Consider the following 56196-nt stretch of genomic DNA (forward strand, 5'->3'; position numbering starts at 1 on the left):
AGCAGCATCCGCATCATTAGAAGATTTAAACCCGTCATCTCCTGCACTCACCGTGATACTGCCATCTTTAACGGCGATGAAATCACGGCCAATGATCCCGTTATTCACGGCATCGACGGAAATGTTGCCGCTCACGATTCTAAGTTCATCTTGACTCGTTATGCCATTTTTGAAGTTAGCTTTGACATTCAATGATCCGCTGCCATTAATCGTCAGGTCACTTTTACTGAAGATCACTGCATTCGGTTCCTCTGCCTTAGGATCCGAGTAAGTGTAGGATGAGCCGTCCTTCAGCGTATTTTTCGTGCCGTCTGCCAGGGTAATGACAGTCTTCTCAGATTTTAGCACATAAATAGGCGCACTGGTTGAACAGGTCATATCGACACCATTCAGGATCAGTCTGACGGTTTTGCTGTCCTCGGTGTAGACGATCATCTGAGCGTCGGCAATTGTGCCGCTGACAACATACGTACCTGCAGATAGAATGGTTATAACGTTATCGACAACGCTGACTCCGCTTCCCTCTGTCTTCGCCGAGCCCCCCGAAAAAGTAATATGCGAGGCCTTGGTATCATCCCATTCCGCATTGGTATCTTCATCATTATAATCAACGGATATACGGTTCTCAGTACTGTCCAGGGCGGTACCGGCGCTGTCCGATTCCGCTGTCTTCTGTGAGGAGCAAGCTGTTAAGGTTAAAAGGGATACGCACAATATGGCAATCATGCCAATGAAAATTATTTTTTTCTTGGGAATATTGGGAGTATTGGGGGTCTTTGGGCCCATCAATCTTCATCCTTTCCAGGAATCTTTTTTTGTGATTGTACAACAGGTTTGTGACCATGAGGTGTAGGCAGTGTGACAAAATGATGAAAACATTCAACAAACAACAATTAAAAGCCGGTTCAGATCGAACCGGCCTTATACTAGGTATCCTATACGAATGTCATTCTGTTTCATCTGTCCATTGTCCCAAACAAATTCTCATAACAGATTTATCATGCTGTCTTGCGGCAGTTTTACGTATATTTTTATTTGTCTATCTCTTTATCTTTCTGGTCTTGATAAGGGTCAAGATGGATATTCACACGGGTGTTTTTCAACTTGTCACTCATGTCCTTTTTCAGGATTCCGATAATATCATGCGCTTCTTTGACGGTAACGTTGTGATCGATCGTAATGTGAAAATCGATGTGCTTCATATTTCCTGATTTTCTTGTTTTAAGCTTGTGATAATCTCTGAATTGATGACTGTGCTCAGAAATGATCTTTTCGATCTCAGCTTCTTCTTCATCAGAGAGCTTCGAGTCGAGAAGGAAGTTAAAGGCTGTTTTGCATAAGTGAAACGCTTCTTTGATGATCAGCAACGCTACGATAACCGCGACAACGGAGTCCAGCACCGCAAATCCGGTAAGTTTAATCAGCAGGATTCCAACGCCGACGCCTAACGACGTATAAACATCGGTTTTTAGGTGAAGCGCATCTGCTTCCAGGGCCATCGATTCCTCTTCTTTGCCCACTTGATATAATTTTCTTGATACAACCAAATTGACAAGTGCCGATACAAACATTACCCCGATGGCAACAGCCGCCTGTTCAATCTCGGCAGGTTCAAATATTTTCTTAATAGCTTCAATAATAATCAGTGCCGCTGCTACAAAAATTAGAAGCCCTTCAATAAGTCCGGAAATATTTTCGATCTTTCCATGTCCGTAGGGATGGTCCTTATCCGCCGGCTTCGTTGACTGTCTCACTGAGAAAAAGGCGACAATCGATGCGGCAAGGTCCATACTTGAGTGGATCGCCTCGGAAATAATACTGACGGAACCACTCAAAATGCCTGCTATGATCTTAAATATGATCAGCGCAGTATTCGAAATAATGGATAACAATGCAAACTTGACTCTTCTGTCAGCCACAGCTTTTCTTCCTCCCAAAATCACCTAAAATATCAATTTCATAAAATCCAATCTAATACCTTGTCGACCTAAAATGATAATATCATGGCGAGCAGATTTCTTGAAAGACAAGGCAAATGATTGAGGAACCCCTTCTTATATAAAAAAAACTGCGGAACTATAATTGTTGGAAATATAGTCCCACAGGATTTGTCTCCTGCTGCCAGTATACCGGCCCAGCCTTATACACCTAAATCAATTTCACGTGTATCGGCCTGATCGATGCGCAATATGATAAATCAAAAATTAGTATATTTGAAAACAACCTCTACTGTCAATATCGTTTTGCCTAAAACTTGAGATAGCTCTACCTAAAATTTAAGATAGCTCCCTGCGCTTAAATATCATTGCAATCAAGCACACCAATCCTGCTGCCGCTCCGCCCCAGCCGGCCACTTGGAACAGCAGAACGTAACCGGATGCAGTCCCGGCAATATCGAGTATCCCCTTCAGCAGACTGCCCACGGTTAATACCGCAATGCTGGAATTATAGATATTGTAATACAAACGGTAGTTCCTGCGATCGCTGATCCGGGGAACGATCAGCCCCAGCGTAAAGTAGAATACTGCGCCGCCCAGAAGCGGATACAGAAACATCAGGGTCATTGCCGCCGAACGAACCCCATGACTGAACTGCGCATAGATATTCGCCACGGCAATAGCTACCGCTGTGAGTATCAGATAGACAATCACTGTTTTGCGGATCTGCCGTGACCCTTCCGTACTATTCATTGCCAATATAGACAATATCGCTCACCTCTCTCTGCCGAGAACTCCTGCCATCCGTCGGATGATTGACGATTTCTCCGTTAAAGTACATCGTCGAAGATCCTCCTCCATCCAAATTATACGCAATCGTACAGCCCCTCTCGGCAAACTCCTGCGCAAGCTCCAGTAAGGAAAGTCCTGCGCTCTCTTCCGTCCGGCCGTCAGAGACAATTACGATATAATGCAGACCGGAGACCTGAGCGATCGCGGTCCTCGGATTGCTGTTTTTGGACTGGGATACCTCACTGGTACTGTCCACCACGATTTCTCCATTTTTGATCAGGGCCGGTCCAAATGAAAGCACCTGCCAGGGATTTGTCAGGCAATCGGCACTGACCGCATTTTCATTAATAATTGAGAAATCTCCGTGGTCGTCAATCACCAGGGCTTCATCGTTTCCGGCCTGACGGGCCGTATCCCTGTACAAGACGCCATTGCGTAAAACATAACCGTTATTTCTGAATCCATAGTAGTCGCCATTGACCGCGAAGATTGCCTGATGTTCTTCGGCCATATCCGAGGTTGTTTCCTTGAGATTGCGCCCAAAGCTGTTTTCGGCCAGCGCCGTTTTCAGGTAAGACGCATCGCTGAGCCGGATATCGGCGACATAAAAGGTGGTGTCATACGCCTGCACCGTATCAATCGTTATTTTGATATTTTTATCCTGATAAGAATGATCGGTAACCGCAGCTTCAGTCTCTGACCCGAACTCGGACGGATCCTCCGCTGCACTTTGCTGCTCAGAGGCTGTATTTTGCTGTTCGGCAGTTTCGGCAGCCTCACGCTGCTTGACTTCGGTCACGTTCTTTGGAATTACAAAGGTGTCCAGCAGAACAAAAACAAAAGAAAATGTCAGTAAAACAGCAAAGACGGCTGCCCAACGGTAGGGCTTGGATAGGAATTTTTTCATGTTGCCAATGAACACTCCTGTCTTCTGTCATCGATTTCTGTTTTATATTAAATGACCCATGTGACAGTTTGATGAACGATCGATGAGCATTCATTGAATATTATGTTCTTTTCCAGCGCTTAAACCCTTTGACAACCTCATACCAGCCGACAGATACGACGGCCAAAGCAGCGGCCAGGATAAGCTGTTTCCAGGACAACGGCGCGAGCTTCAATAAATGATTCAGCGGTGTATAGATAATAAGAAGCAATCCTGCTAGGGTTCCAATATTTACCATCCACATGACCTTATCTCTGATCAATTTCGCAAAAGACCGAAAAGCAGAATCCGTATTGGAGCTGTTCACCTGAACCAACACGAGATTTGCCAGCAAAATAATCGCTAGTGCCATAGTCCTGGCCAGAGAAGCCTGATCAGGATGGTTGTTTAACATAGTGAAATAGGTGCCGAATGATGCCCCAAAGATCACGAGACCCTGTAGGACACTTTTGGTCAGTATTTTTGCAGTGAGCAGCTTTTCGTCGGGACTGCGCGGAGGCTGATCCATGATATCCCGTTCGGCCGGCTGCCGCTCCAGCACAATGGAACAGGTGGGGTCAATGACAACTTCAAGCAGTACCACGTGCAGCGGCAGCAGCAAAAGACTCGCCGGACTGATTCCCAGGAAGGGTGCAAGTAAAGAGGCAAATGCGATCGGGATATGAATCGTGAAAACATAGCCCACGGCTTTTCTGATGTTATCATAGATTCTTCGGCCATCCTTAATGGTATCAACAATGGTTGAAAAATTGTCATCCAGCAGGACCAGATCGGCAGCCTCACGAGAAACCTCAGAACCGCGCTTGCCCATCGCAATCCCAATATCGGCATATTTCAAGGCTGGCGCATCATTGACGCCGTCTCCGGTCATCGCGACAATCTCGCCGTTATCTTTAAAAGCTTTGACGATTCTCATTTTGTGTTCCGGAATTACCCTGGAAAAGATACTGACATCCTTGACTTTCTGACGCAGTTCTTCCTCGCTCATTTGATTCAGCTCATCGCCGGTGATAATCTTATCGCAGTTCGGCATGTTAATCTGCCTGGCAATCGTGCTTGCCGTAATCCCGTTATCTCCGGTGATCATAACGACCCGAACCCCGGCTTTGTTGCAGATTTGAATATCCTGCTTAACAGATTCCCGCGGCGGGTCGGCAAGACCGATCATGCCACAAAGCTGCAGCCGGCATTCCGGCAGGGTGTCCGGGACTTCCTCTTTGCCGGCCAGTACCATTTGGCCAACAGCAATCACCCGCAGGCCCTGCTGCGACATTTCTCTGATTTTGTGCTCGGCAACTTTTCTCTCCTGATCCGTCAGACTGCATACGTCCAGAATACGTTCAGGCGAGCCTTTGGCTGCGACCACAAGCTCATTTTCATTTTGCCAGACGTGTCCCATCATCTTGGTCTGATCCGTGAACGCATATTCTTTGATCAGCTCTCCGCCAAAAAGGAGCTCTCTGCCAATCCCTTGCGCTTCACAGTAAGCAATCATAGCCTTCTCCATCGGGTCATAGGCATCCGGCTCGCAGCCCATGCCCATAATCCGGATCAACCTTTCGCCGTCGTCGTTCAGACTCCAGGTATCCCGAACCGTCATTTTGTTCATGGTAATGGTACCTGTTTTATCGACGCAAAGAACGGATACAGCCCCGAGCGTTTCTACGGACGACAATCTTCTGACCAGTGACTGCTTTTTGGCCAGTCGCCAGGCACCCATCGATAGAAACACGGTCAAAATAACAGGAAACTCCTCCGGGATCATGGCCATGGCCAGGGTGATCCCAGACAAAATGCTTTCAATGACCCGTTCACTGCCAACATGGTCCGGCAGATTGAAATAGGTTACGACTCCGACCAGCGCGAATAAAACTGCGGCAATTGCCGCGCACAGCTTGACCAGTTTTCCGGTTTGTTTTTCCAGCGGGGTCGGACGGTCAGGCGCGGCGGCTATTTCCTGCCCGATTTTTCCGTATTCGGTAGCCGGGCCGATTTGATCGACCCTGATCGCTCCGGTGCCCTGGGTAACCAGCGTCCCGGCGTAGCAATAGTCCCGTCGCCAGTATTCTTTGCTGTCGGGGGACAATTCCCCATCGGCAGCCTTATCTCCGTAGACAACTTTCCAGACACCTGCCGATTCGCCGGTTAGCGAGGATTCATCGACACATAGTGTACTCGCTTTTAAAACCGTGCCATCCGCCGGCACTTTGACGCCTTCAGCAATAAACATGATGTCGCCGGGCACCAGGTCCGAACTGTTGATGATCTGCATCATCCCATCGCGCAGTACGGAAATCTTCGGTGTGGATAAATCCTTCAAAGCCCTAAGTGTTTGGTCGGTTTTCCATTCCTGGATGACTTCTATGCTGATAATCCCGACAACAAAAACAAGCATGATGGCGCCGTCCCGGGGTTCTCCGAGGATAAAATAGATCACAGCTGCAATGAGCAGCAGCAAAAACATGGGTTCACTGATCACCTGCAGGATCTTGTGCAGAAAGCTTTCTTTTTTTTCAGGTACCAGCTCATTCTTCCCGAACCTTTCCTGAAGCTGTCTGGCTTCGGAACTTGAAAGTCCCTGCAGTTCCCTGATCTGTTGTTCTGTCATACAGATGCCTCCATTATTTTCTTGAAGGATATAAAAATACCTGTAGAACATTTACTGTCCCACAGGTATTGTATATCATCACCTGCTGCCCATCGGGCCCAGCCCCATGAACTTGTGTCCAAGTTCATCGCCTGCTCAGTTTGTACTGTAGATTGATATGCAGTGCAAAGAGATAGTTGAATTTTACCATATTGTTTTTTTTTAAGCAATGTTTTATGCAAATTTTATTTAGACGATTTTATTTAGATGTTTTAAGGCATCCGCTTTTTTTAATGAATAATTAATTGAATTTTAGTGGACATTTAATAAATATCTTATACGATTAAAAGGGACCTATTTTTTAATATTACGCAAAGGATATAAAGATGACAACACCTAAGACAAATAAACAGAAAGATATTTTCCATATCGGCTTCAAAATCGGTTTGCTGATGAAAGGCATTGACGGTCTGCTGGAAATCATCGGCAGTATCTTGCTGCTGTTTCTGACGCCGGACCGGTACAACTGGCTGATACGCCTCTTGACGCAGCATGAATTATCCGAAGACCCGCAAGACTTGTTTGCCAATTACCTGATCCATTCCAGCCCCAACTTTTCCTTCAGCACGCAGCATTTTGTGGTATTCTACCTGCTGTCCCACGGGATCATCAAATGCATTCTCGTACTTCTGTTATGGCGCCAAAAGTTGTGGGCTTACCCTTTGGCCATTTTGTCCTTAATCTTGTTTGTCGTTTACCAGCTTTACCGCTATACGTTCACACATTCCGCATTTCTGATTCTGCTTACGATCTTCGATGTGCTCATGATTTTCCTGACTTACAAAGAATCGAAACAAGTAAGATCAAGGCTATGTGATTCTGTCTGATCGGTTATTTAGCTTTATTTTTGTAAATGGTACGGTATCGTCGCCACGCACACATTTCTCCGATATAACAAATGTGTGCGAATTAGTAAGCTCGACTGGTTATGCAGAATATGGTGCCATCCTTTTTTCGGAATAAATTCCGGGATCAGAACCATGATCTGATAATTCTGATCGGTTGCTTTGTGTTCGATCATATCGATAAATTTGGTCAGCGGGTGGATAATGCTCCGGTGTAGAGAATTCAACGTTACCAAACGGACGTCGGGATTCCATTTCTCCCACTTTTCCTCGAGTTTTTTCTCTTCTTCCTTATCAAAGCAAACACTTACCGCAATGATCTGGTTTGCCGACAGCGATTTCGCATAGTTTAACGCATTTTCCACCACGCGCGTGATACTTGCGACAGGAATAATGATAATATTTCCTTTAATCGGTACTGTTGGCTCAGCCGCCGATACCCGAAGCTGCTCTGCGACGTCCATATAATGCTTGTGGATTCTATGGAAGAGCAGAATAATCAACGGCAGGAAGATCAAAATCGGCCAAACCTGCGTGAACTTGGTTAACAGGAACATCATGACAACGACGAAGCTGATCAGCGCCCCGAGCGAATTAATAATCAGCTTTGGCATCCAGCCTTTCGGCTTTTCACGGAACCATTTCACGATCATTCCGGTCTGGGCCAGGGTGAACGGAATAAACACGCCAATCGCGTAAAGCGGAATCAGGCGCTCCGTTCGTCCTTTAAAAGCCACAATTAAAACAATCGATAAAAAGCCGAGGATAAGGATTCCATTGGAGAATCCAAGACGGTCTCCGCGGATCGTGAACATCCTTGGAATAAATTTATCTTTGGCAAGATTCACAGCCAGCAAAGGGAAAGCCGAGTATCCGGTATTTGCGGCCAGAATCAAAATCAACGCGGTTGTGCCCTGAATAAAGTAGTAGATAAAATTACGTCCGAATATTCCTTCAGCCATTTGGGAAACAACCGTTTCCTGTGGGTTCGGGGCTATTCCATAATAAAAGGCCAGAAACACAATCCCAAAAAACAATATCGCGAGCAAACTACCCATCGCCATCAATGTTTTGGCCGCATTATTCGGAGCGGGCTCTTTAAAATTCGGGATCGCGTTAGAAATAGCTTCAACGCCAGTCAAAGCCGAACAGCCGGAGGCAAAGGCCTTGAGCAGAATAAACAAGCTTATCCCTGCGACAGGTGTGCCGACAGCCGCATGCAGTTCGGCCGGTACCTGACCGGTTAAGACATTGTACAGACCGACACCAATTAAAATAAACAGGGCCGTCACAAACAAATAGACAGGATAGGCCAGGATAGAAGCGGATTCTCTTATCCCGCGCAGATTAAGGACCGTAATTAAGAGAACAAAAAACACAGCGATACCTACCGTATGGGCATGCAAGGCCGGGAAAGCTGAGGTAAGTGCATCGGTTCCTGCAGACACACTAACCGCTACAGTCAGAATGTAGTCAACCAGCAGGGAGCCTCCGGCGATTAAGCCTGAATTCATGCCGAGGTTGTTCTTTGATACGACATATGCTCCGCCGCCTTGCGGATAAGCAAAAATGATTTGCCGGTACGACAGGATTAAAGCGATTAAGAGAACCAAAACGCCGATCGCGATCGGAACAGAATACCAGAATGCTGCCGCTCCGACCGTAAAGAGAACGATCAGGATTTGTTCCGGGCCGTACGCTACCGAGGATAAAGCGTCGGAAGAAAGAATCGCAAGGGCTTTCTTCTTGTTCAGCTTCTGTTCGCCGAGCTCCGTTGATTTTAAGGGACGCCCGATTAAGAAGCGTTTAAGGGCAGATGCCATGAAATGTTTCACCATCCAATTAAAATAGTTGCGTTCTTTGCCATCCATGGCCGTAGGCAGCCTTCGCTGCACTTAGATATATTATGAAGTATTTATACTTCATGATATACCAAAAAAGGTTAATTTCGTTCGCACACCTATTTATAACACCAATGGCATAAAGAAAGAATTCAGATATACGCCCTTCATATAAAGAATGTATAAAGATTATGCCAAATAAAAAAAGCCCGTTTATGCGGGCTAAATCTCCTCAACCATCCGGTATCCTACCCCAACCTCGGTTAGAATATACCTGGGTTCTGCAGGGTTGATTTCCAGCTTTCTGCGGATATTGGCCATATTGACCCTGAGCGCTTGGATCTCATTGGTGTAAGGTCCCCATATTTCCTTCATGATGAAATCGTGAGTCAGTACTTTCCCGATATTTTTGGAAAGCAGCACAATGATCTTGTATTCAATCGGTGTAAGGTGGATTTCTTTACCGGCGATGGCTACAAGTCTTTTCTGATAGTTTATCTCGAGATCTCCGACTGTCATCTTCTCTGATTCGGGGAAACTGACCCTGACGTTCTTTTGACTATGACGGATCCCTGTTCTTATCCTGGCCAGCAGCTCGGAAGTACCAAACGGTTTGGTCAGGTAATCGTCCGCACCAAGATCCAGGGCTTCAACTTTTTCCCGCTCCTGTCCGCGGGCCGACACAACGATGATCGGGATTCCGCTCCACTGCCTGATTGTACGCAGCACTTCCACGCCGTCCATATCCGGCAAACCGAGATCGAGCAGGATCAAATCGGGCGAATAGGATGCCGCCATTGAGACAGCCTCTTTCCCCCGGGCTGTCCGGATAATCTGATAATCATTGGAAGCCAGGATCGCCGAAATAAAGTTACAGATTTTTTCATCATCTTCGACAATCAGGAGCATGGGTTTGTTATTCATAAATGTTCTCTTCCTCCAGAGGCAGTGTGAACCGGAATACGGCGCCACCCTGTTCTTTGTTGGCAGCCTCCATTTTCCCATTGTGGGCCTTGATAATCGACATGCATATGGACAGACCGATTCCCATTCCACGGGCTGAATCCGAGCTGCGTTTGCCACAGGGCACATAACTTTCAAATAAATACGGGAAATCCTCTTCGGCAATTCCTGGTCCGTTGTCACTAACCTCAAAGACAGCCTGAGCTCCGGCTTTTGTCACCTGCACCGCGGTCACGGTGTCATCCGGCGAATGCTTGACCGCATTTTCGAGCAAATTGATCAAAACCTGCTCAATCAGCTTTCCATCCATCGGCACCAGCAAAAGGTCTTCAGGCACCTGCACTACTATTTTACGGTTCGGGTATCGATGACGGGTTCTGCTGATTGCTTCGGCCACGATCTCCTCCGCAGCCTCAGATGTTTTGGCGACATTCATGGTTCCTTCCTTGATCCGGGTCACGGACAATAAGTTTTCGACCATACGTATCAGCCATTGCGAATCTTCTTTGATGTTTGAGACCAGTTGGATATGGGTCTCTTTATCCAGATGATCACCATTTTCAAGGATTGCTGAGCTCGCCCCGAGAATGCCGGTCAGCGGGGTCCTCAGATCGTGCGAAATTGCACGCAGCAGATTGCTTCGCATTTTTTCTTTTTCTGACTCGATTAATATTTGCCGTTGTTCATCAGACAGGTACTGCCGTTCCAAAGCCATGGCGACTTGGGAAATAATCATTTTTAGCAGCAGACGGTTATTACGGTTTAATCTGCCTTTGAGACATGAAATTCCAATCACGCCAAGCACATCGCCTTGGGAAATGATCGGCATATAATAAGCGCCTGCTTCTGTATGTGTATCTGTTCCTGCACCGGCCTGTTTTTGATTGGCAAATACCCATTGCGCAACCTTTCTTTCGCGCTCCGACAGCAGAAACGAAGCATCAGGCTCTGCGGAGGATTGCGTCAGGATACCTGATGAATCCTGATGATTGGATGAACGATGCAGGTTTGCCGGCCCATACTGATCCCGGGTGTAAAATACCGCTGAGCATTTAAAAAGCTTCACAATGTATTCATTCGTCAGCGTTACAATATGTTGAAGCCCTCTGGTTGTTAAAAGCCTTTTATTAATCTCATACAATAGCTCAGTACGCCCTTCTCTTTCCGCAGCGAGCCGTGCTTGGGTCTGAATGCGGACAGTCGTCGTACTTGTGATCAAAGCCACAACCAGCATAATCACAAAAGTGACCGGATAGCCTGTCTGGACGGCATAAAACGTGAAAAGCGGCGAAATAAAAAAGAAGTTAAAAACAAGTACACTTAAGACCGAGGCAGTCATGCCGTACACATACCCCATGGTGAGCCTGGAAATAAAAAACACAGACAAGATATAGACCATGATAATATTTTGATTGCCAAATTCCAGCGCCCGAAGGCCAAAGGAAAGCAGAGTTGCCCCAGTCAAAACCCCTATCGTTTTCCAGATATCCATCCAGGATAAGAACAGGTCTTGGCTGATCCGCTTCCTTCGCGGCTCGCGATAGGATCTTTGAGGGCAGCTGCTTGGGATGATATGAATTTCAATGTTTGGCAGCAGCCCGATGAGCTTATCCTCAAGTGCCGGATCAAATAATGTTTTCAGGGTCTTTTTATTTCTGCTTTTCCCAATGACAATATTTGTGATGCCCGTAAGCTTGGCATATTCCGAAATGATGGAAGCCAGACCATGTCCGTTCAGTGTCACAATTTTGGCGCCTAAGAGCTCGGCCAGATCCAGATTCTCCTGGACGTTCTTCTTTTCTACTTCCGTAAAATACCTGCTTTCCATATCTTCGATATACAAAGCAGTCCACGGGGCATGGAAGGCCTCTGCGGATCTGGCCGTCCAGCGGATGCATTTAGCGGCCGACGGCGAAGAACTGATACAGACTAATAGCTTAATTCCGGCTGTTTTTACGGATAAGCGCTGCTCATTTTGATTCTCGTTGACGATCCGATCCGCAACCTTGCGCATAGCGGTCTCACGCAGGAGGCGCAGGCTTTCAAGACTTAAGGGACACTTCTTTTCCCCGCAGCGTTTCATCAGTTCGTCCGGCTCGATATCGATCAGCTCAACTTTATCGGCGCTGTCAAACATATAGTCCGGAATCGTGTCCTGCTCATTAACCTTCGTGATATCCTGCATTAGATCTCTCAGGCTTTCGATATGCTGCACATTGACTGTGGTGTAGACGTCAATTCCGGCATTCAGCAGCTCTTCGATATCCTGGTAGCGTTTTTTGTTCCGCATGCCGTCCGCATTACTATGGGCCAGCACATCAACCAGCAGGAGCTCGGGTTTTCTTTGCAAAGCGGCGTCCAGATCAAATTCTTTGCGGTAACGGTTTTTATGGTTAACAGTCTTCGGCGGCAATGCCGGCAGTCCGTCCAGCAGCTGAATGGTTTCAGGACTTGTATGCGGCTCCAGATAACCTAGAACAACATCTACCCCGCTTTTCAGCTGGCTGTGGGCATCATCAAGCATCGCATAGGTTTTCCCTACACCCGGGGCATAGCCAAAGAAGATTTTTAGTTTTCCGGTTTCCTTTGCAGCCCTGGCGCGAATATCCTGCACGACGCCACCACCCTGACTCTTCATTCGTTTAACTCTTTATTGTTTAGCTTTTATAGCTCTCTATAGAACATTATCATACGCCCGATAGGATGATTTAGCAAGAAGCGTTCAACTCACCTTGCCGCTTCATTTGAACACATGGTATACTGAGGAAAATTATGCAATCAATCTCTTATTAGCAAAGTGTGGGTGACGACGTTGCACAAAATCCTGATTGTCGAGGATGACAGCATCATTGCAAAGTCAATCAAAAACCATATTGAAACATGGGGCTGTGAAGCAACCTGCGCCGCAGATTTCAAGAACGTCCTGTCGCTGTTTGTCCATTATGATCCGCAGCTTGTACTGTTAGATATCTCTTTGCCGTTTTACAATGGCTACCATTGGTGCAATGAGATCAGAAAGATTTCCAAAGTCCCGATCGTCTTTATCTCATCCACCTCGGACAACATGAATATCGTGATGGCTATGAATATGGGCGGCGATGACTTTATTGCAAAGCCGTTTGACCTGGATGTCCTAACGGCCAAGGTACAGGCCCTGCTCCGCCGCACCTATGATTTCTCCGGACAAAGCCATCTTCTGCTGCATCACGGTGCCATCCTGAATATGAACGATACCACCCTGACGTATAACGGAGAAAAAATTGACTTAACCAAAAATGACTATAAGATTCTGCAACTGCTGATGGAGAACAAGGGAAAGACCGTCAGCCGTGACACGATTATGCTGCGGCTCTGGGAGACCAACAGCTTTGTCGACGAGAATACGCTGACCGTGAATATGACGCGTCTGCGCAAAAAACTCGAAGCGGCCGGTCTCTCCGACTTTATTACAACAAAAAAAGGGCTTGGCTATCTGGTGCCGTGATCAGCAAAGAATCCATCATTTGGTTTCATAAGTTTCATAATTATGAAATTAGGTCTCATGGAGTACGTATGTGTGAATCAAATATGAATCGCACGAAACCAAATATTTTGTTAAATTACCTGCAACGCCACGTCGGGACCGTTGCTCTTTTTGGCCTGTTTGCAGTCGTATTTGCCACTGTTTTTTCTCTTTATGCTTTGCCTGTAGAGGCTGTTGCCTATGCTGCCCTGCTCTGTGTCTTTGCTGGGCTGATTTTTACTGCAGTTGGCTTCTTCCGGTACTTACGACGTCATAGAACCCTGCATGATATACTGAGCCGCGTCACCCTGAGCGTAGACGGCCTGCCTGCCCCGCGCGATTTGCTTGAGCAGGATTACCAGGTTCTTCTCCAAGCGGTCCACACCGACCGCATGCTGCAGATTTCCCAGGCCGACAGCATCAAGAGCGGCCTGACCGACTATTATACACTGTGGGCGCACCAGATCAAGACGCCGATTGCCGCGATGCAGCTGCTGCTCCAGTCCGAAGACCCTCCCCAAAAAGCGGAGCTCTCCATGGAGCTGTTCAAGATTGAGCAGTATGTTGAGATGGTCCTGTACTATCTACGGCTGGATAGCGGCTCCTCTGACTTTGTGCTGAAAAAATATGACTTAGATGAAATTATCCGCCAGGCGGCGCGCCGGTATGCAAAGCTGTTCATCCTGAAGAAAATACCGCTTGATTTTATGGAGAGCGATCTGACTGTGCTGACAGATGAAAAGTGGCTCGTATTTGTGCTTGAACAATTGCTTTCCAACAGCCTGAAATATACAAAGGAAGGGAAAATCTCCATTTATACCGAGGATCGGACGCTGCTTATCGCGGACACAGGCATCGGCATCCAGCCAGAGGATCTGCCGCGGGTGTTTGAAAAGGGCTTTACCGGCTACAACGGCAGGGAAGACAAAAAATCTACCGGTATCGGTCTGTATCTCTGCCGACGCATTCTGACCAAGCTTGGGCATGGAATTGAGATTGAATCCAAGGTGGGCAAAGGGACTTGCATCAAAATCAAACTGGATAGTATTGATTTTTTAGCTGAGTAGACAAAGAAATAGATGTTTGATCGCTCGAACCTTACAAAACGGTAAGGTTAGCCGGGGAAATGAAAGCCAAGCCGATGGCTGGCATTTCCTCTTTTTGTTATCGTAGTACTAGGACCATGTCAACCCTAAATCCCATTAACTATACAGGAGGAATTCTCATGTCTCTTTTAAGTGTCAGCAACCTGAAGAAAATATACATAACGCGCTTTGGCGGCACCCAGGTCCAGGCCCTTACCAATGTAACATTCTCGGTGGAACAAGGCGAGTATGTCGCGATTATGGGTGAGTCGGGTTCGGGCAAAACCACACTTTTGAATATCATTGCTGCGCTGGATAAACCGACGAGCGGCGAGGTTCTGCTGAATGGCAGAAACACTGTAACAATCAAGGAAAGTGAGATCTCGGCTTTCCGCCGGGACAACCTCGGTTTTGTGTTCCAGGACTTCAACCTGCTCGATACATTCTCCTTGCAGGATAATATTTTTCTTCCACTGGTGCTCTCGGGCACATCCTTTGAAGAAATGAGCCTCCGTCTAAAGCCGATCGCCCATAAACTGCACATCACCGACATCCTTAATAAGTTTCCATATGAGGTGTCGGGCGGCCAGAAACAACGCGCTGCTGTGGCCCGGGCGCTGATTACGAATCCCCAGCTGATCCTTGCCGATGAGCCGACCGGTGCACTTGATTCTCACGCCACCGACGATCTGCTCCAGCTTTTTAATGAGGTCAACAATGACGGCCAGACGATCCTGCTGGTCACGCACAGCGTCAAAGCAGCCAGCCATGCTAAGCGGGTGCTGTTTATCAAGGACGGTGAAGTATTTCATCAGCTCTACAAGGCCTCCCAGACCTATGACGAGATGTACCAGAAAATTTCGGACACGCTTACCATGATTGCCACGGGCGGTGAACGCTATGCGTAAACGCACTTTTTATCCGAAGTTGGCTTTCCTCAACATTCAGAAAAACGGCAAGTTTTATCTTCCCTATCTGCTAACCTGCATTATTACCGTCGCCATGTTTTATATTATGCGTTATATCGCCACCAACAGCAGTCTTAACGATATGCTCGGGGCTGGATCACTGAAGGAAATCTTATTTTTTGGCAGTATCGTCGTCGGAATCTTTGCTGCAATCTTCCTGTTCTATACCAACAGCTTTCTGATGAAACGCCGTAAAAAGGAACTTGGACTGTATAATATTCTCGGCATGGAAAAGCGGCATATTGCCTGGGTCCTGTTATTTGAGACGTTTATCGTCGCTGCGGTCAGCCTTGTCCTCGGTCTGTCCCTCGGCATTTTGCTGAGCAAACTCATCATACTGATCTTGTTCAAGATGCTTAAATTTACCATACTGTGGGGATTTTCTGTAAGCAGTGCTTCCCTGCTGGTGTCTGTCTCACTGTTTTTCGGCATCTTTCTGGCCACCCTGCTTTCTAACCTGATGCAGATCAGACTGGCCAAACCGATCGAACTGCTTCATGGCAGCCAAACGGGTGAACGGGAACCCAAGACCAAGTGGATACTGGCGATCCTGGGAATTCTGACACTCGGGACAGGATATACGATCGCAATTGTGACAGAGTCTCCGCTGTCTGCGATTTCTCTGTTTTTCATCGCTGTGATTCTCGTGATCATCGGCACCTACTGCCTGTTTACGGCCGGTAGTATTGTACTTTTAAAGTTCCTGCGTAAAAACAAGCATTTTTTCTATCAGACCAAACATTTTATTGCCGTGTCCGGGATGATCTACCGCATGAAACAAAACGCCGTAGGGTTGTCCAATATTTGCATCCTCTCGACCATGGTGCTGGTTATGGTCTCCACGACCGTCTCTCTGTACAACGGTATGGAAAACCTGCTGGATAACCGCTTTCCGACTGATATCTCTGTCGGCTTCAAAAATCCTGCTGACGGAGAAATAGAAAGCAGACTCCGCCAGCTTCAGGACACTGTAAGTGAGCAAGGCCGCACGCTCAGCAAATTAACCGATTATACCGCACTGTCGTTTGCTGTGGGTAAAGCCGGGGATACTTTCACCACGGATACCAATAACTATGTCAACAGCTCCGACGCCTCGGAACTGTGCTTTATTACTACTGCTGAATATGAGCATCTGACCGGAAAAAAGGTCGCGCTGGCTGTCGATGAGGTGCTGGTCTACAGCAATGGCAGGCAAATCGGTGAATCTTTCAGCCTGTTTAATCAGAGTTTCCGAGTCAGAGAACATCTAGACAGCATCCCGATTACCGGTCAGTTCAACGCCAGGCTTGTCGACGGTTATTTTATGGTAGTCAGTGACGATAGCGTGCTGGACCAGCTTTATGCCCAGCAAAAAATTGCTTATGGCAATCGGGCAAGTTCGATCAGAGGGGATATCTCCTTTAATCTTGATGGCACCGACGAAGAAAAGCTAGTCTGCTATGATGCGATCAAAGCCGTGCTGAATAAACCGCTGCCCTCACCGTTTCCTGACCACATCAGCACGATGAAATGCAGGCAGGCAGCCGCCGGTGACTCATATGCGCTATATGGCGGGTTCCTTTTCCTGGGCCTATTCCTCGGCACGCTTTTCCTGATGGCGACGGTACTGATCATCTATTACAAACAGATTTCGGAAGGATATGACGATAAGGAACGTTTTGAAATCATGCAAAAAGTGGGCTTAAGCCGCAGTGAGGTCAAACGCGCGATCAGCAGCCAGATCGTAATGGTCTTTTTTCTGCCGATCCTGATGGCTGGGATCCACATCCTTGCCGCTTTTAAAATGATTACCAAGCTGCTCGCAGTGTTAAATCTTACAAATATCCCGCTGTTCATCAGCTGTACGGTCGGTACCATCTTGGTCTTCGGCTTGATTTATGGGGTCGTCTATACGTTGACGGCCCGGGTGTATTACAGGATCGTAAGTTAAGGAATTGCCTTTCTCGGCAAGTCAGATGTTGATGAGTACCGTAAAAAAGCCTGCCCAACAAATGTTGTGGCAGGCTTACCTTTATTCTGTAACACTTTTTCCTATCTAACATATCCTGATTTTAGAATCACTCCTTAGAGTTAGCTAAGGCTAACCTATCGAAATAATCTACAACTCCCAAAATTACAGTGCCTACAGTAAATTCTCCTTCGAATGAATCTGAACAAAATCATCAAACTCTTGTTTCCAGGACGGATGGCTCTTGATAAATCCTACCAACGTTTTAATTGCATCAATGGTTGCAGCTGAGAGGTAGTGTTCCATCGCCTCGGCCTCAGCAGCAAAATTACACTGGCTACATATCAGGGCAAGAAATTCCTGCAGCAATTGATTCCTGGTTACCAGATAAAACCCGTACTCTTTTCCTTTATCCGTAAGCTTGATCTCGCCATACGGTTCGTACTTAATGTATTCATAGTCCCGCAATTTGTAGAGAGCTTTGGTCACAGATGGTAAAGCCACTTGAAGCCTATGACTTAAGTCCGTAACACGAACTGTATCAAGTGACAGCGAAAATCGGTAAATCTCCTCTAAATAGTCTTCTAAGCTTGGTGAAAGCATCTTCCCCACTTCCTTTGCCTCACCTTGATTAGTTATACCTATATCGTTTTCGTGCCTTTTATGACCGTAAACAGAAAAATTGGAGGACTCAAACAATGAGCAAAGAAATCAACCTTGTTCAAACTTCATTAACATTACCTTTGCCTAAAAATACCTGGCCGGAAAAGATCAAAGGCACGTTGAAGTACCTGGGTCCGGCCTTCATCGTGAGTGTCGCCTATATTGACCCCGGTAATTTCGCCACCAACATTAGCGCGGGTTCCAATTTCAATTACAATCTCGTTTGGGTTGTCTTATGGAGCAACCTGATGGCAATTTTCCTACAAACACTGTCGGCGAAGCTCGGCATTGTTACCGGTGTTGATCTTGCTACACAGTGCGGGCGTGTTTTCTCCAGACCGGTAAATTTTTCACTTTGGATTATCATGCTGTTTGCCATTATTGCAACATACATGGCAGAGTTCTTGGGCTCGACGCTTGGCCTGTACCTACTTTTCGGCATACCGCTCGTGACAGCAGGCCTGATAACCATATGTCTGACCTTCGTCATTGTTTATTTGCAACGTTTTGGCCAGCACATGGTTGAGAGAATTATCATCAGCCTGGTGGCCGTCATCGGGGCCTCGTATTGTCTCGAGCTGTTCCTGGCTGAACCGGATTGGTCCGCAGTCGCTTTGCACACTTTGGTTCCAAGCCTAGGTCCCGAAAGCATTATGGTGGCCGTCGGCATGTTGGGTGCAACCGTTATGCCGCACGTCATTTATCTCCATTCGGACTTGATGAAAGCAAGACGTACCTCCGATGATTTGGCCGAAGCAAAAAAGCATTTCCGAATGGAATGCTTTGATATTGCCTTTGCCATGAATATCGCGTTCCTGGTCAATGCTGCAATGGTTATTATCGCTGCAGCCGTTTTTTTTAACCAGGGACCGGTCGACTCCATCGAACAGGCACACAAGTCCCTGACACCTCTGCTTGGCAATTTATCCAGCGGCGCTTTTGGCCTGGCGCTGCTTGCTTCAGGCCTTTCTTCATCCACCGTTGGCGCTATGGCCGGGGAATGCATGCTGAAAGGGTTCATTGGTCTGGATATTCCGGTCAATATCCGGCGGGCAATTACTATGATTCCGGCCATCATTCTCCTGTGGCTTGGCCTTAACCCGATGAAGATGCTGATTATGAGCCAGGTTACCTTAAGCTTTGCGCTGCCGGCAGCAGTCATTCCGCTGCTTCTGATCACCAAACGCCGGGACATAATGGGTGAAATGACAAACCGCAAAATCACCAATGCTGCCGGTGCGGTAATCGTAAGTCTTATTATCTCACTGAACGTTGTTCTGTTATATTTGACTTTTTCCGCTTAACCACCTAGGACTTAACATCAGGTCCAAGATGCGTTAGACCTTTCCGATAAAAGATCATCATGAACAATGCCGCAATTAGTGCCATCACGGAGCCATAGTAAAATGGCACACTGTAATTAACATGGTCATAGAGCAAGCCTGCAATGACACTGGCCGGAAGAAGTGTAATACCTACAAGGCTGTTGTAGATGCCCAGCCCTGTCCCCCGTTTATCCTTGGAAACCAAATCAGACACTAGGGCCTTCTGCACGCCGTCAGTGGCTGCGCTGTAGAGTCCGTACAGTGCAAAGAGCAATACCAGTACGGTTCCGCTGTTTGTTCTGCCAAACCCGAAATATAGGATTGAATACAGCAGATAGCCAAAAATAATCAGTCTTTCTCTGCCGATTTTATCTGACAGCATGCCTGCCGGTACGGAAAAGAGTGCCGACACTGCGTAAAAGACCAGATAGATCATCGGAATCAAGGAGTCTTTGATCCCAATATCACTGGCTTTGACCAAAAGAAGCGCATCGGTTGAATTTCCCATCGTAAAGATAAAGATGATTCCAAGAAAGGCATAGTACTTTTTCGGGAAGTCCTTCAATGTAATTTTTCCAAGTGGCTCCATCTTTTCCGATTTTGCTTCCTTCACGAAGCATATAATGTTTATCAGTCCCAGCAAGCCTGGGATGGCTGCTATAAGAAATACCAGCCGGTAATCATTTGGAAACAGCAGCAGGATTCCTGCTGCTAGAAGCGGCCCAACGATCGCCCCGCTGTTATCCATCGCTTTGTGAAAGCCAAAGTTTTTACCTTTGTTGCCGTCTTCAGAGGACGCGGCAATCAGGCTGTCTCTTGGCGCTGTCCGGATACCCTTGCCAACCCGCTCGGTAAATCTGATAAGCAGAATCTGCAGCGGTGAGGTTACCACTGAAAACATGGGTGAAAGAACTGCCGTGAAAGCATACCCTATGACCATAAATGGCTTATTCTTTCTGATCTTGTCGCTCCACCAGCCGGATAACGCTTTAAGCACGGATGCCGTACTCTCCGCAATCCCTTCAATCAAAGAGAGCTCCGTTTTAGTTGCTCCCAAGGACATTAAAAATAACGGCATCACAGAATAAATCATTTTCGTTGTCGTATCCGTTAGAAAGCTTGTCAGGCCTACGAAAAAGATGTTCTTCTCTATGCCCAAGATCTTCTTTTCCCGGATCTTATTGTTATTGCTCATATTCTTTTCTCATTAAAAAGAGCGATCTCCATCGCCCTAGCTCCCTTTGTCATATCCGTTACGTCAATGCTAACACATTGTAATATCAGTTACAAGTAAAGATAACACATATCGCCGTTTCATCCCATTCCATATTCCAGTTCACAAATCTTACGTCTCAGCCAATCTTTGAATCCAAAACAGTATTCATAAATAACTTCATTCCTAACGGGAAATACTACGTAAGGTTAGGTTCAAAGTGGAAGGATGAAAGCAGTATGTTCCGCTACATTCATTCTAAACTGCGTTTTTGGCAGTTAGCAAATCATAACGGCGCTGACGCCAATCATTCAGGGAATTCGCAATCTAACCTTTTCGACGATCTGAACAAAAACCTTACTGCACTAAAAGGTGTGTTCGGAAATAGCTATGATGTTAATATGCGGGAATTTAACTTTGGTGATCAGGGAGTTACACGTGGTGCGATCGTCTTCTTATCCGGAATGACGGATACAGCCATCATTAACGAAAATATTATAAAACCATTGATGTATGATATCCGGCTAAGCTCCAAACAGGAAACCTCACCAATGAATAATATGAGTATCATTCAGGCAACGCTGCTTACGGTAGGAATGGTTCAAAAAGCTTCTACGATCAATGAAGTCGTAGATGGCTGTTTGTCCGGAAAAACGATTCTACTGATGGATGGTTCAAAAGATGCTTTAGTCATTGGCACTGAAGGATGGGAAACTCGTGGCGTGGATGAACCCAAAACAGAATCCGTTGTCCGGGGCCCAAGGGAAGGCTTTACCGAAAATTTACTTACCAATACAACCCTGTTGCGCCGTAAAATAAAAAACCCGAATTTAACTCTGGAAACGATGAAAATAGGTGAACAAACGAAAACCACGATTTGTGTCGCCTATCTTAAAGATCTCGTTCCTCCACAGCTTATCAAAGAAATTCAACGGCGTCTTCAAAGAATTAAGACGGATGCAATTCTGGAATCAGGGTATATCGAGCAGTTCATTGAGGATGCTCCTTTTTCTATTTTCTCCACAGTTGCTAACAGTGAAAAACCGGATCTTGTGGCAGCCAAGATTTTGGAGGGAAGGGCGGCTATTTTTGTGGACGGGACCCCCTTTGTACTTACCGTTCCAATGGTTTTCATGGAAAGTTTCCAAAGCGCTGAAGATTACTATTCCCGGCCTTATTTTGCAAGCGTGGTTAGACTCCTCAGAACCTTAGCTTTTTTTATTTCTATTACGTCTCCGGCAATCTATGTTGCTTTAACAACTTTTCACCAGGAATTGATTCCTACTTCCTTACTTTTTACCATGGCTGCATCCGAGGAGGGCGTCCCTTTTCCTGCGATGGCAGAAGCGCTCATTATGGGAACAACATTTGAAATCCTCAGGGAGGCCGGGGTTCGCTTGCCCCGCCCTATTGGTCAAGCAGTTAGTATTGTGGGGGCTTTGGTTATTGGTGAGGCTGCTGTAGGCGCCGGAATAATCGGAGAGCCTATGGTTATCGTGATCGCTTTGACAGCAATTTGCAGTTTTGTGGTTCCTCCCCAAACAGATTCCGGCAGTATCTTACGATTAATTCTTGTTGTCCTAGCCGGGGCAATGGGAGGGTTTGGGATTGCACTTGGATTAATGGGGGCATTTATTCATCTGGCTTCTTTAAGATCTTTTGGCACCCCCTATTTATCACCTTTCGCTCCCCTCAGTACGCAAGACTTAAAAGATTCATTCATCAGGGTGCCTATTTGGGCAATGTTTGCCCGCCCCAGGACGATAGGCTGGCATGACCCTCAGCGCCAGGAGTTTAGATTAAAACCCAGCCGTCCTTCAGAAGAAGACAAGAGTTAGACCGGCTTTAATAACGTTGAAAACAAGAGGCAATTGATGAAAAATCGCATGGGTTTTATTTTAGAAATCTTAATGTGTTTCATGTTAACCTTACCCATAAGCGGATGCTGGAGCCGTCATGAGTTAAATTCTTTATCGTTCGTGGTTGGCGTAGGTTTAGATAAAGCCGAGAAACCCGGAGAAATACAATTGACGACACAAGTTGTAAAACCAGGTGAACTAAAATCTGCTTCTGCTAAAAATAAGAGTGGTGGGAGCGGCGGGAACGGGACAAACGCTTACTGGAACATAAAAAGAACGGGATATGTTGCCTCTGAAATTATCAGGGATTTTAGTCATGAATCCAGCCACAAGTTGTATTTCCCACATAATCAGGTTTTGATAATCGAGAGGAAGTTGGCTGAAGAAGGAATACAAAAATATATTGATACGTTTATACGGGATAATGAGACTCGCTTTAATGTTCTGATTGTGGTCTCCGAAGACCGGGCAAATGAGGTACTTGATGTTTCGCCTGAATTGGAGAAGCTGCCGGCAATTAATATTGCCAAATTAGTTGAAACGCAAAATGTAACGTCTGAATCGCCAACAGTTAGGCTAATTGATTTTATTCGTCGTTTAATGAACAAGACCACTGCTCCTATCGCACCTTTGATTAGAGTGACCAGTGACGGAAATGAAAAAACAGTGGAAGTCTTTGGGACAGCAGTTTTTAAGCATGATAAATTGGTTGGCGAACTGAATAAACGTGAAACGCGCGGACTGTTATGGGTTATCAACAAAGTAAAAGGCGGAATGATTAATGTTGCTGTCCCTAGCGGTGATGGTACAGTGAGCCTGGAGATTATGCGTGCGAAGAGTAAAATGACACCTGTCATCCAAGATGACACGATTCTGATAAAGCTGGATATCAAAGCCGAAGGGATTATCAATAGCCAAAGTGGTTCAGAAGACATAACATCACCAGTCCATGTTGCCTCTCTGGAAAAAGAACTATCCGCAGAAATCAGAAAGGAAATCATAGCTGCTTTAAAAACGGCCAAGGATCTCAATTCAGATATCTTCGGTTTTGGTGAGTCAATCTATTGGAAATACCCCTCCGAGTGGAAGAAACTAAAGATGAAATGGGACGAGGTCTTTCCGGACATTGAAGTAGCGTTAAATATCGATACCACGCTGCGCAGTACAGGCAATATCAGCGCTCCTGCCGTACCTGCCAAGGAGTAATTCATGAGACTTGAAAGAGGAATCATCTCAAGTTCACAATTGATGTTTTTAGTTGCAGGATATGTCCAGGGTTCTGTTATGGTAGTTGCAATTACGAATATAATTACCAAGCAGTATACTTGGCTGGTTGTTTTATCCGGATTGGCTGCAAGTATCCCCCTTGCCATGGTTTATATTGCCTTAGCGAGTAAATTTCCCGGCAAGGACCTGATACAAATCAATCGTATTGTCTATGGTCCCTATTTAGGCAAACTGGTTTCTGCCTTATATATTTGGTTCTTTTGCTCTGTTGCAGGTTTTATGTTAACCTATGTCGGCGAAATCATAAAGTATTACTTGATGCCGGAAACTCCTAAGTATGCAATTTGTATTCTATTTGCTTGCATCTGCGCCTGGACAGTTCGCAATGGAATAGAGGTCCTTGCCCGAACCAGTGTTGTATTTGTCATGATCATCATATTTGTAATCCTAATCACTTTTTTTCTACTGCTGAAAGACATGCAACTAACCAATTTCCTGCCATTTTTTGATCTTTCCCTGAAGGATTTTATTCAGGGTACACATGTCATGCTGACCCTTCCCTTTAGTGAAATCGTGGTGTTTCTCATGGTAATGCCCTATGTGAACAAGGGAGTAGAAGCAAAAAAGTCTGTTATCCTAGGATTAATCATTGGGGGGGGCAGCATATTAATTGATACGGTTCGCAATACAGCTGTGCTGGGAGTAACATCGACGATTATGGTTTCCCCTTCGATCGAATCAGTGCGCCTGATAGACCTGGCAGAGATCATAACCAGGCTGGAAATGCTTGTTATTACTTTATTATTAATTGCAATGTTCATCAAAGTAAGCGTCATGTATTATGGCTCTGTATTAGGGATAGCCCGATTATTTAATTTACGTTCCTATAGGCCACTGGTACTTCCGATTGGAAGTATCATTGTTAGTTTATCTATTCTGTCATTTACTTATCTGGCACAAAACGTTGGTTTTGCAACTGGGACAGGGCCTTTTTTCACCCTTACGTTTGAATTTTCGCCTGTAATAACATTACTAATAGCAAAAATACGAAAGTTGCCAAAATAACAGGAAAGGAAATGGCCGTGATTTTTTTATTAACGATAGCTTTTGTGGCCATAGGATTATTTGAAATCCCTGCTCTTGTCAGAAATAAGCATTGGCGGGAACTTGCCGTCTTTTCGGTCTTTTTTGTGTTAGCGTTTATACTGGCTCTATTACAAGCAGCAGATGTCAAAATACCCAGCCCAGTCAAAGGCATGGAATATTTGTTCAAGGATATATTAAAACTGAGTTATTACTAGAATCAAAAAAACTCCACCAAATTTGCTATATATTTGAAATATTCCTTTGACATATACTTTCATTGCAGTTATACTTAAGCAGCTCGTTCATTTTGTGGATTTACTAATAACCTCTCCATTGCCTAAAGCTATGGGAAGCTATGAATTCTTCCCATAAAGCGGGTAATATATTTTGGAGGTTTTTTTATGTTTGAAGACAAAGTTTTAACCTGTAAGGACTGTGGAAGTGAGTTTTCCTTCTCCGCTTCCGAACAAGAATTCTACGCAGAAAAGGGATTTACCAATGAGCCTGGCAGATGTCCGGAATGTCGCTCTGCGAGAAAAGCACAGTCAAGATCCAACAACCAATACGGTCGTCCGCAACGAGAAATGTTCCCAGCTGTCTGTGCTACTTGTGGAAAAGAGACTCAAGTCCCTTTCCAACCATCAGGTGATAAACCGGTTTATTGTCGTGATTGTTACCAACCACGCACACGAAATAATTGGTAATTGTCTGAAAGAAGCAGCCTTCCTAGGATGTAACACTAGGGAGGCTGCTTTATTTCAGGCCTTTTTATTCGTTAAGCAGCTCGCAAGGATGTATTTAATTACATTAATCATTGACATACATTTTTATAAATGATAAAATAATTGATTTGCTATATATTGTTTTATATGATATGCTTAATAAGGTACTGACTCAGGGAGGTGAATATATGTTTCAAGTTGGCGATCAGATTATCTATCCTTTGCATGGAGTCGGAACTATCGAAGCTATTGAAGAAAAGGAAATCTTGGGGAAAAAAAGAATTTACTATATTGTTAATGTACCCCAAACCAGGATGCAGATGATGATTCCTCAGGATAAAGCTGAAAGCTTTGGCATCCGGAAGCTGGTTCAACCCTCCGTCTTTGAGGATCTTCTTGAAAATTTTAATAAGGGAGTTACTGATCCCTTGCTTTATAAAAATCAGAAATACTGTACTGATTTAAATACCAAAAAGATGAAAAGCGGTGATATTCTCAAAGGAACAGAGATAATCCGTGATTTAACGCGAAAAAGCCTCCTTGGTAAATTGGGAAAAGAAGATACCAAAATGTTGGAAGGTGCCCGTTATATGTTTATTAGTGAAATGATGCAAGTAAGATGTATGACTAAAGAGAAAGCAACAGATTTATTAGATTCAGTGTTAGCGGCTGACGTTTTAGATCTAGAATTTCGGGAGGTAAAATAATTTGAAACTGTATACTTGGTATGATTTTAGTTATTTATCAAAAAAACAGAAGCTTCAGTTTCTGATCGATATCAAACCCGCTGCTGAAAAAAATGGCAGATTTGATCTAATTTTATACAACAAATACGCAGAGCAGTTTGGTTTAGATAAAACCAAAGAAGTTTAAATTATACCATACCACCAGTGATTTTAAGTATATTCATAGCTCTTTTCTCAAGACCCTGGGTTTAAAATCCAGGATCTTTTTTACTACATAGGGGCTGATGAAGGGTGTTTTTAGCTCTAAGCCTGAACCCTATTGACCCCTGAAAAACAATAGCCTAAAAGAAAAATAAAGCCCTTAGAAGGTCGTTTAAAAGCTTAAGAAACTGTATTTTTCGGGAAAAAGAGTTAAGGAGCTTTATAATGCAGCTTGGTAGATATTGATGATATCTTCAATCGATCCCTGTCTGGGGTTGGTTAACGTGCAAATGTCTTTCATCGCATTATTGGCTAGCTTTTCAATATCACCTTCTTTAAGACCCAACATTGATAGTTTTTCGGGGATACCAATTACAGAAGACAAGTGTTTAATTGATTCGATAATAATATTTATTGCTTGATCCTTATGACGTGTAACAGTGCCCATGGCTTCGCATAATTTCAAAATCCGATGTTCCGGTATCGCCGTGGAATTGAATCTAAAAACATGGGGTAGCAAAGCCGCATTATTGAATCCATGCGTTCCATTATAAAAACCACCCAGCTGATGCGCCATTGCATGCACATAACCCAAACCGGCGTTATTAAAAGCAAGCCCTGCCATTATATTGGCATACATCATTTTTTCTCTGGCTTCCAAATCATTGCCGTTCTCATAGGCTCTCGGTAAGTACTCAAATGACAACCTCAATGCATCCAAAGCCAAAGCATCTGTAATCGGAAATGCCTCTGTCGAAACAAACGTTTCTATCGCATGCGAGACAACATCTATTCCAGAACTGGATGTTACTTCCTTCGGCATCGTGGTCATAAAAATTGGATCGTTTACGGATATAAACGGTGTCAATAAAGCTGAAGTGATTACCATTTTCACCTTTCTTGTATTGTCCGTGACGATTGCAGTATTTGTTACTTCTGCTGCAGAGCCAGCCGTTGTGTTGATTGTAATAAGAGGGATCATCGGTTTAATTATTTTATTATATCCTTCATAGTCTATAATCGAGCCACCGTTTACAGCGACTGCAGCAATTGCTTTTGCACAATCATGATTTGTCCCGCCGCCGATGGAAATGATTAATTTATAGTCTCGTTTAAAGACATTCCAGCCATGCTTGAAATATCTTAATCCATCCTCAACAAAAGATACTGTCGGATTGGGGTGTAAAATCCCGTCAAAAATATCGTAGGAAATAAATAGACTCTTCAGTATCTTTTCAATATTTTCAACATACCCAAGTTTGATCATATTCTTATCAGTCACAATCAACGCTTTACTTAATTTCCAGGACAATAATTGATTAGGAAGATCCTTAATTGCCCCAACGCCGATTAAATTGGTTTTAGGGATAAAAAAATTATGGGTATTTTCCAAGGCCAATCACCCACCCTTTACAAAGTGAATTATTAATATGAAAAAGCCTCAAGCATTGCTTAATCGCAATACTTAATAGGGATACATCTTCTCTCTGCTTTTATCCTCGACAAAATGGCTCCATTTCAAAAATGCCCATGTGGCAACCAAAAACCAAACCGTAAAACCGATCAGTGGCAGAATTAATCTGCTGGAAGCCTCAAAAATCCCTATATCAAGCAATAGATTATAGTATAAGATCGAAGCAAACACTCCTGCTGCGATAGAAATATAATAAAACGGCTTTTGTTTTGGTAAATAATAAAAATAGATAATGAAAAACGCTGTCCAGGCAATATTGGCAAAAAGATGAACGCCAATGAAGCCAAAAGGGCCAAAATCCGTCCAATAAAATAATCCAGTAAAATACCCGAAAGCGTGGACAATAGAATCCATCATTCCACCTAAGACAACACCAAACAAAGATAATCGTCGAATATCTTTTTTAGGCACAATGACGATTAAGAGCAAAGTAAAAGTCACAGCATAAAACGGATGCAACAAAAAAATTGGCATTACTGCAATCCCCTTTATATTATATGCAAGCTTAGGATATCCATTAAGGCATTAAATTATTCGGATATTAGAAGAGCTCCTAACGTTTTCATTTTTTAATAGCCCGGAGTCGTTCCGGCAGCTCTTTGGAACAATACTTCAGCAACTCGGCAAGTCTTCCTTCTTCGAGTTCCTGAACATCGGCCAGCCGGTATGACAGTCCCAGCAGCTTATATTTTTCAATACCCATCTTGTGATAAGGCAATAGCTCTAATCGTTCTACCGCTACTCCGCTATCACGAATAAGACTGCACAGGCTAACAATATCATCTTTCTTGTCGTTGATGCCCGGTATTACCACATGCCGTATCCATATCCGGCAGCCTGCCGCCGAAGCCGCATGTAGAAAATCCATTGTCGTACTTAGACTGCCTCCGATATATTGATCATACCGCTCTTGATCCGGCATTTTGATATCCAGCAGGACTGTGTCGGTATTTGCCAGAACCTCGGCTACCTCCTCCGACAGTATTGTGCCGGCAGTATCCAGAGCCGTGTTGATACCGGCCTTTTTAAGCTGTTTAAACAGTCCTGCCGCAAAAAGGGGCTGCATAAGCGGCTCTCCGCCGGAGAGCGTGACACCGCCTTCCCGGCCAAAGTAAGTGCGGTAACGCATGGCTTTTTGCACCAAAGCTTCCGCGGTAAACTCCCTCCCCCCCTTCCTATCCCAAGTATCGGGATTATGGCAATAGATACAGCGCAATGGACATCCCTGCATGAAAATAACCATTCTCAATCCAGGTCCATCCGCTCCTCCAAGGGTCTCAATGGAGTGTATCCTTCCCATCTTTCCTATCTCTTCCGCTTTGCCGCTCATCTGCTTACTGCCTCATAACCTTTCATGGTAGGTCCTGCTGATGACCTCCTGCTGCTGCTGACGGCTTAGCTTGTTGAAGTTGACTGCATAACCCGATACGCGTATCGTCAGGTTGGGATAGCGTTCCGGATGCTCCATAGCGTCAATCAGTTGTTCACGGTTCAAAACGTTAACATTGATGTGATGGGCCTTCATATCAAAATAGCCGTCTAAGACCGCTACCAGGTTGCTCTTCTGTTCCTCAGGGTTCTTGCCGATGGTGGAAGGAGTTATGGAAAAAGTACAGGATATCCCGTCCCGGCAGGCTTCATACGGAAGCTTTGAAACAGAATTCAACGATGCAAGTGCCCCGTTTGCCTCTCTGTTGTGCATCGGATTAGCACCGGGAGCGAAAGCTTCGCCCTTTTTCCTTCCGTCCGGGGTTGCACCTGTCTTTTTGCCGTAGACCACATTGGAGGTAATTGTCAGCACCGAAAGGGTGTGCACGGCGTTCCTGTAAGCAGGCGTCTTTCTCAGTTCCTCGATAAAATCCTCTGTCAACTCTGCAGCAATCAAATCCACACGGTCGTCATCATTGCCAAACCGTGGGTATTCTCCATCTATTTCAAAGTCCTGGATCAGGCCTTTCTCGTTTCTGACTACCCGGACTTTGGCATACCTGATCGCACTCAAAGAATCCGCAACCACGGAAAGTCCGGCGATTCCGAAAGCCATAAAGCGTTCGACATCCGTGTCATGCAATGCCATCTGCAGCTTCTCGTAGGCATACTGGTCATGCATATAATGGATGACATTCATGGTATTGACATACAGCCTGGTGAGCCATCCCTGATAAAAAGCGAAGCGCTTCATGACATCCCCGTATTCCAGCAAACCGTCCTTAACCCCTTCGGATACAGGCCCGACCTGTTTGCCGGTGATTTCATCCCTTCCGCCGTTTAAAGCCATAAGCAACATCTTTGGCAGGTTGCAGCGTGCTCCGAAATACTGCATTTGCTTGCCTATCTTCATCGCCGATACACAACAGGCGATCCCATAGTCATCCCCATATAAAGGACGCATTACATCGTCATTCTCATACTGTATAGAGTCGGTATCGATAGACACCTTGGCGGAATAACGTTTAAAAGCCTCCGGCAGTGCCGTGGACCACAGCACTGTTAGGTTAGGCTCGGGTGCCAGCCCCAGATTATATAGCGTATGCAAGAAACGGTAGGACATTTTAGTAACCAGCGTCCTTCCGTCCCCGCCCATACCTCCGATAGCCTCCGTGATCCACATGGGATCCCCGGCAAAAAGCTCATTGTATTCAGGTGTCCGAAGATGCCGGGCCATTCTCAGTTTAATGATGAAATCGTCTATGATCTCCTGGACCTGCTGTTCGGTCAATCTTTGCTGATCAATATCCCGCTGAGCATAGATATCCAGAAATGTGCTGACCCTTCCCAGGGACATGGCGGCACCGTTCTGTTCCTTAATCGCGCCAAGATAGCCAAAATACAACCACTGGACCGCCTCTTTAAAATCTACGGCCGGTTGGGATATATCGAAACCGTAAAGCTCCGCCATCTTTTTCAGCTTTTCTAAAAAATCGATCTGCTTGTACAATTCTTCGCTTACTTTGATATTCTCCATGTCCATCAGCAGCTGACCCTTTTTGCGCTTATCTTCTTTTTTCCCTGCAATCAGCCTGTCAACGCCATATAGTGCTACACGCCTGTAGTCCCCGATGATCCTTCCCCGTCCATAGGCATCCGGCAGTCCGGTAATGACTCCGCTCCTGCGAGCTTCCTTCATCTCATCGGTGTAGACACGGAAAACACCGTCATTGTGCGTCGTCTTGTAAAAGAACTCTCTTTCGATTTTCTCATCCATGGTATAACCATAGGCCTTGCAGGCCTTCCTGGCCATATTGATCCCGCCAAAAGGATTGACCCCTCTTTTTAACGGCCTGTTGGTCTGAATGCCAACGATAAGTTCCTTTTCCTTGTCCAGATAGCCCGGTCCATAGCTTAGCAATGAAGAAACCGTTGAGGTATCGATATCCAGCACGCCGCCAAATTCCTTCTCAAGCTTTTGCAACCTTGAAAGTTTCTCTAGGATATCCTGAGTCCGGTTCGTTACCTCCGTTAAAAAAGTTTCATCTCCTTCATAAGGCTGGTAATTTGCTTGTATGAAGTCCCTGACATCAATTTCCTGCTGCCATCTGCCATCTTTGAAGTTTTCCCATCCTGTATTATTCACGTTAACCCTCCTGATTTGCCAGGTTCTAAATTTTATGAGGGTGATTCAGAAAATAAAAAAACCTGGACAATATTTATACTGCCCAGGCGGTCGACGTTTGAACTCTTCCAATCCCTTATGGTTAAACCCATATGTCCGCCAGTCTTGGAAGCTTACCGATATTTTATTATGGATGTAATAACTTTGTCAATTACCCGTTTGTATGGAGTTATGTTTATTCAAAGCTCGAACAGAATAACGATTATTCAAGTACGTCAAAAGGGACTGGATCATTGTTTTTTAAGTCTATATGCAATGTGCCGTCATAATCAAGAGACCCCAGTAAAACTTCTTGCGCCGAATTAACCTTTTGTTTCTTCAATTCATGAGTTAACCACTTTTCATCCCGATTCACAAGGCTGAGATGTTTTTTTAAGACTGTTCCGTCAATAATCAGGTTGGCAGCAATACCTTTAGCGGAAGTATTTATATTCATATCTTCAGGTGTTAAAGGCTGTTTTTGTGCTTTAAGTTGAATACTGACTTGGCCGCTTGTCTCAAGGATTGCGTTTTCTACATCGCTAATACTAAATGCACCTTTGTTCCTGCATTCCTCCATTACTTCATTGATATGAAATCTGGCTTTCTTTAGGTTTTGTTCGATCAATTTGCCATTCTGTATCAAAATCGTCGGTACTCCACATAAAAATTTTCTGGCCCGGATACTTCTCCGGGATACATAAGAAGACAGCAATACAAAGCTACCATAAATAAGAATTCCGAGTATTCCGTGTAAATAAGGAATTTCATTATCTATTGCTAAAGATGCAGCAATGGAACCAATAGAAATGCCTATTGTGTAATCAAAAAAGCTTAATTGAGAGAGTTGTTTTTTTCCCAATAAGTGAGTTAACAAAAATAAGATAATAACTGAAAGTATGCTTCTGAGCACAATATCTAGAATACCGATGATATTATCGTTCATGGTAATCACCCCTGTATAACTCGACCCAATTATTATGCGTATTATACATTCAAAGACAAAGAATTATACACCAAATGCCTTATCAATCCACCTTTTATTTTTTTCGCCTGTTGCTTCAAGAGTACAAACGGCGGTCGATCAAACCAGTCATCTGATTGCCGAATATAATGTAACCAATGATAAGACAGAACGTTTACAATGCTTTCAAGCTTCTTAAATTGCAAACCAGGAAAAAGGTAGTTTTACATATTCGTGACAATATCCCGACCCAAAAGCTCCGCTTATGTCTATCTGAACATCCTTTTGGCACGGTCATCCCGCCAGACCGGGGCTGAAACCCTCACACTCGTCTGGAGACCAAAATATTTTATAGCGTTATCTGTAAAATATCATTAGTTAAGAGAGTGTAACCAGAATGAATGTTAAATTATCTGCTCGGACACCCTCGTAAATCGCCACCGAGATTAACTTAATTAAAAACGGGACCGACAAAATCATGCTCCAGAACTGCGTTCAAATCAAGGCCTGCCTGACGGAGGCCAAGGCAGCGATTCCATATGGGAAGTGGGGAAAGTGGCTTGCCAGATTCGAATCCGGATTCGAATCTTAGTTTTTCCCAGGCGCGATTAGAACGAATTTGGATATTAAAACGGATAACCCGGCAATCAAATAAAAAAAAGAGGAAAATTCCTGCTTTAAAAACTGCAAACCCGCATGAATAGCGGGTTCCCGGACAAATTTTGGTGGAGATGATGGGATTCGAACCCACGACCTCTTACATGCGAAGCAAGCGCTCTCCCAGCTGAGCTACATCCCCACTGTTTTGAAACAAAAACAATTATTTAATTCACACGGGTATATTATACTGAATAATCCTAGTTTCCGCTAGAGTTAGCTGATAAAAATGATGATCCCGGACTATTTTTTGATAAACACCTGATTCTGATGGGGAATTGCAGATGTGATACACTGTATCCAACAGCGCTTAAAGGAAAAAAGCAGGTCTGTGTGGAATATATTACCTCATCATACTATAGCAGCACTATAGTATGATTGCTTTATTCCTTTACTATTCTATTACACTTGGAGGATAAAAACATGCGTGAACGTCAAGGCCCTTTGTTCATTCTGCTTACTTTGATCCTGACCTTTATCTTCTGGTCAGTCAGCGAACCATTAAAGGATGTTACCCCGATCAGACAATACTCCGAGATGGCTGCTTCACTCATGCTGGTCTGCTTTGCCTGGGTCAATTTTATTTCAACCCGTCATCCGCTGCTGGACTCCCTGTTCCATGGCCTGGATAAAAGCTACCTTTACCATAAAGTTTTAAGTATCATAAGTGTTCTTTTGATCTTTGTGCATCGGTTTACGCTTGATGCAGGCAAGGGCAATCATTACGGGGAAAACAGAGCTAATTTGGGACCGGGTCCACATGGTCTGAATGGGCCGCCACCAGGGGTAGAAAATGGGGCGGAGTTTTTTTCCGGGATCGCTAATTTGAGTATGCTGCTTTTTATCGTCTTAATTTTGCTTGCCCTCTTCATCTGGAAAATGAATTATGAAAAATGGAAGAACATCCACAAGCTCTTTTTCATTCCTTATATGATCGGAATTATTCATTATTACGGCAGCTCGGACTATGCCGTTACAGGCTTAAGCGCCCTGGGGCTGTGGCTGAATCTGGTCAATCTGGTCGGTCTGACTTCGGCAATCTACAGTATAGGATTCTATGAAAGAACAGCATTTCAGTCCCGCTATGTCGTAACGAACATCCGCACGGTCGCCAAAGATACCCTTGAAATCACCGGCAAAGTCTTTAATAAAGGAATCCGCTATAAAGAAGGACAATTTACTTTTATCAAGTTTACCGAGGAAGGCAAAAAATTTCCTTCTCATCCGTTCACGATAAGCCAGTCTTTCCGAAAGAATGAGATACAGTTTGCGATTAAGGCTTTGGGAGATCACACCTCTGCTTTACTGGAAAACGTTCAGGAGGGAGATACTTTTGCCGTAACCTCCCCCCATGGCCGCTTCGATTATAAGGCCGGATCAAACCGTCAGGTCTGGCTAGCGGGCGGAATCGGCATTACGCCATTTCGCAGCTTTTACCAGTCTGCGATCCCTCCGCAATATTCCATTGACCTGTTTTACTGTTATAACAACGAAGCCGAAGGACCCTATTTGGATGAAATAAAAAACCTTGCAGCCGGGAGCGATATTCGCGTGCATCTGCATGATCTCCAGACGAAAGGGTTCCTGGATGCCGAAGCTATTTGCGAAGCGGTGCCCAAGACCGAAACTGTTGATGTCTATTTCTGCGGCCCGGAACCGATGAGGATCAAACTGGAAAGAGAATTAAAGACCTGCGGCCTGCATATGGGACATTTTCACTACGAGTTTTTCCAGTTCAAATAGGCAAGGAGCAGCCGACGCCCAAGTGTTCCATCAAGCCGAAATACTTTTTCTTCCAGTTCACTTACCGGCATGACCTCCATCAGGGAATTGGTAAGGAAAACTTCATCAGCATTCAATAAGTCTTCAGGATAATAAACACCTTCACTGAACGGTATGGTCAGCTCGAGGGCTTTTTCTATCACGATCCTTCTTCTGATACCGGCCAGGCAGCCGCTTTCCAGAGAAGGCGTATAAAGATGCCCATTCTTTACAAAGAAAACATTGCTTCTAGTCCCCTCAATTATCTGGCCCCTGCTGTTCAACCAGATCCCTTCAAACGCACCGCCGCCCTGCACCGCGCGCAGGGCAGCGGCAGTATCCAGAAAATCTGCGGATTTAATGTAGTTGAGCGGTATAGGGTCAACCCGGTGTTCTGGCATAAACACAACCCGAACACCCTCTTCATATTGTTCACGAGTATAGGAAATCGCTCTAGTGCTGAAAAGCCACTGGTTATTATGATTATGATTATGGTTTTGGCTTTGATTGGAAATCAGACTCGGATCTTTCCTGATTTCTGCTCTCAAAGCAAAAGGCAGCTGCTCAATTTTAGTTTCTCTTAGGTAAGTTTCGATCTTGTTCAGCCATTCCTCATAAGCGGGAATGGTGATTCCAAGAAGCTTACCGCCCTTGCTCATCCTCTCCCAATGCAGTTCAGGCACGATAAGCCCGTCGGCAGTAACCTTTATCGTTTCAAAGACACCGACAGGCTCGATTTTATCGAAGCTTCTGTTTTTACTTTTCTGATTTCCCATCAAGCTTTACCCCCAAAACTTCCAGGAGTCTTCCTGCTTTATGGATCGTTTCTTCATATTCTTTTTGGGGGATCGAATCGGCAACAATCCCTCCACCGGTATGAAGATACGCCATTTTCTCTTTCAGCAGAATGGTCCGGATCACAATGTTCAGGTCCCAAGCCCCGTCGAAACCAATATAGCCGATGCTCCCGGTGTAAACACCCCTGTTGTACGGTTCAAGCTCATCGATAATTTCCATTGCTCTGATTTTGGGCGCGCCGGTAATCGAGCCGCCCGGAAAAATGGCTTTGATCAGTTCTTCCGGTTGTAAGGATTTCTTAAGTTTCCCAACAACTGTGGCAACGAGATGCCAGACAGTCGGGTATTTCTCCAGGGTCAGCAGTTCTGTGGTAAGCACCGATCCAAACTCACAGATCCTTCCAAGGTCATTGCGTTCGAGATCGATGATCATGGTAAGTTCAGCCCTGTCTTTCTCACTATTAACCAGCTTATCTGCAAGTTTCTGGTCTTCCTCCGGCGTTTTCCCCCTTGGCCGGGTTCCCTTGATTGGACGCGTTTCAATATTTCCGTCCGGTGTAATCTGAATAAACCGTTCCGGAGAGGATGACAGGATCTGAAAATCGGGATACGGCAAGAACGCAGCAAACGGAGCAGAATTCTTGCGATGAAGCTGTTCATACAAATCCCAGGGATCTCCTTCATACCTGACACTGAACATCTGACTCAGATTCGCCTGATAAATATCACCGGCATAAATGTAATCGATAACCTGCTGCAGATCCCTGTAATATTGTTCCCGGGAGACAGCTTTATGGATTTCGGCAAAGGAAATACCGGAAACAGCTAATTCATTCCCTGTGCAGGAACGCTCTGCTGAACCATTGGCCAAATATTGTTCCTCTACATAGTGCTGGAGAAGTTTCTCCAGTTTATCAAGTCTTTCCTGCGCAAGAGAGGCGTCGCAGCAGCCCTGATCCGTCATGCCGCAGGCTGTCAGACTGTAAGTTCCCGTTGCGTGTTCGTAGACAACAATCCCGTCATACCAGGCCAGCCGCCAGAGCGGCATCCCAAGGTCATCTTTAACCCGTATCGGCAATTCTTCAATCTCATTTTTCAGATCGTAGCTGAAGTATCCGATAGCCCCTCCGGCAAATGGAAAAGGTGCCGCGGAAGGAGCCTGATGTTTCAAGACATAATCGTTCAAAATTGTAAGGCTGTACTGCCCTGCGGAATAAGCGATCAGTTCCTCGTCTTTGCAGTTTTTTGCGATGCTATACTGATGTCTATAAGCACTGATCTTTATAAAAGGATCCGCCCCGAAATAAGAATACTTCCCAAGCTCGGTATAGCCGTCCCCGCTGTCCAAGAAGAAAGGATCTCTGGTATTTTTAAACACCTGAAGCAGCTCGAACGGCTTCAAATCTGTGATAAAAGGCCTAACCTGCCAGACATTCTGCTTGATTTCGCCTTCATCAGGCGCTCCGTGGGTTTCTGATATTTTTAATCCTGGTGTTTCCAATATCATTACTGATCCTGGTATTCCTGGCATTCCTGTTTTCTGAATTGTTTGTGGTATTACTGATGCTTTTAACGCTTGAATCATCTTTGATTCACCGTGTTCACTGAGCCACCTGCGGGCATCCTGTACTGCGTTCCGCAGCATCTGATGACCGTTTTCTGTAAGAATGGCCTCTGGATGGAACTGTACTCCTTCAATCGGCAAATAGCGGTGACGGATTCCCATCACCTGACCGTCTTCTGTTTCCGCGGAAATAATAAAGTCAGCAGGTATACTGTTTCTGCGCAGGGCCAGAGAATGGTAGCGGGTTACCGTAAACGGGCTGGCAATATCTCGGAATACGCCGGACCGGTCATGCGTGATGCTCGATACTTTGCCGTGGACCGGCGTCTTGGCCCGGACAACTTCAGCCTCAAAAACCTGCCCGATCGCCTGATGTCCAAGGCAAATGCCCAGCAGCGGGATTTTTCCCTGGAAATGCCGGATGACTTCCAGCGCAAAGATCGCTTCATTCGGTGAGCAGGGACCCGGAGAAATCACAATAAGCTCCGGTTCCAGCTGCTGGATCCAGGCAATCGTACACTCCTCAGGACGCCGAGCAAGTACTTCCTCCTCCAGTTCTCCGAAATACTGATACAGATTGTATGTGAATGAGTCATAATTATCCAAGATGAATATCACCTATAATTCTCCTTTGCTGATTGTCAATAAATAGTTAAATCATGCCGAAATAACACGTTATCCAGGTAGAGATAATATATCACAGATTCCGTGATTTTACAGCCTTGCTCCAAAAATTATCAACGCTAAGATGAGAAAAGACGTCTCATATATAACTGAGACGTCTCTCGACTATCTGAACAAATTTTGCTTAACTTACATTTAGAAAGGAAACATCGCATTTCCAGCCATATTTGCCAGTACTGACAGTGGTTCGGCATAGATACCGAGAACCAGCGTAAGGACCAGAATCAGCAGTAGGGTAACATTGGTTCCGACCGGAACCTTGATCGGTGTGCTGGATATAGGATCGTTCATATACATGGCTTTAACCACAAGCAAATAGTAATAGACGGAAACCATGCTCATGACCAGACCGAGAATGACAAGCCATAAATAGCCCTGGTTGACGATCGAAGAAAACAAATAAAGTTTGCCGACAAAACCGGCGAGAGGCGGTATCCCTGCCATCGACAGGAGACATACCGTCAGCACGGCGGCCATAAACGGTGAACGCTGGGCAAGCCCTGCATAATCTTTAATCTCTTCACTCCCCGTATTCTGGGAGAATGTGATGACAACCGCAAAAGCACCGATCGTCGCAAACACATACACCATCGAATAGAACGCAACTGCTTTGATCCCAGCGGAACTCATAGCGATAATCCCCGTGATAATATAGCCGGCCTGCGCGATACTTGAGTACGCAAGCATTCTCTTGATATTGGTCTGCGGAATGGCAGCAATGTTTCCGATCACCATCGTCATCGCAGCCATAATCGCCAGGATATACGTCCATTGTCCGCTGTAGCTTGGCAGTGCTTCAATCAGGATACGGGCCAACGCTGCAAAAGAAGCCGCTTTGGACCCGGTGGCGAGGAAGGTGGTGACAGGTGTCGGCGCACCTTCGTAGACATCGGGTGACCACATATGGAAAGGCACCAGCGAAACTTTAAAGCCAAGTCCTGACAGCAGGAAGATGATTCCGACGAGAATCGCCGGTGACAATCCATCCATCTGCTTAATGCTTTCAGCAATATCACGGATCACAAACGTACCAGTCATGCCATAGACCAGGCTTAAACCGTACAGCAGGATTCCGGAGGAGACCGCTCCAAGAATCAGGTATTTGACCCCGGCTTCAGAGGACTTCAGATCGGTCTTGTAGCCTGCCAGGATGTAGAATGAAATTGTCATGGTTTCCAGCGCGACATAAAGTGTCAGCAGGTCTCCGGCGGAAACCAGCACCATCATGCCCAGCGCAGCCACGAGCGTAATGACATAGAACTCATAGTTGCCGCCCATTTTTTTGACATAGACTGTCGAGGTCAGGATGACCAGAACGGCAGCTATCAGGAACAGCTGTTTAAAGAACACGGCAAAATCATCGACGATGAACATGCCGTCCATCACACTGGTATTCTGTCCATAGCTTCCGAAACTGTATACCAGGATCACCGCAAGTCCCACGGCAATGACGTAACCAAGCCTATGCCGTTTTTCTTTGGACAGGAACAAGCCGACAGCCAGGATCACCAGTCCAAGAAGTGCCGTTGCAATTTCAGTGGTAAATAAAGAAAAGTTTATATTCATTACAGGTTACCTCCTATCTGGGAGCTGGCCTCGACCAGTCTTTCAGCAATAGGCTCTATCCCTGAATTGACCATATCCATCAGCAAGGATGGGAATAAACCGAAGATGACGGTGAACGCGACCAGAACGATGACCGGAATCATATAGGAGCCTTTGATATCCATTTTCCCGTCCCATTCTGTCTTGCGTGGCCCAAACAGTACATTGGCTGCCATTCTGAGGACATAGACGGCTCCAATAATAATTCCCGTCAGGGCCAGAATCGCAGGAATCCTGATGGCAGGTTCGCTAAAAGCGCCCATAAATACGGTGAACTCAGGAACAAACGTGATTAAGCCCGGCAATCCGGCCGAAGCCATCGTCGCTACTAGGAACACACCGGCTAGACGCGGCATCTGATGTGCGACCCCTCCGAGATCAGGGATATGCCTGGTTTTCGTTTCAGCATAGATATAGCCGACGACCGAGAAGAACAGAGCCGCCATGACACCATGCGCAAACATATTGGCAACCGCACCGTTCAAACCAATTACATTAAGCGATGCGATACCGATCAGTACGAAACCCATATGGCTCACGCTGGAATATCCGACGACATATTTCATGTCTTTTTGGGCCAGGCTGATGAACGCCGCGTACAGCACGTTGCAGACAGCCAGGATCGCAATCAGCGGCGCCCAGAATTTAGCACCGAGCGGGAAGATAAAGATACCGATCCGGATAAGACCATAGCCGCCAATCTTTTTCAGAACACCGGCGTGAATCATGGAAACCGCAGTCGGCGCACCGGCATATCCGTCCGGTGACCAAGAGTGAAATGGAAACATGGAGATCAGGGACGTGAAGCCAAGCGCCATCAGGCCAAAGATCGCAATCTGAAGATTTTCGGAGAAGTTCAGTGTCGCGAGCTTTTCAATATCAAAGGTTGGCGTTCCGAGCATATTGCCGGCCAATACATACATCCAAATCAATCCGGCCAGAAGGAAGGCACTTCCGATCAGTAGATAGATCGTCAGTTTCATACCGGCGTATTCTTTGTTAACATCTTTTGTTTTGCTGCCGCTTCCCCAGATGATTACCATGATGTAAATTGGAATGACCACCACTTCATAGAACAAGAAGAAGATAAACAGGTCTCTGGCAATGAAAGTTCCCATAACCCCGGCAATCAGGATCAGCAGCAGGATATAGAACTCTTTGGCTCTTTTCTCGACACTCCAGGAACGGGAAAACACTGCTGAAAAACCAATAACGTTGGTCAGCAGCAGGAGCGGCAGGCTCAAGCCGTCAACCCCAAGCGAATAGACAACACCCAAATCCGTCACAAACGGAATATCTTCCGTAAAGGCGAACCCGCCGACAGCCAAGTTCTGCGTGTAATAAATATAATACACAAAAATGGACAGGGCAAGGGAAATAAACGTCGTGATGCCGGCAACGGCTTTGATCGCGCCGGATTTCTCTTTCGGTATAAAGACACTGATCAGCGCACCGATGATCGGTGCCAGTAAAATGGTGGTTAAGACAGGAAAATTCATTACTTGACACCTCCCAGCAGCCCGATATTCAGTTGACTTAAGTCTGCCGTCGTTAATAGCATAATCAGAACGATTACGCCGACAAAAAAGACCATGGCATAGTGTTGAAGCTGTCCTGTATTGACTCTGCGGGCAGCATCACCCGAATCCCGGGTAAGCTTCGCGAGACCGTTGACAATACCGTCGACCACAACCACATCAACCCACCACAAAATCCGGCCGAATGCATCAATGATGTGACGGATGATCCAGAGGTAAAATTCATCGATATAGTATTTGTTCAGCGAAAGCTTATACAGGAACGGGATCTTTTGGGCAACGGCTTCAGCTGAGAATGTCTTCTTCAGATAGAACAGCGCAGCCGTTCCAATTCCGATCAACGCCAAAGCTGTTGACAGGATGATCAGGAACCAGTTGGTTTCCACCTCATGGAAATGGCCCAATCGGATGAAGTAACCAAAAGCATGTCCTTCCCCAAGTCCCGGCCAGCCTACCCAGCCGCCGGCCAGCGAAAACACAGCAAGAATGATGAGCGGGATCGTCATGGTCTTCGGTGCTTCATGCGGATGCGCATCATGGCTTCTGAGTTCACCGTGGAAGCAGATGAAGAACATCCTGAACATATAAAATGCCGTCAGTAGGGCCGTCAACGCTGCCAGAATAAACAGGACCGTGTAGACGCCCTGGAATGGACCGGCAGCATGTCCCGATAACGATGAAGCAGCATAGGTGACTTCCAGGATCAGGTCCTTACTGAAGAAGCCGGCAAATGGAAAGATACCGGAAATGGCCAGGCAGCCAACCAGCATGGTCCAGTAAGTGACCGGCATGTATTTTTTCAAACCGCCGTATTTCGCAATGCTGGCTTCGTTGTGCATCGCATGAAGCACAGCGCCTGCGCAAAGGAAGAGCAGCGCTTTGAAGAAAGCGTGGGTGAACAAATGAAACATACTCGCGGTAAGGCTTCCTGCTCCAAGGGCCAGCATCATGTAGCCGAGCTGGGAAACCGTTGAGTAAGCCAGGATCTTTTTCATCTCGGTCTGCGTTAAGGCAATAGAGGCCGCAAAGATTGCGGTGAAACCGCCGATAATCGCTATAAAAACCATTGCCGAAGGAAGCGTAATGAACAGCGTAAGCGTTCTGCCAACCAGATAGACCCCTGCCACAACCATGGTAGCCGCATGGATCAGTGCACTGACCGGAGTAGGGCCTTCCATCGCGTCGGGAAGCCAGACATGGAATGGAAACTGACCGGATTTGGCCATGGGCCCAAGAAACAGCACGATCGCGATTGCGGTCAGCGCGCCGGCCGAAAGGGTCGTGTACTGCGCAAAATTCGGGATCATTTCAGCGAGTTCCTGCAGATCAAGGGTTCCGAAGTTCACTTGCAGAAGGATAATCCCCAGCAACAAGCCGAAGTCCCCTGCGCGGCAGGTAATAAAAGCTTTTTTCGCTGCTTCACGCGCTGAATTCTTCTCGTACCAGAAACCGATCAGCAGATAGGAACACAGGCCGACCAGTTCCCAGAAGACAAACATTTGCAGGAGGTTCGGCGCAATGACCAACCCCAGCATCGAGGCGGCAAAGAGTGAAAGGTAGGAATAAAAACGGGAAAATCCAGGATCTCCGTGCATATAGCCGAGAGAATAGATCTGGACCAAAGACGCGACCAACGTCACCACGAAAAGCATCATGGCCGAGGTAGGATCGATCTGTGTTCCTACGTCGATCGTGAGCCCATGCATACTGAACCAGGGAACAACGACTTTTAAAGGATGTTCTATTAAGAATTCGCCACGTTGAAGTACGCCTATCCCAATAGCAACCGACAGTACAAACGATACAAGGATGCCCAGAATGGAAATGAAGGCGCTCAGCTTTTGCGAGGTTTTCGTCACAAAAACGATCAGAGCAAAAGCCAACGCTGGCAACAGCGGAATCAACCAGGCGTTATTCAGAGCAAAATCAATCATTATAGTAATTTACACCTGCCTTTATCTTGAATTAAGACTACCATTTCATCGAATCGATATCATCCGCTTCAACTGACTTGTGCTGGCGGTAGACAGAAATAATCAAGGCCAAGCCTACGGATACTTCCGCTGCTGCCAAGGCGATCACAAAGAGCGCAAAGACGTGGCCGTGCAAAGCCGGTGCAGTGGTATATCTGTTAAATGCAACAAGATTGATGTTGACTGAACTCAGCATGATTTCCATTCCCATGAGGATCGCAATCAGGTTTCTTTTGGCCAGAACACTGAAAAGTCCGATGAAGAAAAGAGTTCCGCTAAGAATTAGAAAATGCGGCAATCCAATGTTGAATAGAAAATGGATGATACTACTCATGAGGACTTTTTCACCTCTTTCACGATAACAATCGCGCCGAGCATGGCCACCAGCAACAGTACTGCCGTCACTTCAAATGCAACGACGTATTTTGTCAGCATCAGATTAGCAATTTCCTTCGCTGTTGACTCCGGAGCTGTCATAGCCTTCAGCGGCCACTTCGTTGTCAGCACCATGACTGCATTCACAACAATCATGATCAGTGAGAGTAGCGCTCCCGGAACTAGGTTCCTAGAGAACAAGTTTGTCGATTTCATATCTCCGCGTATGGTAAACATGATCGCAAAGACAACAAATATCGTGATCGCCCCAGCATAAACCAGAACCTGGGTGGCAGCCAAAAAATCAGCATACAGCAGAACAAAAACCCCCGCAATACCTAAAAATGCTACCAGCATTAAAAGCGCACTGTGAAAGATATTTTTGCTGATGACCATCATAAGTGCCGAACCGAGGGTAACGATGGCAATTACGTAAAACATCACTGTAAAGCCCATCACGCTTCACTCCTTTCAGCCTGAACCGACTGAGGCTCACCTTTATAGAGGATTCTGTTAAGATCTTCCCGGAAGAAGACCGTCTGTTCAAAAGCTTGCGTATTGTACAAAGCATCTTGAGGACAGGCTTCAACACAAAACCCGCAGAAAATACAGCTTTCCATCAGCATACGATACTGAACCAGCTTTCTTTTGTTGTTCTCATCCTTATAGCTTTCAATCGAGATAATCCCGTTGGGACAAGCGTTGACGCAAAGTCCGCATGCCGTACATTTATCCGGGGTCAGTTCAAACCATCCCCGGGAGCGCTTTGGCAGGTTAGGCTTTTGCTCCGGGTACATCTCTGTGACTTTCTTTTTGAAAAAGTGTCTGATTGATATGCTTAAGCCTTTTAAAAGTCCTTGTCCGTACACGATTTCACCACCTTAACCTGCAATCATCCGGTAGACGTAAACGCCAATGCCGGTGATCACAATATTAAATAAAGTAAGCGGGATCAGGAATTTCCAGCTGATATGCATCAAATGCTCGACCTTTACCCTGACAAATGTCCATCTGACCCACATGAACAGGAAAATCATCAAGTAAATTTTAAGCATCATCCAGATGAATCCCGGTATGAAGGTCAAGCCAAACGGTGCATTCCAGCCGCCGAGGAACACAACCGCTGCAATCGCCGAGACCGCAACCAGATGGGTGTATTCAGCGACCATAAACAACGCATAGCGGATACCCGAATACTCAACGAAGTACCCCGCAACCAACTCCTGCTCCCCTTCCGCCAAGTCGAACGGTCCACGGTTTGTTTCCGCGATGGAACAAACAAAATAAGCGAAGAAGGCAAGAATCTGTGGAAAGACAAACCAGACATTTTTCTGGGCATCGACAATCTCGGTAAGGCTTAAGCTTCCTGTGATCATGACGATGCCGAGCAAAGAAAAGGCCAGCGGAATTTCATAGCTGATCATCTGGGCAGCCGTTCTCATGCCGCCGAGCAGCGCGTATTTATTATTGGAAGCAAAACCGGCCATGACAAAGGCAATCGTTCCTGTAGAACCGATCGCAATAAAGTACAATAGTCCGACATTTAAATCTTCCAGGATCATGCCTTTGCCAAGCGGAATAACGGCCCAGCCCATAATTGCCGTAAGGAATGCGCAGATACTGGCAATCTTAAATACCGGTCTGTCCACGTTTTCGGGAATAATATCCTCTTTCCCGAGCATTTTGACAATATCAACCGGGAACTGCAGAAAACCTGCAGGTCCAAGGCGATTGGGGCCGACGCGGTCAGCGTAGAAAGCAGCAAACTTACGTTCCAGCCAGACCAGAACAATCAGGTTCGTTAGCACAAAGATAATGACAATTAAAACCAGAATGGTTTTAATCAATATTTCAGCAGGCAATGCCGGTATTCCAATCCCAACAAGCCACTGTCTGAACATATCGACCCAAACAAGAAATAGTACCATATTTTCCTCCATCTTCTGAATTCTTGTTTCTGTCTGTTAGCGATCAATTTCTCCCAATACAATGTCTAAGGAAGCAAAGGCAACGACTGCATCCTGTAGATGCAAACCGACAGCCATTTCTTCAAAAATTGCCACATTCACAAAACAGGGAGAACAAATCCTTAAACGGTAAGGTTTGGCTGTACCGTCACTCACAATATGGAAACCAAGATGCCCTTTGGAATGCTCGATACGGTGATAGACTTCTCCGGCAGGAGGTTTAATTATTTTCGGGACCTTGGCCAAAACCGGACCTTCCGGAAGTTCTCTATAAGCCTGTTCCAAAATTTTGACGCTTTCAGCCATCTCGTCCATACGAACGATATAACGATCAAACGTGTCCCCAGTCTGACGAACCGGCACATTAAATTTGAAACGGTCATAGATTCCGTAGGGCTCATCCCGGCGCAGGTCATAATCAATGCCTGAAGCCCTGGCCGAAGGACCGGATATCCCGTAAATCAAAGCCTTTTCGCGGGAAAGCGGGGCAACCCCCTTTGTACGGGCCTGGAATATCTCATTGCCTGTTAAAATACCGTGGTACTCCTCTATGCATTTAGGCATGATATCGAGCAATTTGCGCAGAGCAGGCATAAATTCTTCGTTCAGATCAGCTGCAACGCCACCAAACCGCATATAATTCGGCATCATGCGGCTGCCGGCTGCCATTTCAAATAAATCTAGAATTGTGTCTCTCTCTCTAAACCCGTAGGTCCAAGGTGTAAAACCGGCCATGTCCAGCGCCATCGAGGAATAAAACACCAGGTGGCTGGCAATACGCTGAAGTTCCGCCATAATCACCCGGATATATTCAGCTCGTTCTGGAACCTGATTGGAAATACCCATCAATTTTTCCACCGCACGGACATAAGCCTCTTCATTCAACATGCCTGAAACATAGTCCAGCCGTCCGTTGTATGGAATAAACTGGGTATAGGTGCGGGACTCCGCTAATTTTTCAATGCCGCGGTGCAGATAACCGATATGGTTCACGCACTTGGTAATATATTCGCCCTGCATCGTGAACACGCCGCGATACACCCCGTGCGTACTGGGGTGCTGAGGACCAAAGTTTAAGTTCATCTCCTGAGTTCTTATGTCATTCATTCTTACACCTCAAATTCTGTTTCACATGTTGGTGTTTAATCAGCCTGCTGCGTAAAATCTTTGCGCAAAGGATGTCCGGTAAAATCCTCCGGCAGTAGAATCCTTCTGAGATCAGGATGACCGTCAAATAAAATCCCCATCAAATCGAAAGCTTCCCTTTCGTGCACCTGAGCCGCTTTCCAGACGGAACTGACCGACGGTACCCGACAAGCATTCTCTTTGCTTATTTCCACTTTAACAGTCAAATAGTGCTTATGCTCAATCGAAAACAGGTGATAGATCACAGTGAAGTTTTCTGGATAATCCACAGAGCTCAGATTCATTAGAACATCGAATTTGTACTGCGGATTTTCCCTAAGTTCCTGCATGGTTTCCACAAGCTTTAGGCGGGATACTTTTATGGAACCTTCCGTATTATCCTCAAAGACTTCCGCTTGAGCACCTATCTTCTCATTGAGTAAATTAACCAATGCTTGACGATCCATCTTCTTATCCATTCTGTATGATCCTCTCCTTGTTGTTCTCAGCAAACTTTCTGGGATTCGTCACTTTCTTCCGCAGCTCGAGAAGTCCGTGGAACAGTGCTTCGGGTCTTGGCGGACAGCCCGGTACGTAGACATCTACCGGCAAGAACGTATCGGCTCCTTTTACAACACTATAGGAGTCTTTGAACGGACCGCCGCTGATCGCGCAACTGCCCATTGCCAGCACGTATTTCGGTTCGGCCATTTGTTCATACAGTCGGGCAACAATCGGTTCCATTTTTTTCGTGACTGTTCCCGCGATAATCAGAAGGTCGCACTGACGCGGCGAAGGTCTGAATACTTCGGATCCGAAACGCGCGATGTCATAGCGGGCATCTCCGGCTGCCATCATTTCAAACGCACAGCAGGCTAGACCGAACGTCAACGGCCAGAACGAGCGGGAACGGCACCAGTTCAGCGCATCTTCAATCTTGCACATGATGATATTGTTTGGCATTTCATATTCCGGGACTTCAACTTTATAGTTTTTCTTGACTACATCCATTCAAGAGCACCTTCCTTCCAGGCATAGGCAAATCCAAGAATGAGAATTGCAATAAAGATCACCATCTCAATAATGGCAAACAAGCCTAGATTTTGAAACAACATCGCCCAAGGATAGAGAAAAATTGTTTCAACATCAAAGACTACGAAAATTAAGGCATACATAAAATAACTAATTTTAAAACGAATCCACGTATCCCCCTGGGTATCAAGACCACACTCGTAAGTCAACATTTTCGCCTTGGTTGGATTGTTTGGACAGAGCAGTCTCTGAACCACCAGCAGAATTACCGGAAATACAATTCCCCACGCTAAAATTACTGCGATTCCTGCGTAATTAATTAACATTGTCTACCTCCTCCTCTATATAAATTAAAATGAATTTAAATTCTCACCAGAGAATTATTGCAAGATACGTGCCAGAAGTCCCCAACACTTAACTTACAAAAATGAAGGCCCAAATACAGGCTTTTTCTCAAATTATCAAAGCGGAAAAAATAAAATATCATTCCGAGAAATTCATAAGTGTACGATTTATTTTCAATTTGATCAATTGAAACAAAAAAGAGATGGTAATCTCAGTCTTTATTATACCATCCCTCTCCTATGATCTCATTATCAACTATTAAGAATAATAAACCTTAGGTCTATTTTGTTTTCCAGAGTCCATGAACATTGCAGTATTCTCTGACTTCGAGAACGGCTGCGATATCTACTGGGAAAGAAGCCTCAGGTTTCTGGCCGGGTTTTAGCTCTGCACGACAGACTTTATCTGCAGTCAGAACTTCGATGAACTGAATAAAATGTTTTTCTTCCATGGGGTGTTCAATGCTTCCGACAGTGACTTTAATGCCCTTTTCTGTTACTTGAACTATCGGGAGGTGTTTTTCCAATCCCATATCTTCCGAACGTCCCTCGAGCTTTTCCATGGGCTGGCCGCAGCATACCAAGGCCGGAGCCCCTGTGTGAACAATCTCCACAACATTGCCACAGACGTTGCACTTATAGATCTCTCTTAAATTTGTCATAGGATACTTCCCTCCAATTTCTCTTTCATTTCTTCCAGTTGATCCTCTTCCGGAATGTATTGAATCCTGATATTTTCCAGGGTTTCAAAACCGCAGTCCTTCAGATACTGCTCGACTTGCCCGATACTCTGGCCGCTCCAGCCGTAAGAACCGAACGCCAATCCAATTCTGTCCTTCGGAGCCAGACCCTTAAGATAGGTTAAGAAACTAGCTACACTCGGCATCAGATTATTATTCAGGGTCGGTGAGCCGACGCAGATATATTTTGCTGTGATTATTTCAGTCATAATATCTGAAATATGGTTATTTTTTAGATCCATGAACCGGACGTTATAGCCCTTTTTCTCAAATACATCGCTGATGCTCTCCGCAATGATCTCCGTTGCGTTCCACATCGTGTCATAGACAATCACGGCCTTTTTTTCCGTGGCATTCGTGGACCATTTTTGATATTCGTTGAGAATTGCCGGGATGTTGGAGCGCCAAATCAGCCCATGGCTGGTCGCAATTACCTCAACATCCAGTCCACCTAAGGCTCCTAAAGCTTTTTGCACCTGACCGCCGTACGGCAGGACAATATTCGCGTAATATTTCCTGGCTTCTTCTAGGACGACCCCGAGCGGAAGTTCATCATCAAATCTCTCGGTTGAAGCAATATGCTGGCCGAAAGCATCATTCGAGAACAGAATTTTATCTTCCCCAAGGTAGGTCACCATATTATCCGGCCAGTGTACCATTGGGGTCTGGACGAAAGTTAGATTCCTCCTGCCGATATTCAGGACATCTCCTGATTTGACAATCTGATAGTTCCAGTCTTCCTTGAAATGTGCCTTGAGCCCTTTTTCCCCATTGGGGGACGTGACCAGGGTTGCCTTGGCGGCAATCTCCATAATTTCCGGCAAGCTCCCCGAATGATCCTGCTCGACATGATTGGAGATAACATAATCAATATCTGCCGGATCAATTACATCCGCAATCCGTTCCAGCATTTCGTCAAATAGGTAATGCTTTACCGTGTCAATTAATGTAATTTTCTCATCAATGATCAGATAGGCATTATATGTACTGCCCCTTTGGGTCAGATACCCATGAAAATTTCTGATGGTCCAGTCAATTCCGCCTACCCAGTAGACATTTTTCTTAATTTGAACCGCTTTGATAGAAATCACCTCATATCTTCGTCTTGATATTCTCTTCTGGAATTCACATTTATTGATTATTTTTTCTTAAAACTAGTTTATAATATTTCTATTATTTTTTCAATATTTTATTTATTAGGAATCATTGTAACATAGGGTTATTTTTAGTTATTAGGCAAATCATTCAAGTGAAAGAAGGAAATCATCACGCCCTTCAAGAATATATCTTCCAAATACGATAGGAAGACTCTATTTTTGCATGACAAAGGAGGATGAACACATGTCTTGTTTTAAGCTTATGGCTGTAGCTGTTAACCACAGAGCGAAAAATGCTGCCGAAGTACAGGGCGTCTTGACAAAATATGGTTGTTTGATCACCGTGAGACTAGGTCTTCATGAGGGCGGCAATGTATGTTCGGATTCAGGGCTAATCATTCTTCAGCTTTCCGGTACTTCCGAAGAAACAGAATCCTTCGCTGGAGATTTGAACTCGATCCCCGGTGTCAACGCCAAATTTATCGAGATCTGCACCGAGTAAGAAACCTACTTTTAATCTTTTATCATTTTTTACTTTTTTACAAATTATGCTAAATTATTTACACTTTTTGTAATAAGATAAAGATACGAATACTACGATAGAGTCGAAAAGGAGGTATCATTTATGTCGAAAACCCAAGTAAGTGAATTATTAAAAATTCTTGACAGAGAAATTATGACAAAAAAAATACTCTCCGAACTGAACAATTATATCAATTTGAAAGACTCAATCATTACAGTTATGAAACATTTAAAGCAGATCACCAATTGCGACGCTATCGGTATTCGCATATATAATGGAAAAGATTATCCCTTTTATGCCTGTGAAGGCCTGCCTGAGATGAAGCTTTCTGAAGAACCTCCCCTATGTTCCGTAAACCCTGAACTCAAAATCCTGAAGATTTCACAGGATGAATTCTGGTCCACAAAGTGTATTTGTATGGATGTCATCCACGGGAAAGCAGACAAAAACATTCCTTTTTTCACTTCTCAGGGAAGCTTTTGGGTCAATGATCTGCCTTCAGTCCTGAAGACGAAAGATAGAAATTGCATTGCAGCAGGTTTTAAATCTGTGGCTTTGATCCGTATCATGGCTAGGGATAACTGTATTGGTCTGATTCAGCTGCTCTGCAGATCAGCTCAGTTTCATCTTGATATGATCCTTTACCTCGAAATGGTAGGAACCTACATCGGTATGGCTATCAACAACAGTCTGAACTATACCCGTATGAAGGAAGCCTACGATTCTCTGAATCAGCTCATCCCAATATGTTCAAGCTGCAAAAAAATTAATACGGAAGAAGAGAATTGGATCACAATTGAAGAATACCTATTCCAGCAGACTGGCTCTGAATTCACCCACACTATTTGCCCTGAGTGCATTGAAAAATTGTATCCTGCGCTCTATCATAAACTCAAGGAAAAGGAAAATAAAGAAGAAGCGTTTAAAGCTGTGTAATTACAATACCATTATGAGGGTAAGTCTTGGGGCCACAATAGCCGCGTGCCACGGATAGCACAATACAAAAAGCCTCGCTTCGCATCGTGCTTCGCTCACAGCGGGACTGCGGCCTCAAACTGGTATCATAGGTTAACTTGAAAGCCAAATTGTCCAAAAAAGAAAGACATCATATGAAATGACATCTTTCTTTAGCCAAGCTTAGTTACTATATAATGTTTAGTAGTTCTGTGCAATCACTTCAAAGTACGCTTGTGGGTGGTCACAAACCGGGCAGGCCTCAGGCGCTTCAGTCCCTACATGAGTATGTCCGCAATTACGGCATTTCCACGTCGTATTTTGTTTTTTCGCAAATACTTCCTTGTTCTGCAGATTCAGCAATAGCTGCTTGTATCTTTCCTCATGTTCTCTTTCTATTTTTCCAACGCCGTCGAATAATGCGGCAATGTCATCAAATCCTTCTTCTCTGGCCTCTTGCGCCATTCTGGCGTACATGCTGGTCCATTCTTCTCTTTCCCCTGCGGCAGCTGCAACAAGATTCTCTGTCGTGCAGCCAATCCCCTGGAGCTTCTTAAACCAAATCTTGGCATGTTCTTTTTCATTTTCTGCTGTTTCTAAGAAAATGGCGGCAATCTGCTCGTAGCCCTCTTTTTTAGCGGCAGATGCGAAATAGGTATATTTGTTTCTCGCCTGTGATTCTCCGGCAAAAGCCTCCATTAAGTTCTTTTCTGTCTTTGAACCTTTTAAATCTTTCATCTCATAACTCCTCTCTGATTAGACTGGCCCTTGTAATTGGTCAACTCTAAAATGCATGTAAAACATCAGAAAGTATTCCATATGAATTGATCTTATATTTTGAGGACCTAAAAAGATTTTAAACGATCCGATATGATTATGCAACAGTTATTTATAATAATTACAATTATTAACTTAGTATAGTTATTTATATTACATAATTTCTTAACACACCGATCTTCTCAATATCAGCTTCTACCCTATCTCCAGGATTCATTGCTCCAATTCCGCCAGGTGTTCCGGTCAAAATAACGTCACCGGGCAGCAAAGTCATGATTGCCGACAGATATTCCACAAGCTCAAAGCATCTGAAAACCAGATTCTTTGTGTTGGATTTCTGGCGTACTTCTCCGTTCAGGGTAAGCTTGACGGCCAAGTTGTCAGGATCGGCAACATCGGTCTCAATCCACGGTCCCAGCGGACAAAATGTATCAAAATCTTTTGCTCTTGACCATTGACCGTCTTTATGCTGAAGATCCCTGGCAGTCACATCGTTCCCGACCGTATAACCAAAGATATATTCAACGGCTTTGCTTTGCGCCACATTTTTTGCTTTTTTGCCAATTACGATTGCCAGCTCCGCTTCATAATGCAGGTTTTGAGTTTGAGGCGGATAGACAATATTCTCTTCAGGCCCGATTACACTCGTAGAAGGCTTAAGAAACAGCAAAGGTTCCGCAGGAATGGGCTTGCCAAATTCAATCGCATGATCCCGGTAATTCAATCCGATACATAATACCTTGGACGGTTCAACAGGTGCCAGAAGCTGCACATCTTCCAGCGAACATATCTGGTCCGTTACCTCATAAACTCCAAAAATATCCCCTTTGACATAGCGGATCATCTGACCTGTCAATACGCCGTACCTGACCTGGTTTTCCGCATCCTTGAATCTAAGAAATCTCATGCGTCTTTACTCCCTCTATGATTGTGTTAACCCATAACATACCGGTAAATAAAAAAATAATGCACAATACTCCCTGCTAAGATAAAAAGATGAAATATTTCATGGAACCCAAACTTCCCCAACCTGATCCACTGAGGTTTCACAGCATAAAAGACCGATCCTACAGAATATAACAGTCCTCCTAAGATTAGAAGGAATAAGCCCTGGCCAGGAATAGCCAGAGAAATTGGGTAAATAAAAAATACGGCAATCCAGCCCAGAAGCAAATAGAAAGCGGTATATAACCAGCGAGGAGCATTGAACCAGACAAGCTTCAGGACGATCCCTAAAACGGCCAGCGTCCAGATCCCGATCAGCAAGCCCATTCCCAGCGCACCCTGCAATGTGATCAGACAAATCGGCGTATATGTACCCGCGATCAGAACATAGATCATACAATGATCGATTTTTCGCAGCGTACGAATAACCTGTGCACTGGACACCACCCAATGATAGATCATCGAAGCAGAATAGAGCAGAATAAGACTCCCCCCAAAGACCAGGGCAGAACCTAAATAGGCCGTACTGTCATGTTCCAGCGACCGCAGCAGAAGCAGAACCAGCCCGGAGAGCGAAAGTACAGCCCCGAGCATATGGGACATTGAATTGACCGGTTCCCGAATTCTTAAAGACATTTCTTACACTCCCACTGAAGATTTACTCTGGCATAGAATGTTAAAAACTGTGTAGATAAAAAATGAGGCGGGAAACCCGCCTCATTTTTTATTTTTGCAGTGACTTTGGTGTCTTTGGCTGATAAGCCCAATAACCACAGGCAAACACAGAACTTGCAGTAGCGAGAAGTACAAGCATGGACGCCATCAGTGTGTAGAGAATTTTTTTCATGTTGTTATCCCCCTTTTTTTATTAAATACAGGCAGAAGGGTCATCGTCTGGAAAACGATCCCCAATACTGCACTGGTATTTACCAGGAAGTTATTACTGACTGATACTACACCAATCGTCACAATGACAAAACCTATGGAAATAATTTTAAGTTTTCTTCTGAAATTTCGAGAGTGAATAGGTTTGGCCTCACAGTCTACCGGAGCAAGAATAGCAACAAGGGCTAAAGAAAACAGTAAAACGGCCAGGAGAAAACCAGAGCTCTGGAAACCGTAGTTAACAATTTCCTTGGCAATAACACCAAGAATAGAATAAATGACCGCCCCAAAAGCCAGGCACTTTAGCGGAGTATCAAAATGAGCCCCACCGGATACTCTCCGTAGAAATCCCCCGAAAACAGCAGCGATGACCGTGGGTACCAAGGCTTTAAAAAGAAAGGCCATTCCCATTATTGCCAAAAAACCCAACACTGTTAAAACAAGTGACTCAATACCATAAGCAATGATCTCTTTTTTATCGTCATCAAAATCTAATTCAGCTGTCAGATTACGGGAAATACGCTCACTGATTTGAGAGAGATCCATTTTCTTACCTACTTACCTTTTAACATTTTTTTTATTTTCAAAATGATTAAACTTACTATGAATAAAACAAAGACTTGAGGTAAAGTAATAAGTATCCTTAATCCAACATCTGTGTTTAGCATCTCAGCTGAGACGTGAAATAATGGCATTAATAAAGATAAACAAACTGTCTCACCAATAATTAAGGCTAAAAAGCTAAGAAGGCTTGCTACCAACGCAGCATAAAAATTACTCTTACCCCAAAAAAACAAAAGAACAAATAAAAAAACCAACATAATCACAGTGTGTAAACCAAACAGAATTGGAAAAACCCGAAGTAAATAAGAGGTCAAAGCTAAAATTATCCCCATGGAAATAATTCTTTTCCTAACAAAAGGCATGCCCGCAATAACATAGGCTAAAGTAACAACAGCGATCTGTTCCGGTATTCCTTGCAAAATGAGTGCTATTATTGGAATTTTCATTGATTTCCTCCTTTGGCACTATATGTATCTAGATTCTACAGTTTTGGTATTTTTCCTTTAATAATCTCAAAAATATTTCATAAGTCCTATAGCTTTTTTGTAGTCCCACAATTCAATGTTAGATCTGCTCATACTCATTATTACTATAATTATTAAGCGGGAAAGTAATAAAAAATGTGGTCCCCTCCCCTCCTGTCAGAAATTCAAGCCTGGCTTGGTGTCTGCGCACAATACCCAAAGAAATCGCAAGGCCTAAGCCTGTCCCATTCTCTTTCGTCGTAACAAACGGTGTACCCAGGGTATCCTGAACACTCTGGGGAATCCCTTTGCCATGGTCTTGGATTGCCAGAACCACCCCTTCCTGAACCTGGTACGTTTTGATGTAGACCTTTCCCTTCGCGGCAGTCTCTTCCAGAGCGTTTCGGACTAAGTTAAGGATAAGCTGTTTAATCTCTGACTCATTGAGATCAATGCTTGGAATATCGTTTAATTCCAAGAGCAGCTCTTTGCCTGAACTATTCGCATCAGCCTGCAGCATCGGATACAACCGGTTAATAATGTTGTTGATATTCTCCTCTTTCACACAATCCGCACTTACCTTGGCCACCGACAGGAAATCCGTAAGAATCTCATTGGCTCTGTCAATCTCCGTGATCATCAGATCCATGTATTCTGTCTTAAGTTCCGAATCAGACTGGCTCTCCAGCAGTTGCAGAAAGCCCCGGACCGTACTCAGCGGATTTCTGACCTCATGACTGATCCCGGCTGCCATCTGTCCGATCAGATTGAGACGTTCCAAACGCTGCATTTCTATGTCCCTTTGTTTCAGCTCAGTGATATTCCTGACAAAAACTGTGAGGCCTTGTTTAAACGGGTAGGCATGGTACTGGAAATATTTACTTTCCTGAGAGATATATTCCTCCCAATGCATGGAGATATTCTCGTCTAAAGCCCGTTTCAGATTGACACGCGTTGCAGAGTCGGCTAATAACCTGTAGACATCCCAAATATTTCTTTCAATCAGGTCTTCACGATCATATCCCAGGTATTTCTTCATCTCTTTATTGACATAGGTAAAGCACCACTCCTTGTCCAACGCGAAGAATCCGTCACCAATACCTTCCATGATGGTCAGGAGCTTGTCATTGGAGCTTTCCAATTCAATATTCAATTGATACAGGCTTTCCAAGTGATTTCTGATCTCTTCAAATACGGGTTGAAGTTCCGGCAACCTTTCAAGGTCCTCCGAGTTTTCCAGACTGTTGCTTTTAATTGTATGGGCAAATGACTCTAATGAAGCTTTGATTCTGACAATATTCTTTTTAATAATGGCCAGATAAAGTCCGTATAATGGTGT

General features: G+C 45.0%; 54 protein-coding genes, 1 tRNA gene and 3 riboswitches (1 of these 58 running past the window's edge). Of the genes, 17 read left to right on the top strand and 38 right to left on the bottom strand.

Annotated features, from left to right (window positions below; genetic code table 11):
• From A7K50_RS00815 to A7K50_RS00835, 5 genes are all read right to left on the bottom strand, one after another.
• A protein-coding gene (locus tag A7K50_RS00815) for a carbohydrate-binding domain-containing protein (RefSeq protein WP_119774361.1) crosses the window boundary here: on the bottom strand, window positions 1–786 show its start. Its footprint begins 1167 nt before the window's first position; 786 of the gene's 1953 nt are visible here — the first part of the coding sequence; its start codon is at window positions 784–786; its stop codon lies off the left edge, out of view.
• A 245-nt stretch (window positions 787–1031) separates the two neighbouring features.
• Entirely contained in the window at window positions 1032–1919 is an 888-nt protein-coding gene (locus tag A7K50_RS00820) for a cation diffusion facilitator family transporter (protein ID WP_119774363.1), read from the bottom strand.
• 173 nt (window positions 1920–2092) lie between these two features.
• Window positions 2093–2191, bottom strand: a riboswitch (NiCo riboswitch).
• Window positions 2192–2276: 85 nt separating this feature from the next.
• The gene (locus A7K50_RS00825) at window positions 2277–2690 is read right to left on the bottom strand and encodes a hypothetical protein (protein WP_243103596.1); all 414 of its coding nucleotides are present in this window, start codon (window positions 2688–2690) and stop codon (window positions 2277–2279) included.
• Entirely contained in the window at window positions 2683–3636 is a 954-nt protein-coding gene (locus A7K50_RS00830) for a phosphodiester glycosidase family protein (protein WP_119774365.1), read from the bottom strand. The genes A7K50_RS00825 and A7K50_RS00830 overlap by 8 nt, the downstream gene beginning before the upstream one ends.
• Window positions 3637–3736: 100 nt before the next feature.
• The gene (locus A7K50_RS00835; RefSeq protein ID WP_119774367.1) at window positions 3737–6283 is read right to left on the bottom strand and encodes a cation-translocating P-type ATPase; all 2547 of its coding nucleotides are present in this window, start codon (window positions 6281–6283) and stop codon (window positions 3737–3739) included.
• 52 nt (window positions 6284–6335) lie between these two features.
• Window positions 6336–6432, bottom strand: a riboswitch (NiCo riboswitch).
• A 216-nt stretch (window positions 6433–6648) separates the two neighbouring features.
• Between A7K50_RS00835 and A7K50_RS00840 the strand changes: the two genes are divergently transcribed.
• A complete protein-coding gene (locus tag A7K50_RS00840) occupies window positions 6649–7149 on the top strand; it encodes a DUF2127 domain-containing protein (protein ID WP_119774369.1) in 501 nt (166 codons plus the stop codon).
• A 14-nt stretch (window positions 7150–7163) separates the two neighbouring features.
• Here the strand turns inward: A7K50_RS00840 and A7K50_RS00845 are convergent, their stop codons facing one another.
• The 3 genes from A7K50_RS00845 to A7K50_RS00855 all read right to left on the bottom strand — a co-directional run bounded on the left by A7K50_RS00845 (window position 7164) and on the right by A7K50_RS00855 (window position 12609).
• Window positions 7164–8990 (bottom strand): APC family permease, encoded by a 1827-nt coding sequence (locus A7K50_RS00845; protein WP_119774455.1) that lies wholly within the window; start codon window positions 8988–8990, stop codon window positions 7164–7166.
• A gap of 240 nt (window positions 8991–9230) precedes the next feature.
• Window positions 9231–9932: a response regulator transcription factor gene (locus A7K50_RS00850; protein ID WP_119774371.1), complete on the bottom strand. Its 702-nt coding sequence runs from the start codon at window positions 9930–9932 to the stop codon at window positions 9231–9233.
• Window positions 9925–12609 carry a sensor histidine kinase KdpD gene (locus A7K50_RS00855; protein WP_119774373.1) on the bottom strand — a complete coding sequence of 895 codons (2685 nt, stop codon included), beginning with the start codon at window positions 12607–12609 and terminating at the stop codon, window positions 9925–9927. Before A7K50_RS00855 ends, A7K50_RS00850 begins: the two co-directional genes overlap by 8 nt.
• A 174-nt stretch (window positions 12610–12783) precedes the next feature.
• Between A7K50_RS00855 and A7K50_RS00860 the strand changes: the two genes are divergently transcribed.
• The 4 genes from A7K50_RS00860 to A7K50_RS00875 all read left to right on the top strand — a co-directional run bounded on the left by A7K50_RS00860 (window position 12784) and on the right by A7K50_RS00875 (window position 17456).
• Window positions 12784–13455 (top strand): response regulator transcription factor, encoded by a 672-nt coding sequence (locus A7K50_RS00860; RefSeq protein ID WP_119774375.1) that lies wholly within the window; start codon window positions 12784–12786, stop codon window positions 13453–13455.
• Window positions 13456–13523: 68 nt separating this feature from the next.
• Window positions 13524–14540, top strand: coding sequence for a sensor histidine kinase (locus A7K50_RS00865; protein WP_119774377.1), 1017 nt, complete (start codon window positions 13524–13526; stop codon window positions 14538–14540).
• A gap of 158 nt (window positions 14541–14698) precedes the next feature.
• Complete coding sequence (locus tag A7K50_RS00870; RefSeq protein ID WP_119774379.1) at window positions 14699–15466, top strand: ABC transporter ATP-binding protein; 768 nt, start codon at window positions 14699–14701, stop codon at window positions 15464–15466.
• Window positions 15459–17456 carry an FtsX-like permease family protein gene (locus tag A7K50_RS00875; RefSeq protein WP_119774381.1) on the top strand — a complete coding sequence of 666 codons (1998 nt, stop codon included), beginning with the start codon at window positions 15459–15461 and terminating at the stop codon, window positions 17454–17456. The genes A7K50_RS00870 and A7K50_RS00875 overlap by 8 nt, the downstream gene beginning before the upstream one ends.
• 192 nt (window positions 17457–17648) lie before the next feature.
• On the opposite strand, the gene A7K50_RS00880 is transcribed toward A7K50_RS00875, so the two are convergent.
• The gene (locus A7K50_RS00880; protein ID WP_119774382.1) at window positions 17649–18077 is read right to left on the bottom strand and encodes a metal-dependent transcriptional regulator; all 429 of its coding nucleotides are present in this window, start codon (window positions 18075–18077) and stop codon (window positions 17649–17651) included.
• A gap of 95 nt (window positions 18078–18172) precedes the next feature.
• Between A7K50_RS00880 and A7K50_RS00885 the strand changes: the two genes are divergently transcribed.
• Window positions 18173–19441, top strand: a complete 1269-nt coding sequence (locus tag A7K50_RS00885; RefSeq protein WP_119774384.1) for an Nramp family divalent metal transporter — start codon at window positions 18173–18175, stop codon at window positions 19439–19441.
• Between the two features lie 4 nt (window positions 19442–19445).
• Here the strand turns inward: A7K50_RS00885 and A7K50_RS00890 are convergent, their stop codons facing one another.
• Entirely contained in the window at window positions 19446–20657 is a 1212-nt protein-coding gene (locus A7K50_RS00890) for an MFS transporter (protein WP_119774386.1), read from the bottom strand.
• Window positions 20658–20914: 257 nt separating this feature from the next.
• On the opposite strand from A7K50_RS00890, the gene A7K50_RS00895 reads away from it, so the two are divergent.
• The 7 genes from A7K50_RS00895 to A7K50_RS14110 all read left to right on the top strand — a co-directional run bounded on the left by A7K50_RS00895 (window position 20915) and on the right by A7K50_RS14110 (window position 26442).
• Window positions 20915–22513 carry a spore germination protein gene (locus A7K50_RS00895; protein WP_119774388.1) on the top strand — a complete coding sequence of 533 codons (1599 nt, stop codon included), beginning with the start codon at window positions 20915–20917 and terminating at the stop codon, window positions 22511–22513.
• A gap of 36 nt (window positions 22514–22549) precedes the next feature.
• Window positions 22550–23740 (top strand): Ger(x)C family spore germination protein, encoded by a 1191-nt coding sequence (locus tag A7K50_RS00900; RefSeq protein ID WP_119774390.1) that lies wholly within the window; start codon window positions 22550–22552, stop codon window positions 23738–23740.
• 3 nt (window positions 23741–23743) lie between these two features.
• Window positions 23744–24826 (top strand): endospore germination permease, encoded by a 1083-nt coding sequence (locus A7K50_RS00905; RefSeq protein WP_119774391.1) that lies wholly within the window; start codon window positions 23744–23746, stop codon window positions 24824–24826.
• 11 nt (window positions 24827–24837) lie between these two features.
• The gene (locus A7K50_RS00910; protein WP_019225464.1) at window positions 24838–25062 is read left to right on the top strand and encodes a hypothetical protein; all 225 of its coding nucleotides are present in this window, start codon (window positions 24838–24840) and stop codon (window positions 25060–25062) included.
• A 186-nt stretch (window positions 25063–25248) separates the two neighbouring features.
• A complete protein-coding gene (locus A7K50_RS00915) occupies window positions 25249–25551 on the top strand; it encodes a zinc-ribbon domain containing protein (RefSeq protein WP_083916826.1) in 303 nt (100 codons plus the stop codon).
• Between the two features lie 206 nt (window positions 25552–25757).
• A complete protein-coding gene (locus tag A7K50_RS00920; protein ID WP_119774393.1) occupies window positions 25758–26276 on the top strand; it encodes a CarD family transcriptional regulator in 519 nt (172 codons plus the stop codon).
• Between the two features lies 1 nt (window position 26277).
• Window positions 26278–26442: a hypothetical protein gene (locus A7K50_RS14110; RefSeq protein ID WP_165904891.1), complete on the top strand. Its 165-nt coding sequence runs from the start codon at window positions 26278–26280 to the stop codon at window positions 26440–26442.
• 234 nt (window positions 26443–26676) lie between these two features.
• On the opposite strand, the gene A7K50_RS00925 is transcribed toward A7K50_RS14110, so the two are convergent.
• The 5 genes from A7K50_RS00925 to A7K50_RS00945 all read right to left on the bottom strand — a co-directional run bounded on the left by A7K50_RS00925 (window position 26677) and on the right by A7K50_RS00945 (window position 32468).
• Window positions 26677–27855 (bottom strand): iron-containing alcohol dehydrogenase, encoded by a 1179-nt coding sequence (locus A7K50_RS00925; RefSeq protein ID WP_119774394.1) that lies wholly within the window; start codon window positions 27853–27855, stop codon window positions 26677–26679.
• A 66-nt stretch (window positions 27856–27921) separates the two neighbouring features.
• Complete coding sequence (locus A7K50_RS00930) at window positions 27922–28404, bottom strand: hypothetical protein (RefSeq protein WP_119774395.1); 483 nt, start codon at window positions 28402–28404, stop codon at window positions 27922–27924.
• Between the two features lie 88 nt (window positions 28405–28492).
• On the bottom strand, window positions 28493–29260 hold the full coding sequence (pflA, locus tag A7K50_RS00935; RefSeq protein WP_119774396.1) for a pyruvate formate-lyase-activating protein: 768 nt from the start codon (window positions 29258–29260) through the stop codon (window positions 28493–28495).
• A gap of 12 nt (window positions 29261–29272) precedes the next feature.
• Window positions 29273–31504: a formate C-acetyltransferase gene (gene pflB, locus A7K50_RS00940; RefSeq protein WP_119774397.1), complete on the bottom strand. Its 2232-nt coding sequence runs from the start codon at window positions 31502–31504 to the stop codon at window positions 29273–29275.
• A 73-nt stretch (window positions 31505–31577) separates the two neighbouring features.
• A riboswitch (ZMP/ZTP riboswitch) is annotated at window positions 31578–31660 on the bottom strand.
• 85 nt (window positions 31661–31745) lie between these two features.
• Complete coding sequence (locus tag A7K50_RS00945; protein ID WP_026156605.1) at window positions 31746–32468, bottom strand: DUF421 domain-containing protein; 723 nt, start codon at window positions 32466–32468, stop codon at window positions 31746–31748.
• Window positions 32469–32964: 496 nt separating this feature from the next.
• Here A7K50_RS00945 and A7K50_RS14265 point away from each other — a divergent pair, with 496 nt between their 5' ends.
• Window positions 32965–33078: a DUF3102 domain-containing protein gene (locus tag A7K50_RS14265; protein ID WP_243103597.1), complete on the top strand. Its 114-nt coding sequence runs from the start codon at window positions 32965–32967 to the stop codon at window positions 33076–33078.
• A 131-nt stretch (window positions 33079–33209) separates the two neighbouring features.
• Here A7K50_RS14265 and A7K50_RS00955 read toward each other — a convergent pair.
• Window positions 33210–33285 (bottom strand) — tRNA-Ala (locus A7K50_RS00955).
• Between the two features lie 281 nt (window positions 33286–33566).
• Here A7K50_RS00955 and A7K50_RS00960 point away from each other — a divergent pair.
• On the top strand, window positions 33567–34886 hold the full coding sequence (locus tag A7K50_RS00960; protein ID WP_119774398.1) for a ferric reductase-like transmembrane domain-containing protein: 1320 nt from the start codon (window positions 33567–33569) through the stop codon (window positions 34884–34886).
• On the opposite strand, the gene A7K50_RS00965 is transcribed toward A7K50_RS00960, so the two are convergent.
• The 15 genes from A7K50_RS00965 to A7K50_RS01035 form a co-directional block, all read right to left on the bottom strand.
• On the bottom strand, window positions 34862–35680 hold the full coding sequence (locus A7K50_RS00965; protein WP_119774399.1) for an aminotransferase class IV: 819 nt from the start codon (window positions 35678–35680) through the stop codon (window positions 34862–34864). The two genes, A7K50_RS00960 and A7K50_RS00965, sit on opposite strands and share 25 nt — an antisense overlap.
• The gene (pabB, locus tag A7K50_RS00970; RefSeq protein WP_119774400.1) at window positions 35661–37883 is read right to left on the bottom strand and encodes an aminodeoxychorismate synthase component I; all 2223 of its coding nucleotides are present in this window, start codon (window positions 37881–37883) and stop codon (window positions 35661–35663) included. Before pabB ends, A7K50_RS00965 begins: the two co-directional genes overlap by 20 nt.
• 201 nt (window positions 37884–38084) lie before the next feature.
• Window positions 38085–39515, bottom strand: coding sequence for an NADH-quinone oxidoreductase subunit N (locus tag A7K50_RS00975; RefSeq protein ID WP_119774401.1), 1431 nt, complete (start codon window positions 39513–39515; stop codon window positions 38085–38087).
• Entirely contained in the window at window positions 39515–41053 is a 1539-nt protein-coding gene (locus tag A7K50_RS00980; protein ID WP_119774403.1) for an NADH-quinone oxidoreductase subunit M, read from the bottom strand. Before A7K50_RS00980 ends, A7K50_RS00975 begins: the two co-directional genes overlap by 1 nt.
• On the bottom strand, window positions 41053–43026 hold the full coding sequence (gene nuoL / locus A7K50_RS00985; protein WP_119774404.1) for an NADH-quinone oxidoreductase subunit L: 1974 nt from the start codon (window positions 43024–43026) through the stop codon (window positions 41053–41055). Before nuoL ends, A7K50_RS00980 begins: the two co-directional genes overlap by 1 nt.
• Window positions 43027–43063: 37 nt before the next feature.
• Window positions 43064–43399 (bottom strand): NADH-quinone oxidoreductase subunit NuoK, encoded by a 336-nt coding sequence (gene nuoK, locus A7K50_RS00990; RefSeq protein ID WP_119774406.1) that lies wholly within the window; start codon window positions 43397–43399, stop codon window positions 43064–43066.
• Window positions 43396–43896 carry an NADH-quinone oxidoreductase subunit J gene (locus A7K50_RS00995; protein ID WP_119774408.1) on the bottom strand — a complete coding sequence of 167 codons (501 nt, stop codon included), beginning with the start codon at window positions 43894–43896 and terminating at the stop codon, window positions 43396–43398. The genes nuoK and A7K50_RS00995 overlap by 4 nt, the downstream gene beginning before the upstream one ends.
• Window positions 43896–44309: an NADH-quinone oxidoreductase subunit I gene (locus tag A7K50_RS01000; RefSeq protein WP_119774410.1), complete on the bottom strand. Its 414-nt coding sequence runs from the start codon at window positions 44307–44309 to the stop codon at window positions 43896–43898. Before A7K50_RS01000 ends, A7K50_RS00995 begins: the two co-directional genes overlap by 1 nt.
• Before the next feature lie 12 nt (window positions 44310–44321).
• Window positions 44322–45368 carry an NADH-quinone oxidoreductase subunit NuoH gene (gene nuoH, locus A7K50_RS01005; protein WP_119774412.1) on the bottom strand — a complete coding sequence of 349 codons (1047 nt, stop codon included), beginning with the start codon at window positions 45366–45368 and terminating at the stop codon, window positions 44322–44324.
• A 36-nt stretch (window positions 45369–45404) separates the two neighbouring features.
• The gene (locus tag A7K50_RS01010; RefSeq protein ID WP_119774414.1) at window positions 45405–46514 is read right to left on the bottom strand and encodes an NADH-quinone oxidoreductase subunit D; all 1110 of its coding nucleotides are present in this window, start codon (window positions 46512–46514) and stop codon (window positions 45405–45407) included.
• 35 nt (window positions 46515–46549) lie between these two features.
• The gene (locus A7K50_RS01015; RefSeq protein ID WP_119774416.1) at window positions 46550–47011 is read right to left on the bottom strand and encodes an NADH-quinone oxidoreductase subunit C; all 462 of its coding nucleotides are present in this window, start codon (window positions 47009–47011) and stop codon (window positions 46550–46552) included.
• Window positions 47004–47543 carry an NADH-quinone oxidoreductase subunit B gene (locus A7K50_RS01020; RefSeq protein WP_119774418.1) on the bottom strand — a complete coding sequence of 180 codons (540 nt, stop codon included), beginning with the start codon at window positions 47541–47543 and terminating at the stop codon, window positions 47004–47006. The genes A7K50_RS01015 and A7K50_RS01020 overlap by 8 nt, the downstream gene beginning before the upstream one ends.
• Window positions 47534–47890, bottom strand: coding sequence for an NADH-quinone oxidoreductase subunit A (locus tag A7K50_RS01025; RefSeq protein ID WP_119774420.1), 357 nt, complete (start codon window positions 47888–47890; stop codon window positions 47534–47536). Before A7K50_RS01025 ends, A7K50_RS01020 begins: the two co-directional genes overlap by 10 nt.
• A gap of 299 nt (window positions 47891–48189) precedes the next feature.
• Entirely contained in the window at window positions 48190–48570 is a 381-nt protein-coding gene (locus A7K50_RS01030; protein WP_119774422.1) for a desulfoferrodoxin, read from the bottom strand.
• The gene (locus A7K50_RS01035; protein ID WP_119774424.1) at window positions 48567–49739 is read right to left on the bottom strand and encodes an FprA family A-type flavoprotein; all 1173 of its coding nucleotides are present in this window, start codon (window positions 49737–49739) and stop codon (window positions 48567–48569) included. Before A7K50_RS01035 ends, A7K50_RS01030 begins: the two co-directional genes overlap by 4 nt.
• A 250-nt stretch (window positions 49740–49989) precedes the next feature.
• On the opposite strand from A7K50_RS01035, the gene A7K50_RS01040 reads away from it, so the two are divergent.
• The gene (locus A7K50_RS01040; protein ID WP_015044342.1) at window positions 49990–50247 is read left to right on the top strand and encodes a hypothetical protein; all 258 of its coding nucleotides are present in this window, start codon (window positions 49990–49992) and stop codon (window positions 50245–50247) included.
• 123 nt (window positions 50248–50370) lie between these two features.
• Window positions 50371–51204 (top strand): GAF domain-containing protein, encoded by an 834-nt coding sequence (locus A7K50_RS01045; protein WP_119774426.1) that lies wholly within the window; start codon window positions 50371–50373, stop codon window positions 51202–51204.
• A gap of 219 nt (window positions 51205–51423) precedes the next feature.
• Here A7K50_RS01045 and rbr read toward each other — a convergent pair whose 3' ends face one another.
• The 7 genes from rbr to A7K50_RS01080 all read right to left on the bottom strand — a co-directional run.
• Window positions 51424–51960 carry a rubrerythrin gene (gene rbr, locus A7K50_RS01050; protein ID WP_119774427.1) on the bottom strand — a complete coding sequence of 179 codons (537 nt, stop codon included), beginning with the start codon at window positions 51958–51960 and terminating at the stop codon, window positions 51424–51426.
• Between the two features lie 187 nt (window positions 51961–52147).
• A complete protein-coding gene (locus A7K50_RS01055; protein ID WP_119774429.1) occupies window positions 52148–52906 on the bottom strand; it encodes a fumarylacetoacetate hydrolase family protein in 759 nt (252 codons plus the stop codon).
• Window positions 52907–52932: 26 nt separating this feature from the next.
• Window positions 52933–53580, bottom strand: a complete 648-nt coding sequence (locus tag A7K50_RS01060) for a hemolysin III family protein (RefSeq protein ID WP_119774431.1) — start codon at window positions 53578–53580, stop codon at window positions 52933–52935.
• 88 nt (window positions 53581–53668) lie between these two features.
• Window positions 53669–53791: a cyclic lactone autoinducer peptide gene (locus A7K50_RS01065; protein ID WP_019225107.1), complete on the bottom strand. Its 123-nt coding sequence runs from the start codon at window positions 53789–53791 to the stop codon at window positions 53669–53671.
• Window positions 53788–54375: an accessory gene regulator B family protein gene (locus A7K50_RS01070; RefSeq protein WP_119774433.1), complete on the bottom strand. Its 588-nt coding sequence runs from the start codon at window positions 54373–54375 to the stop codon at window positions 53788–53790. Before A7K50_RS01070 ends, A7K50_RS01065 begins: the two co-directional genes overlap by 4 nt.
• An 8-nt stretch (window positions 54376–54383) precedes the next feature.
• Entirely contained in the window at window positions 54384–54839 is a 456-nt protein-coding gene (locus tag A7K50_RS01075) for a hypothetical protein (RefSeq protein ID WP_119774434.1), read from the bottom strand.
• A 118-nt stretch (window positions 54840–54957) separates the two neighbouring features.
• The coding region (locus A7K50_RS01080) for an ATP-binding protein (protein WP_119774436.1) at window positions 54958–56196 on the bottom strand (1239 nt) is incomplete at its 5' end.

It is taken from the genome of Dehalobacter sp. MCB1, from assembly GCF_003590275.1.
GTDB lineage: Bacteria > Bacillota > Desulfitobacteriia > Desulfitobacteriales > Syntrophobotulaceae > Dehalobacter.

Bases quoted from the DNA above. Each gene is read 5' to 3' on its own strand.
- A7K50_RS00845 (WP_119774455.1), bottom strand. From the start codon at position 8,990: ATGGCATCTGCCCTTAAACGCTTCTTAATCGGGCGTCCCTTAAAATCA.
- A7K50_RS00930 (WP_119774395.1), bottom strand. From the start codon at position 28,404: ATGCCAATTTTTTTGTTGCATCCGTTTTATGCTGTGACTTTTACTTTG.
- A7K50_RS01075 (WP_119774434.1), bottom strand. From the start codon at position 54,839: ATGAAAATTCCAATAATAGCACTCATTTTGCAAGGAATACCGGAACAG.
- A7K50_RS00880 (WP_119774382.1), bottom strand. From the start codon at position 18,077: ATGCTTTCACCAAGCTTAGAAGACTATTTAGAGGAGATTTACCGATTT.
- A7K50_RS00960 (WP_119774398.1), top strand. From the start codon at position 33,567: ATGCGTGAACGTCAAGGCCCTTTGTTCATTCTGCTTACTTTGATCCTG.
- A7K50_RS00920 (WP_119774393.1), top strand. From the start codon at position 25,758: ATGTTTCAAGTTGGCGATCAGATTATCTATCCTTTGCATGGAGTCGGA.
- A7K50_RS00980 (WP_119774403.1), bottom strand. From the start codon at position 41,053: ATGAATTTTCCTGTCTTAACCACCATTTTACTGGCACCGATCATCGGT.
- A7K50_RS00875 (WP_119774381.1), top strand. From the start codon at position 15,459: ATGCGTAAACGCACTTTTTATCCGAAGTTGGCTTTCCTCAACATTCAG.
- A7K50_RS01030 (WP_119774422.1), bottom strand. From the start codon at position 48,570: ATGACAAATTTAAGAGAGATCTATAAGTGCAACGTCTGTGGCAATGTT.
- A7K50_RS00825 (WP_243103596.1), bottom strand. From the start codon at position 2,690: ATGAATAGTACGGAAGGGTCACGGCAGATCCGCAAAACAGTGATTGTC.
- A7K50_RS00850 (WP_119774371.1), bottom strand. From the start codon at position 9,932: ATGAATAACAAACCCATGCTCCTGATTGTCGAAGATGATGAAAAAATC.
- nuoL (WP_119774404.1), bottom strand. From the start codon at position 43,026: ATGATTGATTTTGCTCTGAATAACGCCTGGTTGATTCCGCTGTTGCCA.
- A7K50_RS00890 (WP_119774386.1), bottom strand. From the start codon at position 20,657: ATGAGCAATAACAATAAGATCCGGGAAAAGAAGATCTTGGGCATAGAG.
- A7K50_RS00855 (WP_119774373.1), bottom strand. From the start codon at position 12,609: ATGAAGAGTCAGGGTGGTGGCGTCGTGCAGGATATTCGCGCCAGGGCT.
- A7K50_RS00835 (WP_119774367.1), bottom strand. From the start codon at position 6,283: ATGACAGAACAACAGATCAGGGAACTGCAGGGACTTTCAAGTTCCGAA.
- A7K50_RS01055 (WP_119774429.1), bottom strand. From the start codon at position 52,906: ATGAGATTTCTTAGATTCAAGGATGCGGAAAACCAGGTCAGGTACGGC.
- A7K50_RS00905 (WP_119774391.1), top strand. From the start codon at position 23,744: ATGAGACTTGAAAGAGGAATCATCTCAAGTTCACAATTGATGTTTTTA.
- A7K50_RS00910 (WP_019225464.1), top strand. From the start codon at position 24,838: ATGGCCGTGATTTTTTTATTAACGATAGCTTTTGTGGCCATAGGATTA.
- A7K50_RS01060 (WP_119774431.1), bottom strand. From the start codon at position 53,580: ATGTCTTTAAGAATTCGGGAACCGGTCAATTCAATGTCCCATATGCTC.
- rbr (WP_119774427.1), bottom strand. From the start codon at position 51,960: ATGAAAGATTTAAAAGGTTCAAAGACAGAAAAGAACTTAATGGAGGCT.
- A7K50_RS01040 (WP_015044342.1), top strand. From the start codon at position 49,990: ATGTCTTGTTTTAAGCTTATGGCTGTAGCTGTTAACCACAGAGCGAAA.
- pflA (WP_119774396.1), bottom strand. From the start codon at position 29,260: ATGAGCGGCAAAGCGGAAGAGATAGGAAAGATGGGAAGGATACACTCC.
- A7K50_RS01065 (WP_019225107.1), bottom strand. From the start codon at position 53,791: ATGAAAAAAATTCTCTACACACTGATGGCGTCCATGCTTGTACTTCTC.
- nuoK (WP_119774406.1), bottom strand. From the start codon at position 43,399: ATGAGTAGTATCATCCATTTTCTATTCAACATTGGATTGCCGCATTTT.
- A7K50_RS00895 (WP_119774388.1), top strand. From the start codon at position 20,915: ATGTTCCGCTACATTCATTCTAAACTGCGTTTTTGGCAGTTAGCAAAT.
- A7K50_RS00830 (WP_119774365.1), bottom strand. From the start codon at position 3,636: ATGAAAAAATTCCTATCCAAGCCCTACCGTTGGGCAGCCGTCTTTGCT.
- A7K50_RS00915 (WP_083916826.1), top strand. From the start codon at position 25,249: ATGTTTGAAGACAAAGTTTTAACCTGTAAGGACTGTGGAAGTGAGTTT.
- A7K50_RS01025 (WP_119774420.1), bottom strand. From the start codon at position 47,890: ATGTTAATTAATTACGCAGGAATCGCAGTAATTTTAGCGTGGGGAATT.
- A7K50_RS00995 (WP_119774408.1), bottom strand. From the start codon at position 43,896: ATGGGCTTTACAGTGATGTTTTACGTAATTGCCATCGTTACCCTCGGT.
- A7K50_RS14265 (WP_243103597.1), top strand. From the start codon at position 32,965: ATGCTCCAGAACTGCGTTCAAATCAAGGCCTGCCTGACGGAGGCCAAG.
- A7K50_RS00975 (WP_119774401.1), bottom strand. From the start codon at position 39,515: ATGAATATAAACTTTTCTTTATTTACCACTGAAATTGCAACGGCACTT.
- nuoH (WP_119774412.1), bottom strand. From the start codon at position 45,368: ATGGTACTATTTCTTGTTTGGGTCGATATGTTCAGACAGTGGCTTGTT.
- A7K50_RS00840 (WP_119774369.1), top strand. From the start codon at position 6,649: ATGACAACACCTAAGACAAATAAACAGAAAGATATTTTCCATATCGGC.
- A7K50_RS01045 (WP_119774426.1), top strand. From the start codon at position 50,371: ATGTCGAAAACCCAAGTAAGTGAATTATTAAAAATTCTTGACAGAGAA.
- A7K50_RS01010 (WP_119774414.1), bottom strand. From the start codon at position 46,514: ATGAATGACATAAGAACTCAGGAGATGAACTTAAACTTTGGTCCTCAG.
- A7K50_RS00885 (WP_119774384.1), top strand. From the start codon at position 18,173: ATGAGCAAAGAAATCAACCTTGTTCAAACTTCATTAACATTACCTTTG.
- A7K50_RS00945 (WP_026156605.1), bottom strand. From the start codon at position 32,468: ATGAACGATAATATCATCGGTATTCTAGATATTGTGCTCAGAAGCATA.
- A7K50_RS01015 (WP_119774416.1), bottom strand. From the start codon at position 47,011: ATGGATAAGAAGATGGATCGTCAAGCATTGGTTAATTTACTCAATGAG.
- A7K50_RS00870 (WP_119774379.1), top strand. From the start codon at position 14,699: ATGTCTCTTTTAAGTGTCAGCAACCTGAAGAAAATATACATAACGCGC.
- A7K50_RS01020 (WP_119774418.1), bottom strand. From the start codon at position 47,543: ATGGATGTAGTCAAGAAAAACTATAAAGTTGAAGTCCCGGAATATGAA.
- A7K50_RS00900 (WP_119774390.1), top strand. From the start codon at position 22,550: ATGAAAAATCGCATGGGTTTTATTTTAGAAATCTTAATGTGTTTCATG.
- A7K50_RS01070 (WP_119774433.1), bottom strand. From the start codon at position 54,375: ATGGATCTCTCTCAAATCAGTGAGCGTATTTCCCGTAATCTGACAGCT.
- A7K50_RS00865 (WP_119774377.1), top strand. From the start codon at position 13,524: ATGTGTGAATCAAATATGAATCGCACGAAACCAAATATTTTGTTAAAT.
- A7K50_RS00965 (WP_119774399.1), bottom strand. From the start codon at position 35,680: ATGGGAAATCAGAAAAGTAAAAACAGAAGCTTCGATAAAATCGAGCCT.